We start from the raw sequence: 57,671 nt of genomic DNA, 5'->3' as shown, positions 1-57,671 counted from the left end.
CGACGTGCTCGAGCGCGCGAACGTCCCCGCCTGAGCCACGGAGACGATGTCCGCCGGCGCAGTGCATGAAGGTGAGATCGTGGAGGTCGCCGGCCGGCGGGTGCACGTCCACGACACGGGGTCCGGGCCTGCCGTGGTGCTCCTCCACGGCTCCGGCCCGGGCACCACGGCGGCCGCCGCCTGGGGCCCGCTGACGGCGGCGCTCTCGGCCCGCCATCGGGTGATCGCGCCCGACTTCGCCGGGTTCGGCTCGAGCGATCCGCTCGAGCCGGGCGCATACGGCCGCGCCGCCTGGACGGCGCAGATCCTCGGGCTGCTCGACGTCCTCGGCGTCGACCGCTGCGCGGTGGTCGGCAACTCGATGGGCGGAGCGATCGCCATGTCGGTCACCCATGCGCGCCCGGAGCTGGTCACGCGCGTCGTCGCGATCGGCACGCTGGGCGTCGAGATGCCGCTCCCGCCCGGGCTGGACGCGCTGTGGGCGTACGAGCCGAGCCGCGAGAACGCCCGCGCGCTGCTGGAGCTGCTCAACCACGACGCGTCGAAGATCACCGCGGACGCGGTCGAGGCGCGACTGCGGGCGACGCTCGAGCCGGGCCCGCGCGCCGCCTTCCCCGGCCTGTTCCCGCCGCCGCGCGAGCGCTGGGTCCGCGATCTCGCGCTGCGCGACGAGGCGCTCGCCGCGATCGCCGTCCCCGTCATGCTCGTGCACGGCGCGCAGGACCGCGTCGTGCCGCTACGCGACAGCACCCTTCCCCTGCTCGGCCGGCTGCGCGACGTCCGTGCGCACATCTTCGGCGCCTGCGGCCACGCGTCGCCCGTCGAGCGTCCCGCCGAGCTTCGCCGGCTTCTGACCACGTTCCTGGAGGACCATGACTGACTTCGCTGTCTTGCGCGCACCATCCCAAGTGCTCTTCGGCGCCGGGATGGCGGCCGCGGCAGGCCCGCTCGCCGCGGGCTACGGGCGGCGCGCCATGGTCATCACCGATCCGCGCATCGCGGAGACGGAGGGCTTCGCCACGGTGCGCACCGCGCTCGGCGCGGCGGGACTCGACGTCGTCGTGTTCACCGGCGCGGCCGTCGACGTGCCGGTCGACGCGGTCGACGCGGCCGTGGCGCTCGGGGGCGAGCGCGAGCCGGACGTCATCGTCGCGGTCGGCGGCGGCAGCGTGATCGACCTCGCGAAGGTGACGGCGCTGCTGCTCACACACCCAGGGCCGCTGAGCGCCTACTACCCCGTCCAGTCGGTGCCCGGCCCGGTGCTGCCGCTGATCGCGCTGCCCACGACGGCGGGCACCGGCTCGGAGGCGACGCCGGTATCGGTCATCACCGACGGGGCCACCGGGATGAAGGTCGGTGTCGCGAGCCCGCACCTGATCCCGCGCCACGCGGTCTGCGACCCGCTGCTGACGGTCGGCGCGCCGCCGACGGTGACCGCGCACTCGGGCATCGACGCGCTCTCGCACGCGATCGAGGCCTACATGGCCGCGCGTGAGACGCCCTCCCCGGAGCTGGTGCTCGGCCGCCCGCAGGTCGGCAAGAACCTGCTCTCGGACGCGCTGGCGCTGACCGCCACCCGCGCGATCGCCGCGAACCTCGTCCGCGCGGTCGAGGACGGCGGCGACATCGAGGCGCGTTCGGGGATGCTCTACGGCAGCCTGCTCGCCGGCATCGCGTTCGGCAACTCGGGCGTCTCCGCCGCGCATGCGCTGCAGTTCGCCGTCGGCGCCGCGACGCATACGTCGCACGGCCTCGGGACCGGGCTGCTGCTGCCCTACGTGATGGAGTACAACCGGCCCGCGCGGCCCGCCGAGCTGGAGGCGCTGGCCGAGATCCTCGGCGGCGACCCGGTCGCCGCGGTGCACGAGCTCGGCCTGCGGATCGGACTGCCGGCGTCGCTGGCGGAGATCGGCGTCGAGCGCGAGGACGTGCGCGGCCTCGCCGAGGCGTCGGTCGGCATCAGGCGGCTGATCGACAACAACCCCCGCCCGCTCGACGCCGACGCGCTCGAGAGCATCCTCGACGCCGCCTGGCGCGGCGAGCCGGCACGGCTCAGCTCCGCGCTCGCGTGACGGCGCGCCGCGCGCCGGCGACGAGCCGGCGCGTGGCGCGCCGGGCGCGCGCAGCGCCGCGGCTCAGGTCGCGACCGGCGTGAGGTCGCGGACGGCGCGCTCGAGGTGCGCCGTCATGCGCGCGATCGCGTCGTCGACGTCGCCGGACTCGATCACGTCCAGCAGCGCGCGGTGCTCGCCCGCCATCGCGGCCGGCGACGGCCATGCCGGGCGCAGCTGCGCGATGCAGAGGCGGATCTCGCCGCCGAGCGAGAGGTAGAGCTTCTCCAGGCGCGGGCTGCCGGTCGCGTTCGCGAGCGCGCGATGGAAGCCGAGGTCGGCCTCCACGACGCGGCTCCACGGCGAGCGGGCGCTGAGGCCGACGAGCTGGCCGATCGCCTCGCGCACGCCCTCCAGCGGCGCACGGCGCTCGAGCACCTCGCGGACGATCAGGCACTCGAGCGGGATCCGGACCGAGAACAGGTCCAGCACGTCGTCCTGCCCGAGCTTGGGCACGAACGCGCTGCGATTGCGCTCACGCTGCAGCAGGCCCTCGTGGCAGAGCGTCTGGATGGCCGCGCGCACGGTCGGGCGCGCGACGCCGAAGTCGGCCGCGAGCTCGAGCTCGGGCAGGCGCGCGCCCGGCTCGATCGCGCCGTCGAAGATGCGCTCGCGCAGGGAAGCGGCGACCGCCTCCGTCGCGGAGATGGGCTTCACGATCATGCCGGACATCAGGCGGCGACCGACTCGGGCATTCCGAGCGAGCGCGGCAGCTCGTCCAGCGAGCGCCATTCGCCGTCGTGGCGGCGCGAGGGAGGGCCCGCGCGGTTGAGCCGCACGGCGCGCGCACCGAGCGCGTGCGCGCGGGCGAGCGTCTCCGCGGAGGTGCTGACCACGAGCACGCCCGGGCCATGCGGCAGCCCGGCGGGCCCCACAAGCTCGTCGAAGGCGCCGCCGAAGCGCTGCAGTGCCGCCTCGGCGAGCCGGCGGTCGCCGCGCGTCATTGCGAGCAGGCGGCGGCCGGACCGCGCGACGGTCGCGAGGGCGGCGAGCGCATCGGCGTACGCGCGCGTCATGAGCGCCACCCGCGCAAACGACTCCTCGCCGCTCTCCTCCCCGCGCCAGCCGCGCTCGGCGGCCAGGCGCACGAACGCCGCGGCGAGGCCGCCCGGCGCAAGCTCCTCGACGCGGCGGCGCAGCGCGGCGCCGCGGTCCAGCGGGCTTTCGGCGTTGTGGCGCGCGAGCTCATAGGCGACGGCCTCGATCGCGTGGCTGTAGTCCACGAGCGTTCCCTGACATGAGAGAACAACCGTATCGACGCCGCGACAGTCCACGGTCGGAACCGTATCTTGTCTGACAGTCAGACACAAATCGCCTGAAACGGATAGACTCGCGCCGTGCTGACGGACACGCTCCACGAGCGGCTCTGCGCGATCGTCGGATCCCGTCACGTGCTGGACGACCCGGCGCTGCGCGACCGCTTCGAGCGCGACATCACCGGGCGCTACGGCGCCCCCGCGACGCTGGTCGTCCGGCCCGGCTCGACCGGCGAGGTGGCCGACGTCCTGCGCGTCTGCGACGAGACGCGGACGCCCGTCGTGCCGCAGGGCGGCAACACCGGCCTGGTCGGCGGCGGCGTGCCGCGCGGCGGCGAGATCCTGCTCTCGCTCAGCCGCCTCGACGAGCTTGGACCCGTGGACGAGCTGGCCGGGCAGGTGACGGCCGGCGCCGGCGTCACGCTCGAGGCGGTGCAGGCCCACGCGAGCGCCGCGGGCCTCGCGTTCGGCGTCGACCACGGCGCTCGCAGCGGCGCGACGATCGGCGGCATGGTGTCCACCGACGCCGGCGGCGCGCAGGTGCTGCGCTACGGCACCATGCGCGCGCAGGTCGTCGGGGTCGAGGCCGTGCTCCCGTCCGGCCGCGTCGTGCGCCGCCTCGCGGGCCTGCTCAAGGACACCGCCGGCTATGACGTCTCGCAGCTGCTCGTCGGCACCGAGGGCACGCTCGGCATCGTCACCGCGGCGCGCCTGCGGCTTGTCCCCCGCCTGCAGCAGGCCGTCACCGCGCTCGTCGCCGTCCCGAGCATGGAGGCCGCGGTGCGGCTGATGCGCGACCTGCGCGCCCGCGCGACGTCGCTGAACGCCGTCGAGGTCTTCTTCGCCGAAGGCATGCGGCTCGTGTGCGAGCATCGCAGGCTCGCGCCGCCCTTCACGGAGGACCATCCCGTCTACGTGCTCGCGGAGTGCAGCGACCACGACGACCCGCTCGACGACCTCGCGGGAGCGATCGAGGACACGCTGGTGCTCGACGTCGCCGTCGCCGACGACACCGCCCGCCGGCGCGCGCTGTGGGCGTACCGCGACTTCCTCAACGAGGCGGTCGCCGCCGCCGGCGTTCCGCACAAGCTCGACGTCACGCTCCCGCTCGCCGCCCTGGCCGAGTTCGAGCACCGCGTCCGCGACGTGATCGAGCAGGCCGCGCCCGCTGCGCGCACGATCCTCTGGGGCCACCTCGGCGACGGCAACATCCACGTCAACGTGCTCGGCCCCGACGCTCAGGACGAACGCTGCGACGACGCCGTGCTGCGGCTCGTCGCCGAGCTGGACGGCTCGATCAGCGCCGAGCACGGCGTCGGCGTGTCCAAGCGGCGCTGGCTCTCGCTCACGCGCAGCGAGGCGGAGATCCTGACCATGCGCGCGCTCAAGCACACGTTCGATCCGCACGGGATCCTCAACCCCGGCGCCGTGCTGCCGGACGCGGCATAGCGGCGCGCATTCCCGCCCGCGGCCGCCACCAGTTGCGCTCCCCGAGCAGCAGCGCGAGCGACGGCACGAGGAACGTGCGCACGAGGAAGGCGTCGACGAGCAACCCGAGCGTGACGGTGAAGCCGACCTCGAAGAGCGCCTCGAGGTCGAGCGCCATCAGCGCCGCGAACGTGCCCGCGAGGATCAGCCCGGCGGAGGTGATCACGCCGCCGGTCTTCTCCAGGCCGGCGATCACCGCCTCGCGCGTGGAGAGCCCGCGCGCCCGCTCCTCGCGCACGCGCGTCATGAGGAAGATGTTGTCGTCGACGCCGAGCGCGACGAGGAAGATGAACGCGAAGATCGGCAGGTTCGGATCGGAGTCCGGCTGCCCGAAGAGGTGCGTGAACGCCAGCGAGGACGCGCCCATCGCGAACGCGAACGACAGCACGACCGTCCCCATCACGTACAGCGGCGCGACGACGGAGCGCAGCAGCGCGATCAGCACGAGCAGGATCAGGGCGAGCACCAGCGGGACGATCAACTTCGAGTCGCGCGTGAGCGCCTCGACGTTGTCGTGCTGCTCGGCGGTGACGCCGCCGATCAGGACGGTCTGCCCCGGCGCGGCCCGTCGCGCGACCTCGCGCAGCCGCGGGATCAGGTCCATGCCCTGTGTCGAGAACGGATCGACCGCGAGCAGGACCTCGCCCGAGATCAGCGCCCCGTCCTTCGACTGCGAGTCGGTGTTGGCCTCGGCGACGCCCTTCACGCCGCGCAGCGCCGCGCGCACGGGGATGCCGGCCGCGGCCGAGGTCACGACGTCCATGGGCGCGGCCCTGCCGGGCGCGAAGCGCTCGCGGATCAGCTCCTGGCCGGCGACCGACTCGGGCGGGTCGCGGTACTGCTCGGTCAGGTCGAGGAAGCCGCGGCCGCCGAGGTTGCCGAGCGCCCCGGCCGCCAGCACGGCGACCGACAGCGCGGCCAGCAGCCCGGGGCGGCGCCGGACCAGGCCGGCGATGCGCCGCCAGAGCGCGCTGACGCGGTCGCGCTCGACCGCCTCCGCGCGCGGCGCCACCGGCCAGAACGCGCGCCGCCCGAGCGCTGACAGCGCGGCTGGAAGCAGCGTCAGGCCCGCCGCCATCATCACCACGATCCCGAGCGCGAGGATCGGGCCCATCTCGCGCGTCGCGTTGAAGTCGGCCAGGCAGAGCACGAGCATCGCCGCGACCACGATCCCTCCGGAGGCGACGATCGCCGGGCTCGTGCGCTCGGCCGCGCGCGCCAACGCGGCGTCGGCGGCGGCCCCGCGGCGCAGCTCGTCGCGATAGCGAGAGACGATCAGCAGCGCATAGTCGGTCCCGGCGCCGAACATCAGCACGATCAGGATCGCCGTGGACTGCCCGCTCACGGTGCTGGCGCCGGCCTCGACGAGCCCGTAGACCAAGCCCGTCGCAATCAGGTAGGCGACCGCGACGACGCCGAGCATCAGCGCGGCGATCGCCGGCGAGCGGTAGATGACCAGCATCAGCACGAGGACGAGCGTCATCGTGATCGCCAGCAGCGTCCCGTCGATGCCCTCGACGGCGGTCGCGCGGTCGGCGTCGAATGCCGCCTGCCCGGTGACGTAGCTCGCGAGCGGATCGCCGTGCGGGCCGGGCAGCGCGGCGCGAAGGGCCGCCACGTCTCGCACGATCGAGTCGGTGTCGTCCTTGCCGTTGACGACGGGGACCACCAGCATGGTCGGCGGGTCCTCTTTCGAGAACGCCGTCGGCGGCTTCTCGGGTCCGAGGTGATGGCCGACGTCGCCGCAGGCGATCCCGTCAGGCGTGCCGACGCCGACCAGGTCCGGCAGTGCCTCATCGGCGCAGATGGCGGCGTTGTCGTCGCCGATCGCGGGCGCGAAGGACTCGACCGACCGGTGGTGGCCGAGATAGGCGATCACCGCGGCCGACTGCCCGCCCTCGACGAAGCGCCGGTCGATCACGTCGTGCAGCTTCGTCGACTCGGACGAGCGCGCCCGGAACGTCTTGCTCTCGTCGGCCGCGCGGGCCTGCAGCTTGGGCTGCAGGCCCGCGAGAGCCACCGCGAGCACGATCCACGCGCCGATCACGAACCATCGCGACCGGCGCCCGATCGCCGCCTGGGTCAACCGTCCCAGCATCGGAGAATGCCCGTCCGTGACCCCGGGTTCCCGCTTACGGCGTCGTCGTGGAGAGCGTGAACGTCAGGGTCTTGTGGTAGGTGCCCGCCCGCAGCAGCTCGCTCCCGCTCACCGTCTGCTGGAGGCCCACGCTGACCGCGTCCATCGAGACCGGGTCGTGGTAGGTGAGCAACACCAGCGGGTTGTCGGTCCCGGTCACGGCGGCGAAGGCGGAGCTCGGCTGGACCGGGCTCGTGGCCTGCGCCTGCAGCGGCGCCGCGAGGGCGTACTGGTCGTTGACCAGGTGCCCCGTCGACTTCGTGCCGGCGTCCGCCACCGTGAGCTGCGCCGCGCCGCTGGTGCTCGTCACCGTGCCGGTGACCGTCGCGACGTAGTCCTTCGTCACGCCCGGGGTGATCGGCCCGAACGTCGCGGTCGGGGCGAGTGACAGCGCGATCTTGTTCGCGACGGTCGCCGTGACGTCCTTCGGGACGTCGGTATGCGTCTCGACCGGGCCGGTCACGGTGATCGTCAGCGTCGCGCTGCCGGTGCCGCCCTTGCCGTCCGAGACCGTGACCTTCGCGTCGTACACGCCCGCCGCGGCGTACGCGTGCGTCGGGCTCTGCCCGGTCGCGGTGCCGGTGTCGCCGAAGTCCCACGCGTACGTGAGCGCGTCGCCGTCGGCGTCGGTGCCGACGGCCGTGAAGGCGATCGAGGTGCCCGTCGTCACGCTGCCGGACGGCGTGCGCGACGTGGTCACCGTCGGGTTCCGGTTGACCGCCGAGACGCCGCACGCGGCGGACGGAAGCACGCCGGCGGCGATGCGGATGCCGGCGAGGATGTGCGACAGGAAGCCGGCCTCCTGGAAGGACGCCTGCGTGTGGCCCATGCCCGTGTACCACGAGCGGCCGCCGTCGTAGCGGTGGCACCACGAGATCGGGTGATCGTCGTCGACGCCGTCGCTGCCGTCGGCCTCGGCGTAGCTCGACTCGTCCACCTTCAACAGGACGTGGATCCCGGTCGTGTTGCGCGGGTCGTAGTCGTCTCCGCCGCCGTTCTCCACCGGGTTGACCGGCGATTGGTAGTTGTACCACTCGTCCGTCCGCGCCCAGGTGGCCGGCAGGCCGGCGTCCGACGGGTCGGTCGTGTCCTCGACGAGGACGTTCGCGGCGGGCGTCCCGTTCGGGTGGTTGCGGAAGTACGCGCCCACCAGCTGGCCGTACCAGGCCCACTTGTATTCGGTGTCGGCCGCGGAGTGGATGCCCACGTAGCCGCCGCCGGCGCGGACGTAGCGCTCGAACGCCGCCTGCTGGTCGTCGGTCAGCACGTCACCGGTCGTCGACAGGAAGATCACGACCTTGTAATGGGACAGGATGTCGTCCCGGAACATCGAGCCGTCCTCGGTGGCGTCGACCTGGAAGTTGCTCGTCGTGCCGAGGCTCTTGATGGCGGCGATGCCCGCCGGGATGCTGTCGTGCCGGAAGACGGCCGTCTTGGAGAAGACGAGCGCCCGGAACGATGAGCCCGGGGTGTCGGGCGCAAGCACGTTGACCGCGACGGTCTTGGTGGCCGAGCCGCCCTTGCCGTCGGAGACCGTCAGCTTGGCGCTGTAGGTGCCGGCGGCGCTGTAGGTGTGCGATGCGGTCGCCCCGGTCCCCGTCGCGCCGTCGCCGAAGTCCCACGCGTAGGTGAGCGCGTCGCTGTCGGCGTCGGTCGCCGCCGCGGTGAGGTTCACCGGCAGCGGGGCGATCCCCGACGTCTTGTCCGCCGTGGCCGACGAGATCACCGGGACGGCGTTGCTGCCGCACGGCGGGCCGTCGATGGCGACGTAGTCGAACGTCGGGGTCACGAACGTCGTCGCGCCGTTGGAGAGCGCGAAGATGCCGACCTTGGGATTGGCGGGGAACGCCGTCGAGTTGGTGCCGACGGTGGTCCAAGAGGAGCCGTCCTGCGAGTACGCGCCGGACAGGTTCGTCCCGTCCCACACGATGCGCAGGTAGAAGTCCGCCGGGAAGGCGGCCGGGATCGTCGCGGTGTGGTCGGTCGTCCCGTTGCGCGGGGTGCCGGCCAGCTCCTGGACGAACTCGAAGAACTCCGTCGCCGTGCCGCCGTTGTTGGTGGCCGTGCGGTCGAGCTTGACGTAGTTGTCGTCGTCGCCGTAGACGATGATCCCGCCCTGCTGATAGCGGGTCAGGCCGTGGTGGTTGATCTTCGCGGTGAGCGTGAAGGCGCCGCTCGGCGCGGTCCGCAGGACGAGGTTCGTCGCGGTGTTGGTCGTCTGGTAGATGTCGCCGTTGCCGGTCGGGATCGAGACGACGCCGTTGCCGACGGTCACGCCGCCGTTCGTCGCGTCAGGCCGCAGGACGGTCCACGATGGATCCAGCGCGGTGCCGGTGAAGTCGTCGCGGTAGCCGGGCGGGCACGACCCGCTGGTGACGGTGATCGGGAGCGTGGCCGAGGCCGTGCCGCCCTTGCCGTCGGAGACCGTCACCTTGGCCGTGTAGGCGCCGGCGGCGGCGTAGGTGTGGCTGATGTTCTGCGAAGCCGAGCTGCCGGTGTCGCCGAAGTCCCACGCGTAGGTGAGCGTGTCGCCGTCCGGGTCGCTGCCCGTGGCGCTGAAGTTGACCGACGCGCCCGCCGTCACGTTCCCGGTCGGGGTGCGCGAAGCGCTCACCGTCGGGTTCTGGTTGGGCGCGGCGGCGACGATCTTGACGCTCACGGTCGCGGTCGCGGTGCCGCCGTGGCCGTCGTCAGCCGTCACGACCGCCTGGTAGGTCGATGCCGCCGGCGGGTACGTGTGCGTCGCGCTCGCGCCCGCGCCGGAGTCACCATCTCCGAAGTCCCATGAGTAGGAGATCGTGTCCCCGTCGGCGTCGGCGCCGGTCGCCGAGAACGTGACCGGCGTGCCGCTGGGCACGTCGCCGGTCGGCGTGCGCCCCGCCGTCACGGTCGGGTTCGCGTTGGCGCCCGTCGCCGAGACGATCACCTCGCCCTGCATCGCCAGCGGGTGCGCGGAGCAATAGAACTTGTAGGCGCCGGCCGTGTTGAACGTGCACGTGCCGTTCCAGGCCGGGGCCTGCGCGTACTGCGGGAGCGGCGGGATCGGGAGGATGGACGTCGGGATCGTCGGCACGGGGTTGATCTGCGTGCATCCCGTCGGCTGCGGCAGCGACAGCGAGGGGTTGCTGCCGTCGCCGAACACCACGTTGTGGGGCAGCGCGCCGTCGGCGGCCAGGTAGCGGAAGTTGACCGTGCCGCCCGGGGCGATCGTCACCGTCGTCGCGGTCGGGTCGTCCTTCGCCTTCGTCACGTCCCAGAAGCCGGTGTCGAAGGCGCCCATGGTCGCCGTCATCGGCGGCGGAGCGGCGCGCTTCTCCTTGCCGAGTGCGTAGGAAGGGATCCCGATCAGCGCGAGTATCGCGCACGCCAGCCATGGCAAGTGCCGTTTCCTCAGACCCAACACGACGTTCCTCCAGAGTCAAGAGTGATGTTCCGGTTCCGGGCTCACCGGAACGCAAACCGTTCGGTACTGCACCCGGCGCCGCGGCGGCCGAGCGGCCGCCGCGGCGCGGGAGGTGACGCTTACGGTGTCGAGGTCGACAGCGTGAACGTCAGCGTCTTGCTGTACGTGCCGGCCCGCAGCGCGTCGGTGACGCTGACGTGCTGCTGGAAGTCCAGCGCGACCGGGTCCGAGGCGGTCGGGCCCGAGTAGGTCAGCAGCGAGGTCGGGTTCGCCGAGCCGCGGACGTCCTGGAACGCCGCGCCCACGCCGGTGGTGCCCGAGGTCGCCTTGGCCTGCACCGGCGAGGTGAGCGCGTAGCCCTGGTTGACCAGTCGCCCGGTCGTCGTCGCGCTCGCGTCGTTCACCGTGAGCGCCGCGTCGCCGCTGGTCGCCATGACCGTCGCCGACGCCGAGGCGCTGTAGTCCTTCGCGAGCGACGGCTGCAGCTCGCCGAACGACGGCGCGCCGGCGATCGACAGGCTCAGCTGCGTCGGCACGGTCGCCGCGACGTCGGTCGTGGCGGTCGCGAACGCGCTCGGATCGACCGCGACGGCGACCGTCTTGCTGTCGGTCGCGCCATCGGCGTAGGTGACCGTCAGCTTCGCCTGCTTGGTGCCGCTCGAGCCGTACGCGTGCGACGGGCTGGTCTCGGTCGACGTCGTTCCGTCGCCGAAGTCCCACTTGTAGGAGACGCCGCCGGACTTGCCGATCGAGAACTGGGCGCGGGCGCCGGAGACCGTCGACTGCGGATCCGCGCCGGGGGTGTCCGGGCCGCCGTTGTAGGCGAAGCGCCAGATCCCGTTGTTGTTGTTGTTGGAGGCGTAGTAGCTGCCGCCGTAGCTGGCGATGTACAGCGCGCCGTCAGGCCCGAAGTTCATGCTGATGAGCCGCTGCGCTCCGAGCAGGGACGAGGGGATGATCCCGAGCAGCGAGTCGACCGAGATCGGCTGACCGCCGCTGAACTGCGTCGCCGGATCCATCAGCAGCGCGTGCCGGACGTTGGTCGGCCCGGCGAAGTCGCCGAGGAACCAGCGGCCGTCCCAGTACGCGGGCCACGCGTTCGGGTTGTCGCCCGGCGGCTTGCGGTAGATGCCGCCGTCCATCGGCGCCTGGCCGCCGCTCACGCCGAGCCACGGGCAGCTGCGCCAGATCTGCGGCGACGGGCTGTTGTTGTTGCTCGTGTACAGGCCGACGCCGTTGGCGTTCAGCGGGTAGTTGTAACAACCGCCGTGCGGCCCGTACCAGAGGTTCACCGGCTTGGGCTTGGGCAACAGCGTGAGGCCGGTGTTGTACGGCGAGTCGTTGAGGACTTCGCCGCGGCAGTCCCAGAAGCCGCCCGTCTGGCCGTCGGTGCCGCCGCCGACGGTCCCCGGATGCCCGAAGGGCGCCGCGGTGGCCACGCCCGGGTCGTTGCCCTGGTAGACCGCCGAGGGCAGCTTCGCGCGATAGTCCCAGCGGTTGCCCGCCTGGCAGTACGGCCAGCCCCAGTTGCCCGCCGAGTTCATCATCGTCGCGTTCTCGGTCTTGGCCGTGCCCCAGATCGGGCTGTCGGTGCCCTGGTCGGGTCCGACCCATGCGGTCGTGATCGCGTCGGTCTTCTTGTCGATGTGGATCGTGTACGCGTTGCGCACGCCCATCGCGAAGATCTCCGGCTTGGCCTTGCCGTCCTTCACGGCCTGGCTGTCGACCGGGAACAGGTTCGCGCCGTTCGGCGCGCTCGCGTCCGGGATCGTGTACGTGCTCCCCGGCCCCGGCGTGTCCCCGGGATCGTCCAACGGGTGGATGCGGATGATCTTGCCGTCGTAGCTGTTGGTGTTGCCGGACGTGCCGCGGGCGTCGCCGAAGCTGGACAGGATCGTGTCGGCCGGACGCTGGTCGGCCGGCGTCTGCGCGCAGTGCGTCGTCGCGGCGGCGCCGGGGCACGGGGCGGTCTGCACCGGGTCGGGGTTGGTGTAGCCGCCGGTGTTGGAGTTGGCGTAGTTGCCGATGTTGTCGCCGTTGGAGACGTACAGGTTGCCCTTGGAGTCGAACGCCGCGGAGGCGCCCTCGTGGCAGCAGGAGTAGACCGACTGGTCCCACGACATGATCACCTTCTCCGACCCCGGCACGAACGTCTTGCCGACGGGGTCGTAGGTGAAGCGCGAGAGGCGGCGCTCGCCGCGGTAGCGGCGCCGGTCGAACCCGCCGCCGAGCTTGGGCGTCGTGTCCTTGCCCTGCTCGCCGCCGTAGTACGGGAAGTACTCCAGGTAGACGTACGGCCGGCCCTTGGTGAACTTCGGGTCCAGCGCGATCGCCAGCAGGCCCTCCTCCGCGGTCGACGACTGGCCGGCCTCGACTGCGCTGCCCTTGGCGCCGAACACCGAGAGGTTCGCGACCATGCTGACCTTCGCCGGATCGCGGTCGTAGGAGCTGCCGCCGGCGCTCGGGTCCCACACGTGCACGGTGCCGCAGCCAAGGCCCGTGTTCGGGGCGTCCCAGTTGCCGATCTGCGTCATGCCGGCGAAGCAGATCGCGCGGCCGGTGTAGAAGACCAGGCCGTTGTCGGCGATCGCCGTGTTCGTCAGCTCGCCGTTGTACTGGTTGGAGTTCGCGGGGTTGACAGGCGTGAGGCGGACGTTCGAGTAGTTCGACGTGATCGCGGCCTTGCAGTTGCCGCGGACCATGCCCGCCGCCCACTCGATGCCGCCCAGCACGTGCTTGCTCACGTTGTCCTGGCCCCACGCCGCCGTGGTGCTGCCGAGCTCGGTGTAGAACGAGCGGCCCTGCTGGATGTCACGGCACCACGCGGCCGCACGCTCGAGCTGCGGCTGGTTGGTGTTGGTGGCGCCCGTCCAGCGCTGGATCGCGTCGTTGGTGACCGACGTGCCGTCGGGGATCGTGTTGAAGCGCACGCGCGCGAGCGTCTGGACGGTGCCCGTCGGGTTGCTCGCCCACGTGTACCACTTCTCGGTCACCCCCTTCCACAGGGCCGGGTCGTTGCGTGAAGCGGGGTGCACGCGGTCGAGGAACTCGACGTCCTGGGAGCTCGACGCGGCGCTGCCGGTGACGCGCGGGTTGCCGGTCAGGCCGATCAGCGTGTTGAAGAAGGCGTTGCCGCCCTGCTCCAGCGTGGCGGTCTCGCCGATGCCGACGAAGCCGCCGCCGCCCTGCACGTAGCTCTGGAGGTCGGCCTCCTGCGCGGCGTTGAGCACGTCGCCCGCCGAGTTGACGAACACGACGGCGCGGTAGCCGCCGAGGTTGGCGGCGTTGATCTGCGTCGCGTCACCGGAGACGTCGACGGTGAAGTCGTTCGCCGCGCCGAGCGCCTGGATCGCGCTCGCGGCGTCGGAGCTGACGGGATTCGGCGTTCCCGCCGTCCCGGTGAAGACCATCACCTTCCCGGCGTTCGCGAGCGCCGGCGACGCTCCGAGGGCGCTCCCGACGATCAGCGCGCCGAGCAAGGCGAGCGCAGACCGCAGCCTGCGCGACATCGACGGACGAGCCGCCAAGGACCTTCCCATCCCTATCCCTCCTCCGAACGGGGTCAAAACATGCCGCCGGAGCGGTGGCGGCCACGCGGGCCGCCACCGCTCGGCGGGACGGGCTACGGCGTGGTGGTCGACAGCGTGAACGTCAGGGTCTTGCTGTAGGTCCCGGTCCTGAGGGCGTCGGTCGCGCCGATCGCCTGCCGGAACGTCAGCGCCACGGTGTCGTTCGACGCCGGGGCGCTGTAGGTGAGCAGCCGGGTCGGGGCGCTCGCACCGCCGACGGGCGCGAAGTCGCCGCCGGCGCCGAGCGGGCTGAGCGCCTTGGCCTGCACGCTCTGAGGCAGCGAGAACGAGCCGTTGACCAGATGGCCCGTCGCCACGCTGCTCGGGTCAGCCACGCTCAGCGCCGCGTCGCCCCCGGTGGAGATCACGTTCGCGGTCGTGCTCGCGTCGTACGGCTTGTCGATGCCGGGCAGGAACGTCCCGAAGGACGGCGTGCCGCCGAGCGAGAGCGCGAGCGTCGCGGGCACGGTGCCGCCCGCGCCGACGGTCGCCGACTTGGAGCCGAGGAGCACCAGCATCCAGTCCTTGAGCTGCTGCGCGGACGTCCGCAGCTTCAGCCGCGCCGCCGCGTCGCCCGAGGCCGGGTCGTCGGCGATCGCCTGGATCGACGCGATGTCGCCGAGCGCGCCGCTGTAGCCGGTCTGGGTCAGCGTCGCGTACTTGGCGTAGCCCGCGTCGACCGCCGCGGAGGCCGCGCCGGCCGCCGTCGAGGTCAGCCCGCCCGCGGTCTGCAGCTGCGAGATCTGCGTCTTGACGTCGGTGTAGGTGACGCAGTTGCCCTCGGTCTTGCCGGCGGCCCAGAGCAGGCCGTCGATGACCATCTTCTGGAACCAGGGCGTCGAGGTGAACAGCGTGTGGTTGTGGCCGAGGACGTTGACGAACCAGCGGCCGCCGTCGAAGTTGCGACACCAGACGATCGGGTGGTCGCCGCCCTCGAGGTTGCCGCTGGAGTTGACGCCCATCGCGGTCGCGTAGGTCGCCTCGTTCAGGAGCAGCAGCGGGTGCACGAACGGACGCGGCTTGCGGTCGAAGTGGTACAGCTCGTCCGCGACCGGGAAGCGCGCCGGCAGGCCCTGCGTCGCCGGGTGGCTGCCGTCCTCGGTGATCAGCTCGGCCCAGTAGCACGTGCTGCAGTTGGAGCCGAAGCCGCCGGCGTTGGTCGGGTGGCCCTGGAACAGGCCGCCCATCGCGTCCTTGTACCACTGCCAGTTGTGCAGCGAATCGTCCGCGGCGTGCAGCGCCATGTAGCCGCCGCCGGCCTCCATGTAGGCCTGGAACGCCGCCTGCTCGTTCACGACCGTGCCGTTCTTCATGGTGAAGGCCGTCACCAGCGTGTTGTTGCCGACCGACGAGTCGCCGATCAGGACCTTGTACTGCGTGAGGTTCGCGGCGCTCGAGAACGGCGTGTCGGGCGTGGAGATGTCCGGGCGCGCCTTGTCCCAGATGTCGACGTCGAAGCCGTACTGCTTGCCGAGCTGCTGGATCAGGACGGCGGCGTCCTCGATCGACTCGTGACGGTAGTCGCCGGGGTTGTTCGCGAAGACGAGCACCTTGAACGTCGCGTTCGCGTTGTGCGACGGCGCCGTCGGGACCTGCTGGTTGTGGCGCGGGGCGCCGGCCATCGGCTCCGAGACCGCGCCGATGCCGGTCTCGTCCGGACCCGGCAGGCCGCGCTCCTGGCGGATGACGTCCTGCGCGTCGGTGACGAGCAGGTTGCGGGCGTCGCCCGCGGGCACGAGCGCGTTGACCTGGCCGATGAACGCCTGCAGGCCGTCGATCGCCGCGACCTTGTCGCCGGCGGTGTCGGACGCCTTCGCGGCGCTCAGCGCGGCGCGCAGCGTGGTCACGTCGCCGGCGGCGAGGCCGGAGCGGCCCAGCAGCGCGTCGATGTCCGTGAAGGACGTCGTCACCATCAGCGTCCACGTGATCTTCGTGCCGAGGCCTGCGTTGTCGCCGACGTGCAGCGCCCACGTGTGCTTGCCGAGCGAGAGCTTGGACACGTCCAGCGGAAGCGGGTAGGTCCAGACGCCGTCGGTCCACGTGTCGAGCGCGGCGGTCTGCCCGGAGCCGGGGGTGGGATCCGTGCGGGTCGGGTTCAGCGTGACGCTGTGGCCGACGTGGAAATTGACGACCGAGGCCGGGAGCGTCGCGCTGGGCGCGCGCGTGTCCAGCGACACCGCGACGGTGCGGTAGGGCGGGTTGGCCGTCACGGTCGCGGCCGCGGCGTGCGCCTTGGCCAGCGGCGCCGTGAGGGTGACGTTCGGGTTCGGCGACGCGGGAGCGGGAGTGACGATCGAGGCGATGATCGCCGTCTCCTGGTTGGCGCCGGTGTCGATGGTGAGCCGGTCGCCGGCCGCGCGGCCGGACGTGCTGGCGAGCCGGATCGCGGTCGCGCCGGCGGCCGCCGGCTGGTTCAGGCCGCCGTTCACGGTGGCGGCGGCGCCGTCCTGGGACACGTTGCCGGATGTGTCGACCGCCCGGTAGCGGAAGGTCGTGGCGCCTTCGGTGACATCCTCGACCTGCGCGGTCGCGCTCGGGCCGGGCGTCGCGACGGGGACGTCCGTGTAGGAAGCGCCGTTGTTCGTCGAGTACTGGAACTTCGCGACGGCCACGTCATCGGTCGCCGAGAGCGTGATCATCACCGACGGGTGGGCGGGGGTGCCGGCCGTCGTCGTGTACCACCCGTTGTTGCCGTTGGCGACGGGACCCGTCTGGCCCGGGGCGAGCCACGACGGCGGCGCGAGCGCCGGCAGCGTCGCGGCGTTGAGCACCGGCGGGGTCGTGTCCGGCCCCTGGGCCAGCGCCGCCGGGGCGCCCGCGGCGAGCGCCGTCCCGGCGACCGCGGCCATCGCGAGCACGCGAGGTCCTTGCCTTCGCATACGTCCCTCTCCTCCTTGACTGCAGACCCGGGACTGTGGACTAGCCCCTTTTGACTACCGGCCCATCAAACAGCTTTCCCAGCTGTGCTACAAGCCCAACGAAGTCTGGTTCGGCGATGACGCCGATTTGCGGTCCGGCCCAACAATCTCTCCCGGACCCATCGCCCCTCAACGACGGCGCACCATACATTGTCAGACAGTCTGACACAACGTTTCTTTGCGAGCGTGGTCTGAGCGGACACATGGATGACGTGTTTTGAAGAGTTGTGCGCCCATGCTTGACAGTAGTTGAAGAGTTCTGCAAGCTATCGAGCCGTGGGGTGCGCAAGGTCGACAGATGGAGTCGCGGCATGACGTCGCTCGCCGGAACCGGACTGAGCGAGGTCGCCGGCGCGCTCAGCGCCGCGCTCGGCGAGGACGCGGTGCATACGGACGCCGCGCGACTGGACGGCTACACGGCCGACACCTACTGGCCGGCGATCGCCGCCGTGGCCGCCGGCGAGCCGCTCGGCCGCCCCGACGTCGTCGTCGTCCCGCGCGACGACGCGGGCGTCGTCGCCGCGCTGCGGATCGCCGCCGCCCACCAGATGCCCGTCGTCCCCTGGGGCGGCGGGTCGGGCACGCAAGGCGGCGCCGTCCCGGTCCGCGGCGGCCTGGTCATCGACCTGCGCGGCCTGGATCGCATCATCGAGATCGACGAGCGCTCGATGACCGTCACCGCCGAGGCCGGCGTCAACGGGCGCGTGCTCGAGCGCGCCCTCAACGAGCGCGGGCTGATGCTCCCCCATTACCCCGCGTCGGCCGAGTGGGCGACCGTCGGCGGCTACGTCGCCGCGCGCGGCTCGGGCGTGCTCTCGACGCGCTACGGCAAGATCGAGGACCTCGTCGTCGCGCTGCGCGTCGCGATGCCGACGGGCGAGCTGTGCGACACCGTGTGCGTCCCCCGCCACGCCGTCGGCCCCGACCTCACGCAACTGTTCGTCGGGTCGGAGGGCACGCTCGGGATCATCACCCGCGCGACGTTCTCCGTCGTCCCGATCCCCGGCGAGCGCCGCTTCTCGACGCTGCGCTTCCCCGACGTCGACTCCGGCATCGAGGCCTTCCGCACCGCGCTGGCTGCCGGGCACCGCCCCTCGGTCATCCGCATGTACGACGAGGAGGCGACGCAGCGAACGCTCAGCCCGGTCGTCGGGCGGCAGCTCGACGGTGTCTGCGCCGTCGTGGCCTGTGAAGGCGAGCCCGAGGCGGTCGCGGTCGAGACCTCGCGCGTGCTCGCCCTCGCGCGCGCGCAGGGCGCGCGGGAACTGGAGCCCGAGCTCGCGCGCATCTGGTGGGAGCGCCGCTACGACTTCTACGCGCCGCCGCATCACCCGGAGCTGCCGTCGATCTGGGGCACGATCGACGTGGTCGCCACCTACGCGCGCATCGGCGCCGTGCACGAGGCGCTGCGGCACGCGGTCGCCGAGCGCTACGCCCACACCGGGTTGCGGCTGCGGATCCACTTCTCGCACTGGTACGCCTGGGGCACGATGATCTACGCGCGCTTCCTCATCCCCGAGGGCGCGCCCGGCGAGGACGCCCTTGCGCTGCACGACCGGATCTGGGACGACGCCGTCACGGCCGTTCTGGCGGCCGGCGGCGTGATCAACGACCACCACGGCGTCGGACTCAAGCTCGGCCGCTACATGGAGGCCCAGCACGGCGCGGCGTTCGACACCCTGCGGCGCGTCAAGTCCGCGATTGACCCCCTCGGCATCATGAATCCCGGCAAGCTCGGTCTCTAGTGAGGTGAGGCCAGGCGTGAGGAGAGGACGGGAACGGATGTCGATCAGGGTGTCGATGCACAACTGGATGCGGCCAGAGCCGATCGAGCGAACCATCGCTCGGCTCGGCCGCCTCGGCTACGACGGGATCGAGATCTCGGGCGAGCCGGCGCTCTATGACGTCGCACGGGTTCGAGGCCTGCTGGAGGAGCACGGCGTCGAGTGCTGGGGCGCGGTGACGCTGATGACGGGCGGTCGCGACCTGCTGCACGAGGACCGCTACGTGCGCCAGGGCAGCGTGGCCTACGTCAAGGACTGCCTGACGCTCGTGTCCGAGCTCGGCGGCAGGATCCTCAGCGTCGTCCCGTCGACCGTCGGCAAGGTCGTGCCGATGGCGTCCGCGGCCGAGGAGTGGCGCTGGTGCGTGGAGGCGCTGCGCGAGTGCCAGGCGCACGCCGAGTCGGTCGGGGTCCGCATCGGGCTGGAGCCGCTGAACCGGTTCGAGACCTACTTCCTCAACAGCGCCGAGCAGGCGCTCGCGCTCGCCGGTGAGGTCGGCGGCGACTGCGGCGTCGCGCTCGACATGTTCCACATGAACATCGAGGAGGCCGACTGGGCCGGCGCGATCCGTGCCTGCGGCGACCGTCTGGTCGACTTCCACGTCGCCGACAACACGCGCATGCCGCCCGGCCACGGCGCCGTCGACTGGGCCGCGGTCATCCGCGAGCTCGTCGGGATCGGCTACGAGGGCCACATGACGGTCGAGTTCGTCGTCTCGGCCGACCGCACGCCGATCTCCCAGCGCACCGACATCGGCGACGTGTCAGAGAGCGGCGCGACGCCCGGGATGGCGCAGTTCCTGCGCGACCACAGCACCGGCGCCGTGCCCGAGGCGCGCTACGAGGCCTACACCGAGCAGTCGCTCGGCCACCTGCGCGCGGCGCTGGCCGCGATCGCGACGCCCGCATGAGGACCGTCGCCCTGATCGGGACGCTGGACACGAAGGCCGACGAGCTCGCGTACCTCGCCGAGCGCCTGCGCGCGCACGGCGTCGAGGCGCTGGTGATCGACTCCGGGATCCTCGGCGACCCCGGGACGGCGGCCGGCGTCGCGCGCGAGGACGTCGCGGCGGCCGGCGGCTACACGCTCGAGGAGGTGCGCGCCGCAGGCTCGCGCGGCGCGGCCGTCTCGCTCATGCGCGAGGGCGTGACCGCGGTCGTCGCGCGCCTATACGCGCAGGGCGCCATCCACGGCGTCCTGTGCCTCGGCGGCGCCGAGGGCGCGCTGCTCGGCGGCCCCGCGATGCAGGCGCTGCCGCTCGGGGTGCCGAAGCTGCTCGTCTCCCCCTGCGCGTCCGGGCGCCGCTCGTTCGGCGACTACGTCGGCGAGAGCGACATGACGGTGATGCACTCCGTCATCGACATCCTCGGCCTGAACGCGATCTCGCGCACGATCTTCGAGAACGCGGCGGCGGCGATGGCGGGGATGGTGCGGAACGCCGGAGCCGCCGTCGCGTCGCTCGGCGAGCGCTGCGTCGGCGTCACGATGCTCGGGCAGACCACGCCCGGCGTGATGCGGATGCGCGAAGCCGTGCGACGCGGCGGCTGGGAGCCCGTCATCTTCCACGCCAACGGGGTCGGCGGGCCGGCGATGGAGCACCTGTGCGAGGCCGGCGCGCTGGACGGCGTGATCGACTACACGCTCTCGGAGCTGGCGAACTCGCTGATGGACGGGATCCACGCCACCGGCCCCGACCGCTTGCGCGTGGCGGGGCGGCAAGGCCTCCCGCAGGTCGTCGTCCCCGGGTGCGTGGACTTCTTCAACCAGGGCGCGCGCGACACGCTCCCGGAGCGCTATCGCGGCCGCAAGACCTACTTCCACAACCCCGTCGCGACGCTCGTGCGGCTCGAGCGCGACGAGGAGACGGCGCTCGGGCAGCTCGTCGCGGAGCGCCTCAACGAAGCCACGGGCCCCGTGCAGGTGGTCGCGCCGCTGCGCGGCTTCTCGCTCGCCGACGCCGAGGGCGGCGACCTCTGGGATCCGGAGGCCGACCGCGCCTTCCTCGACGCTCTCGAAGGTTCGCTGCGCGCCGGCATCCGGTACGAAGCGGTCGATGCCCATGTCGACGATCCCGAGTTCGCCGACCTCGTCGCCGATCGCTACCTGTCCCTCGTCCCGGAGCCTGCTCGTGCCGTCTGATTCCCGCCCCGTGTCCCACTGCCTGCTCGATCTCGCCCCGCCGGACATCGAGTGGTTCCGGGAGCGCTCGGACATCGTGCTCGTGCCGATCGGCTCGTGCGAGCAGCACGGCGCCCACCTGCCGCTCGGCACCGACACGATCACCGCGCTGGAGGTCGCCCGGCGAGCCGCCGAGAAGGCCGACGTCCCGTACACGGCGCCGCTGTGGATCGGCTACTCGCCGCAGCACATGCGCGAGCCGGAGTCCTCCGTCGGCACGGTCACGCTGCGGGCGAGCACGCTCAACGCGGTCCTCTACGACATCGCCCGCTCGCTGATCCACCACGGCTGGAACAAGCTCATCCTCGTCAACGGGCATGGGTCCAACATCAAGGTCCTGGACCCGCTGCTGCGCCGGATCAAGTACGAGACGGGCGCGCTGATCGCGCTCTACAAGCCCTACGCCGAGCGCTACATCGGCATCCTCGAGGGTCTGCTGGAGAACCCGCCGGAGGAGACGCCGGGCTGGCACGCGTCCGAGCTGGAGACCTCGCAGGTGCTCGCGCACGACGCGCGCCTGGTGCGGATGGACCGCGCCGCGGAGGATCGCGCGCAGGTGCCGTCGTGGCTGCCCGAGACGTTCCTCAAGCGCGACGGCGCGCCGGACGTCGAGTTCGACGGCTACCAGTACTTCTCGTTCCCGATGGACCACGCCGAGTTCTCGCGCACGGGCGTGATCGGCAACCCGCTGACGGCGACCGCCGAGAAGGGCGAGGAGGCGCTGGAGCGCTTCTCGAACCACCTCGTGCGCGCGATCGACGAGTTCCGCGGGCTCGATGTGCACGTGTCGCGCCGGGCGTTCGAGGAGCGGGTTTGAGCACGATGCCCCCGGCGCTGAGAAGAGCACGCATCCTCGAGCGGATCCAGCGCGACGGCGGCGTCTCGATCGCCGATCTCGCGCGCGACCTCACGGTCTCCTCGATCACCGTGCACCGCGACCTCGAGCACCTCTCCAAGGAGGGGCTCGTCGAGCGCGTGCACGGCGGCGCCCGGGCGGTCGCGGGCGGCCAGTCCTCGACCGCGATCCCGCCCACGGGGTGGGAGCAGCGGACGTCGCAGGCCGGCTCGGGCAAGGTCGCGATCGCAGCGCACGCCGTGCGAGCGATCCGCTCCGGCTCGACGATCTTCCTCGACTCCTCCTCGACCTGCCTGGCCGTGGCGCGTGCGCTGGCGGCCTCGCCGGCGACCGAGCTGACGCTGGTCACCAACTCGCCGGCGATCGCCTACGAGCTGGTCGACGAGCGGATCCTCGTGATCGTCCCGCCTGGCGAGCTCGACCAGCACATGCGGCTGCTCGCGGGGCGCTGGACGACGGACTTCCTGTCCGGGCTGAACTTCGAGCTCGCCTTCTGCTCCTCGGCGGGGCTGACGCTCGAGTCCGGCCTCACCACGTCGCGCCGCGCGCTGGCCGACGTGATCAACGTCGCGCGCGCCAACGCGGAGCGCACGATCGGACTGATCGACTCGACCAAGTTCGGCCGCTCGTCGCTGCTGACGATCGCCCAGGCGCAGGACCTCGACGCGATCGTCACCGACGCCGGCCTTGACGAGAGCACCGTCCGTGAGTACCGGGCGGCCGGCGTAAAGCTCGAGATCGCCACCACCTAGGAGGAGAAGCGATGACACGACCCGTCACCCTGTTCACCGGCCAGTGGGCCGATCTTCCGCTGGAGGCGCTTGCGGCCAAGTGCGGCGAGTGGGAGTTCGACGGGCTCGAGCTCGCCACCTGGGGCGACCACTTCGACGTCGCGCAGGCGCTCTCGGACCCCGGCTACTGCGCCGAGCGCCGCGAGGTGCTGGAGCGCAACGGCCTCAACTGCTGGGCGATCGGCGCGCACCTCACCGGCCAGGCCGTGTGCGACCGCATCGACGCCCGCCACCAGGCCGTGCTGCCGCCCGAGGTGTGGGGCGACGGCGACCCCGAGGGCGTGCGCCGGCGCGCCGCAGAGCGCATGAAGGACACCGCGCGCGCGGCCGCGCAGCTCGGCGTGGAGGTCGTGACCGGCTTCACCGGCTCAGGCATCTGGCACCTCCTCTACTCCTTCCCGCCCAACGACTTCGAGACGGTCGAGCAGGGTTACGTGGACTTCGCCGAGCGCTGGAGCCCGATCATCGACGTCTTCGACGCCGAGGGCGTGCGCTTCGCGCTCGAGGTCCACCCCACCGAGATCGCCTACGACTTCGCGACCACGCGCAAGGCGCTGGCCGCGCTCGGTCATCGTCCCGGCTTCGGCATCAACTTCGACCCGAGCCACTTCGAGCACCAGTTCCTGGACTCGGCGGCGTTCGTGACCGAGTTCGGCGACCGCGTCTACCACGTGCACGTCAAGGACTCGATCCGGCGCCTCGACGGGCGCTCGTCGATCCTCGGGGGCCACCTGGACTTCGGGACCCCCGGCCGCGGCTGGGACTTCGTCTCCCCCGGCCACGGGGACGTCGACTTCGAGTCGCTGTTCCGGGCGCTGAACCGGATCGGCTACCAGGGCCCGCTCTCGATCGAGTGGGAGGACTCGGGGATGGACCGCGACTGGGGCGCGCCCGACGCGCTCGCGTTCGTGCGCCGGACGGACTTCTCGCCCTCCACCGTCGCGTTCGACGCCGCCTTCGCCCGGGAGGCATCGTGAGCAAGGTCGGCTTCGTCACGATGGGCGAGTCCTCCGGAGGGGAGGACATCCCGACCGTCGGGATCGGCATGCTCGGGTACGGGTTCATGGGCAAGGCCCACTCGAACGCGTACAAGACGCTCGCCTACATGACGTGGCCACCGCCGCTGATGCCGCAGCTCGTCGCGATCGCCGGCCGCAACCCCGAGGGGGTGGCCGGCGCTGCACGCCGCTACGGCTTCGCCGAGCACCTGACCGACTGGCGCAAGCTGGTCGAGGACCCGCGCGTCCAGGTGTTCGACAACTCGAGCACGAACGACTTCCACGCCGAGCCGTCGATCGCGGCGGCCGAGGCCGGCAAGCACGTCGTGTGCGAGAAGCCGCTCGGGCGCGACGCGAACGAGGCGTACGAGACGTGGCAGCGCGTGGAGGCCGCCGGCGTCAAGCACATGTGCGCCTTCAACTACCGCTTCGTGCCGGCGGTCCGGCTGGCGCGCCAGATCATCGAGTCCGGCGACCTCGGCGAGATCCACCACTTCCGCGGCTTCTACCTGCAGGAGTGGATCGTCGACGCCGACTTTCCGATGGTGTGGCGGCTGGACAAGTCGGTCGCCGGCTCGGGCTCGCTCGGCGACCTCGGCGCGCACGTGATCGACCTCGCCCGCTACCTCGTCGGCGAGATCGATGCCGTGTCGGCGACGACGCGCACGTTCGTCAAGAGCCGCGAGGGGGAGCCGGTCGACGTCGACGACGCCGTCGAGGCACTCGTCGACTTCTCCTCCGGCGCCGTGGGCATCATCGAGGCCTCGCGCTTCTGCCCCGGCCGCAAGAACGCGCTGACGTTCGAGATCAACGGCTCCAAGGGCTCGATCGCGTTCGACATGGAGCGCCTGAACGAGCTGCAGGTCCACTTCGCCGGCTCCAAGCCCGGCGACCTCGCCCAGGGCTTCCGCACCGTCCTAGTGTCCGAGGCCGACCATCCGTTCTGGCAGCACTGGTGGCCGCAGGGCCACATGATCGGGTGGGAGCACACGTTCGTCCACGAGCTGCACCACTTCCTGACGGCGATCCGGGATGACACGGACGTCGCGCCGCACGGCGCCACGTTCGAGGACGGCTACCGGGCCGCCGAGATCTGCGACGCGATGCTGCGCTCCGCCGAGGCGGGACGCAAGGAGCGCGTCAGCTACCGCTAGGCGCCGTCCGCCGCAGCCGTTCCCCGAGAAGCCTCGAGCGAAGAGGAGAGTCGACCCATGTCCGCACACCGCCGGAAGGTTGCCGTGACTTCGTCACCGCGGCCGGCGTCGCGGACCCGCGACCCGAGTGGCGGTGGTCGCCGGTGAACCTGCGCTACGCCGGCGTCGCCGGCGGTGCGGGCGACCCGCGCTTCGCCGAGGCGCTGCGGCGGCTCGCGGGCGCCGGCTACGACGGGGTCACGCTCGCGCTCGAGGACTCCGAGCTGCTGCGGCCGCCGCGCCCGCGCCGGATCGCGGCGCTGCTCGACGAGCTCGGGCTCGCGCGCGTGATCGAGGCGGGAGGCCGGCGCGGCGGCGCGCCGGGCCTGCTCGACGACGGGCGCGCGCAGCGGGTCGACCTGCTGCGCCGCGCCGTCGACCTCGCCGTGGCGATCGGCGCGCCGCTTGTCTCGATCTGGTCCGGCGCGCCGAGCGGCACCCTGCACGTCGCGACGGCGTGGGACCGGCTGCAGGACAGCTGCCAGCGCGTGCTGAGCTACGCGCAGCGGCGCGGTGTCGTCCTGGGCCTGGAGCCCGCGCCGGGGATGCTCGTCGAGTGCGCCGCGGACTTCGAGGCGCTGCGCCAGCGGCTCGGCCGGCCGCCCGCGTTCGGGATGACGCTCGGCCTCGCCGGATCGAGCGCCGAGGAGGTCGCGCACTTCGCCCCGCGCATCGCGCACGTGCGCGCGGCCGACTCCGTGCCGGACTCCGGCGCGCTGGCCGCGCTCGCCGCGTCGGACTACGAGGGCCTCGTCGCCATCGAGGTCACGCGCCACGCGGCGCCGGAGGTCGCGCCGGCGGCACTCGCCGCGCTGCGCGCGCTGGAGCCGGATGCGGCGCGATGAAGGCGCTCGCGGAGCCGGCCGATCCGGCGCGGGGGGTCGTCCAGGCCTGAGCTGACGTCGCGGCGCTGATCAGGCCGAAAGTCGAGGATGGCAACGATCCCCGTCCTGGAAGCCCCTGCTCGCGTCTGGTTCGCCCGTCCACGCAGGGTCGTCCGGATACAGAAGAGATCGGGTGTTTCAGCTTGACACCCGCGCAGGCACGCAGTATTCGTTGCATGAGAGGCGAAATCTCTACGGATAGGTAGGAGGAGAGCGCATGGGTCGGACGAAGGCGGCAATTGCCGCCTGCTTTGCCGTGCTGTTCGGGCTGGTCTTGGGAGGAGGGACGGCGTTCGCGCAGACGCCGACCGCTTCCGACTTCCAGAAGGTCACGCTCGACGACAACACGCAGAATCCGATGGAGCTGGACGTCGCCCCCGACGGGCGCGTCTTCTACATCGAGCGCGACGGGCGCCTGCAGGTCTGGAAGCCCGACACGCAGCAGACGGTCACCGCCGGAACCATCCCGGTCACCCGCAGCCAGGAGAACGGCCTGCTCGGCCTGCAGCTGGCGCCGGACTTCGCGTTCAGCAAGTGGGTCTACCTGTTCTACTCCCAGCTGCCGGACAACACGCTCACGCAGGTGGTCTCCCGCTTCAAGATGAACGGGGACACGCTGGACCTGAGCTCCGAGCAGAAGATCCTCACGTTCCAGCATCAGACGGCGGAGTGCTGCCACTCGTCCGGGTCGCTGTACTTCGGCCCCGACGGCAGCCTCTACATCTCGACGGGCGACAATACGAACCCGTTCGACTCGGACGGCTTCGCCCCGCTCGACGAGCGCCCGGGCCGCGAGTACTGGGACTCCCAGCGCACCGCGGGCAACACGAACGACCTCAACGGCAAGATCCTGCGGATCAAGCCGATGGAGATCCCGCTCGGTCCGCCTGGCGTCGGCACCACCTACACGATCCCCGCCGGAAACCTCTTCCCTGAGGATCAGGACACCGACAACAAGACCCGGCCGGAGATCTACGGCATGGGCTTCCGCAACCCGTTCCGGTTCACGGTCGACCAGACGACCGGCTGGGTCCTGAGCGCCGACTACGGCCCGGACGCCGGCACGACGAACCCGAACCGCGGCCCGCAGGGCAGCGTCGAGTACAACGTGCTCACGAAGTCCGGCAACTACGGCTGGCCCTACTGCATCCGGGCCAACACGCCGTACAACGACTACGACTTCGCGACCGGCGTCTCAGGGCCCAAGTTCAACTGCGACGCCCCGGTCAACAACTCGCCGAACAACACGGGCCGGACGAACCTGCCTCCCGCGATCCCCGCGACCGCGTGGATGGGCTACACCGAGCAGGATCCGCGCTTCACGCCGGACCTCGGCACCGGCGGCGCCCCGATGGGCGGCCCGCGCTACCACTTCGATCCCTCGCTGTCGTCGGACCGCAAGTTCCCGCAGTACTACGACAACAAGTGGTTCATCGGCGAGTGGAACAACGGCTGGATCAAGACTGCCGACCTCGACGCCTCCGGCGCGATGACGAAGGTCAGCCCGTTCGCACTCGGGACCGGCTACAAGCGGCCCATGGACATCGACTTCGGTCCTGACGGCGCGCTCTATGTGATCGAGTGGGGCTCGGGCTTCGGCGGCGACAACGCCGACTCGGGCGTCTACCGCATCGATTACGTGTCGGGCAACAAGTCGCCGGTCGCGAAGGCCACGGGCGACACGACGACCGGCCTCGCGCCGCTCACGGTCCACTTCTCGAGCGCCGGCTCGAGCGACCCCGAGGGCACCGCGCTCACGTACTCGTGGGACTTCAACGGCGACGGCACGCAGGACTCCGCCGAGGCCGCCCCGACGTACACCTACACCCAGAACGGCGCCTACACGGCCAAGCTGACCGTCAAGGACGCCGACGGCATGACCGCCGTCGCGAACGTGCCGATCACGGTCGGCAACCGCGGCCCGGTCGTGACGATCCAGACGCCCGCCGACGGCGAGTTCGCGTCGTTCACCGACACGGTCCCGTACTCGATCACGGTCACCGACCCCGAGGACGGCACCACCGGCGCCGGCATCTCGTGCGACGACGTGCACGTCACGATCGCGCTCGGCCACGACGAGCACGCCCACGACCTGTCGCAGCAGACCGGCTGCACCGGCACGTTCAAGACCGGCCTGACGAGCGGCCACGGGCCTGAGGCCAACACGTTCACCGTCCTCAGCGTCACGTACACCGACAAGGGCGGCCCCGGCGGCATCGTGCCGATCACCGGCCGTGCCCAGGCGATCCTCCAGCCCAAGACCAAGCAGGCGGAGTTCTACGCGAGCACCGGCCGCATCCCCGGCGCCGCGACGACCGGCGATCCCGGCGTGCAGAAGGAGACGACCTCCGACAGCGCCGGCGGCGGCCAGAACATCGGCTTCATCGAGGACGGCGACTACGTCTCCTACACCCCGGTGTCGCTGCAGGACATCAACGCGGTCCGCTTCCGCGTCGCGTCCGCCGGCTCCGGCGGGACGATCGAGCTGCACCTCGACTCCGGCACCGGCCCGCTCGTCGGCGCGACGGCCAACATCACGCCGACCGGAGGCTGGCAGACGTTCAAGGACGTCACGCTGCAGCTGACGAACCCGCCGACCGGGACGCACGAGCTGTTCGTCGTGTTCCGCAAGCCCGGCGACACCGGCTCGCTGATGAACCTCAACTGGATCGAGTTCATCGGCAAGGGCGCGGCCGTCACCGCCTCGCCTGACGTCCAGGTCACCCCGACGCCGGCGACCGGCGCGGCGCCGCTGAACGTCAAGTTCGAGACCACGGCGACCGATCCGGACGGCCCGGCCACCGACCTCACGTACGCGTGGGACTTCGGCGTGCCCGGCATCACGACCGACACGTCGACGCTCGAGGATCCGACGTACACGTACGTCAACCCGGGCACCTACAACGCCACCCTGACCGTCACCGACAAGCAGGGCGGCAAGACCGACAGGACGATCCCCGTCGTCGTCACGCCGGGCGCGAGCTGCGCCTCGACGTTCCGCGACGACTTCAACGGGACCGATCTGGACGCCGGCTGGAGCGTCGTGCGGCGCAGCCAGAACCTCGTCGTGTCAGGCGGCACCGCCAACATCACGACCGAGAACGGCGACGTCTACACCAACTCCAACAACGCCAAGAACATCGTCCTGCGCCAGGCCCCGACCGGGCCGTGGACGGCGACGGTCAAGGTCAACGAGGCGGGTACGCGCCAGTACCACCAGGCGGGCCTGATCGTCTACGGCGACGACGACAACTACACGAAGTTCGACCGGCTGGCCACGAGCACCGCCGACCCGCCGCAGGAGCACTTCGAGTTCATCAACGAGGTCGCGGGCGTCGCCCGCAACGCCGCGGCGGACAGCGGCCCCACGCTGACGGCCGCCTTCCCGACCGACTGGTACATGAAGATCGAGTCGGACGGGACGAACATCCGCGGCTACTACTCGCCTGACGGGACCAACTGGACCCTGACGGGCCAGCCCGCGGCACTGCCCGCGAACGCGCGGGTCGGGTTCTTCGGGCTCGACAACGCGGCCGCCACGCACGTGACGGCGAAGTTCGACTGGTTCACGCTCGCGAGCGCCGGCAGCGGCGGCTCGAGCGGCGCCGGTGACGACTTCACCGGCACGAGCCTGGACAAGACGCGCTGGAACGGGATCGTCCGCGAGGATCCGACCCTGTACAGCGTCGCCAACGGGTCGCTGAAGATGACGACCGTCAAGGCCGACGTGGATGGAGGCAACAAGAACTTCATCCTCCAGACCGCCGACCACACGGGCGCCGACTACGTGCTCGAGACGAAGCTGAGCGCGTGGACGCTGCAGGGCTCCTTCCAGCAGGGAGGAATCCTGATCTGGGCCGACGATCAGAACTACGTCAAGTTCAACGCGATCTCGGACTCCACCAACACGCGGATCAACCGCAGCGAGATCCGCGCCAAGGTGGCGGGGACGATCATCAATCCCCAGCCGAACCTGGACGTCCCGGCGGGCGTGACCGCGATCTGGATGCGGCTCACCAAGTCGGGCACCAACTACCTGGCCGAGATGTCGTTCGACGGCACGACGTGGCAGACGGTGGGCACGGTGCCCTTCGCCTCCGCCGCGCCGCGCTTCGGCCTCTACACGGCCGGCGTCGACGGCTCGGGCCAGACCGCCACGTTCGACTACTTCAAGGTCAACGGCAGCCTCGGCTGCGACGGCGGCGGCAACACCAGCCCGGTGATCACCACGGCCTCGGCGACGCCGACGGCGGGCTTCGCCCCGCTGGCGACCTCGTTCACGGCCGCGGCGACGGACGCCCAGAACGATCCGCTCACGTACTCGTGGGACTTCGACGGCGACGGCACGGCCGACGCCACCGGAGCCAACGCGAGCACGACGTTCACCACCGCCGGCGACCGCAGCGTCAAGCTGACGGTGACCGACGGCAAGGGCGGCTCGGCGACGAAGACGATCCCCGTGCAGGTGCTGGCGGCGGATGACCCGAACGCGCGCTTCCGGGCGCTCGTGTTCTCCAAGACCGCCGGGTTCCGGCACGACTCGATCCCGCAGGGCATCGCGGCGATCAAGCAGCTCGGACAGCAGAAGAACTTCCAGGTCGACGCGACCGAGGATGCTTCGCTGTTCACCGACGCCGTGCTCTCGCACTACGACACGGTGATCTGGCTGTCCACCACGGGCGACGTGCTCAACGACGCGCAGCAGGCGGCGTTCGAGCGCTTCATCCGCGCGGGCGGCGGCTACACCGGCATCCACGCCGCGGCCGACACGGAGTACTCGTGGCCGTGGTACGGCAAGCTGGTCGGGTCGTACTTCCGCAACCACCCGTCCGGGACGCCCACCGCGGATGTGCTCGTCGAGGACGCCAACGACCCGTCCGACGCCGGCCTGCCGGCGCGCTGGACGCGCACGGACGAGTGGTACAACTACAAGTCGCCGCTGTTCGCGACGGTCGGTGACGCGGATTACAGCCCGCGCAACACCACCGGCGTGCACGTCCTGCTGAAGATGGACGAGGCGACCTACGACGAGCAGGACGACAACACGACGGATGATGACCATCCGATCTCGTGGTGCCAGAAGTACGACGGCGGCCGCTCGTGGTACACGGGCATGGGCCACACGCAGCAGTCGTTCTCCGAAGCCGGGTTCCTCACGCACATCGAGGCCGGCATCGAGATCGCCGCCGGCGCGACGCCGTCCGCGGCATGCGGCGTGACGGGGGCCAACCAGCCTCCGACGGTCACCGCGTCGCGCACGCCGGCCGGTGACATCACGGTCGGCGACACGGTCGCGTTCACCGCGACCGGCACCGATGCCGACGGCGACACGCTCACGTACGCGTGGGACTTCGCCGACGGCGGCACCTCGACCCAGCAGAACCCGAGCCATCAGTTCGCGACCTCGGGGACGCGCGCGGTCAAGGTGACGGTGTCCGACGGCAAGGGCGGCACGGCCAGCGCGACGCTGAGCGTGGTCGTCAAGCAGCCGGGCGGCGGCGATCACGTCGACCAGCCGGTCACGATCGGCGGCACCGTGCCGGGCGTGCTCGCGCTGTCGCTCGGGACGACGCCGGGCTTCGGCACGTTCGTGCCGAACGTGGCCAAGGACTACACCGCCGCCCTCACGGCGACGGTGACGACCAGCGCCAGCGCGGCGACGCTGACGGTGCGCGACCCGAGCGCGACGGCCACCGGCCGTCTCGTCAACGGCGCCTCCGCCCTCGCCCAGCCGGTGCAGGTCAAGGCCGGCAGCACGGTCGGGACGGGCGGCGGGGCGTTCGCGCCGCTGAGCACGAGCGGCGCGCCGTTGACGCTGCTCTCCTACCCGGCGGCGGTCAGCGGCGACCCGGTGTCGATCGATCTCAAGCAGACGATCGGCGCCGGCGAGCCGCTGCTCACGGGCAACTACGCGAAGACGATCGTCTTCACGCTCGCGAGCACCACGCCGTAAGCAGCTGACCAGGGGCGCGCTTCGGCGCGCCCCTTCCGTCGTGCCGAAGGCCCGCCTCGCGCGGGCCTTCGCGCTACTTGACGCGGGGCGTGCCGGAGCTCGAGTAGACGTCCTTGCGCGCGATCCGGCCGTCCGCCGTGATCGGGAACACGTCGACGCCGTCCCACTCGAGCTCGCGGCCGTCGTCGGGGTGCGTCGCGTGCGCCGTCCACTCGCTCACCGCGAAGTCCGCGCCGCAGCGCAGCGCCCGGCGCTCGAAGCGCAGGGTCGGCCAGCGGGCGAAGATCGCGCCGATGTGCTCACGCACCGGCCCGGCGCCGGCGACGCGCTCGCCCGCGGTGTGGTTGTGGAAGACCACGGCGTCGTCGTGCAGCGCCGCGATGGCGTCGAGGTCCTGCGCGTTCCACGCCGCGTCGTAGCGATCGATCAGCGCCGCGATGTCCATGCCGCCGATTCTCTTCGGGTGGGCGGGTGAGATCAACGTGCGAGCGGACGAACAGCACGCCGAGCCGATGGTCACGACCGTCGCCCTGCCAACCGGTCAGCGGGCGCAGACCCGCGGGCGGCTAGGCGTTGACGAGCGTCGGGTCGGCGAGCACGCGGCGGAGCTGGGTCGCGGCCGCGCCGCGCACGGCGGCCTCGGGACCGAGGCTCGACGGGAGCACGGGCGGGACGGCGGCGGCGCCGCCGAGCACGCGCTCGGACAGCTCGCGCTCGATCGGCGGCTTCAGCCACTGCGAGATCGGCGCGAAGTAGCCGCCGAGGACGATCGCCTGCGGGCTCAGCAGGTTGACGACCGAGCCGAGCGCGACGCCGAGCCAGCGCCCGCAGTCCGCGAGCGCGGCCAGCGCGGTCTCCTCCCCCGCCTCGGCGCGCTTGACCAGCTCGGCGACGGGCTTGCCGGAGCCGGTGGTCGTGATCTGCTCGCTGTCCAGCCCCGCGGCGGCCAGCAGCGGCTCCAGGCCGCCGCGCGTCTCCAGGCAGCCGTGGCTGCCGCACGCGCACGGGAGGCCGTCGGCCTCGACCGTCGTGTGGCCGAACTCGCCGCCGAAGCCGCGGTAGCCACGGAACAGCTCGCCGCCGAGGACGATCCCGCCGCCCACGCCGACCTGGCCGGACGCGTACATGAAGTCGCTCAGACCGACGGCCGCGCCCTCCCAGAGCTCGGCCAGCGCCGCGAGGTTGGCCTCGTTGTCGGCGCCGAGCGGCAGCGGGTCGGCGCCCATGCGCTCGCGCAGCAGCTCGACGACCGGGACGTCGGTCCAGTGCAGGTTCGGCGCGGCGAGCAACTCGCCGCGTGTGACGTCGACCAGGCCGGGAAGCGCGACGGTCGCGCCGATCGGCCGTAGCCCCTGCGCGCGCACCTCGCGCAGCGCTTCGGTGGCCAGGTCCGCCAGCCGGTCGAGCACCACGTCGGAGCCGCGGCGTCGGTTGTCGGCCGCCTCGATCGCCTTGTAGCGCGAGCCGCCCGCCAGGTCGGTCGCCTGCACGCCGAGGTAGTCGACGTTGATCTCCAGCCCGAGCGCGACCGCTCCCTCGCGCGCGACGTCGACCACGAGTCCGGGCCGGCCCGCCGTGGCGCGCGCCTCGGCGCCGCGCTCGACCAGCAGCCCGAGGTCCATCAGCTCGCTCACGAGGCTCGAGACCGTCGTCTTGTTGAGCCCGGTGTCGAGGGCGATCGTCGCGCGCGAGCGAGGCCCCCGCTCGACGACCTGCCGAAGCACGACGCCGAGGTTGTGGCGGCGGACGGCGCGCTGGCTCGAGAGCTCGATCGCCGGCTTCGGGGTCCAAGTCACCGAATCAGAAGATATCGCCGGATATTGCGGCTCCCTGGCCTGCTCGACACGTCCGGCGGTGGTCATGGACGCACCCTACAGCTTCCGTCAGGCCTCGAACGAATCTCTTGCTTCTTCCGATCATTACGGCGTTGCCGCCGCAGACGATCACTCTCGCAGGTTCTCACCCGCGCCACATTGTTCGCGTGGGCGACATTTGGTTGCGGGCACGGCCGAATACCGCGTGTATCAAGGCCGCCATCGTGCAGGTCTGCATCGCATGACACGCAGCAGGAACGCGAGCGCGCGAGCGGTCCGCTACCCGAGCCGCTGGCCGGCAGTGCTCGGCTGGTCGGCGGGAGCCCTGGTCGCGGCGGGGCTCGTGATCGCGATCGGCATGCTCGCCGGCTCCGAGCCGGACTTCCCGCTCCTGAAGGCCGCCGCGGGGCCTGCCGTGGCCGCGGTGCTGATCGCCGCCGTGCTGCTGCACCTGGCGTGGTGCGTCCGCCACCTGATCCTGCACTGGCTCGCGTGGCGGCCGGGGCAGATCGAGGTGGCGACGTTCACGGCCGGCACGCCGCTCACCGCGGCGGACGTCGAGCAGCTCACGCTCGCGTTCCGGCGCCGGCTCATGACGCTGCACCTGCAGGCGCCCGCGCCGGCGGTCGGCGCCGCCCCGGAGGGAGACTTCCTCGACGTGCTGGGCCGCTCCGGGATGGACTCGGGCAAGCCGCTGGCGTGGCTGGTCGGCCTCCTGCGCGCAGCCAAGCCGACGCATGCGTATGAGGTCCGCGGCGTGCTGCTCGAGCGCGAGCAGCGGCCGCGCTACGGCGTCGCCGTCCAGGTCGTGCGGATGCCGTGCTCGGGCACCCCGCCGGTGACCGTGTGGGGCGAGACCTGGGACGTCGCGCTGCGCCAGGCCGCCGACGAGGCGACCGCCGTGATCCTTCCCCAGACGCGGCGCTGTCGCTCGCCGTGGGGCGTCTGGCGCGGCTACGCGATGCCCCAGGGACTGCTGCACGCGTACGAGGAGGGCGCGCGGCTCGAGCACGAGCGCCGCTACGACGAGGCGCTCGACGCCTACTGGCGCGCCGTCGAGCACGACCCGCTCAACATGGTCCTGCGGCTGCGCATCGGTCAGCTGCAGGAGCGCCTGGGCCTCTACCTCGACGCGCTGGCGACCTACCTCGGGATGGAGGCGACCTCCTCCCCCGCCGGTGCGCGCCGCGAGGACCGCGTGCGCGGCCGCCACGGCCGGCACGAGCGGCGCGAGGCGCTGCAGGCGGCGCGCTACCGCCGCAACGTGCTGCTCGGCGGCCGCGTGCTCGCCAAGCAATGGCTCGCTCCGCCGGAGCCCGCCGGCCCCACGCTGCGCGACCGCCAGCGGGCGCGCCTGCGCGGCTGCCTGCGGCCGCACCTCGTCGAGCGGCTGAGCTTCGGCAGCCGGCGGCTGGCGGAGTGGGCGCTCGGCGAGCCGGCCGGCGCCGACGAGCAGCGCTTCCTGATCCTGCGCGAGCTGCTGGCCGCCTACGCGCTGCGCGACTGCCGCGCGCTGCGGCGCGACCTGCGCCGGCACGTGCTCACCCGCACGCGCCCGAGCATCGCGACCGTCAAGCTGACCGAGCTCTGCATCGGGCTGCGGCTCGACTGGATCCGCAAGCAGCGCGACCGGCCGGGCACCCAGTGGCCCCCGCAGCCGGAGGCGATCGACGCGCGCATCCGGGCGATCCGCACGCTGCACCCGCTGCGCCATTGGCACGAGCACTACAACGCGGCCTGCGCGTACGCGCTGGCGCTGCTCGACCAGACCGGCGGCGGCGGCACGTGCCGGAGCACGCTGGCGGCCCGCGCCGTCGCGTGGCTCGAGCGGGCCACCGCGCACGCCGACAGCGCCTACATCGCCGGACGGCGCGACTGGCTGCTGAGCGAGGACCCCGACCTCAAGGGCCTGCGCGGCACGCACGAGTTCGAGCGCTTCGAGCTGCTCTACCTCCCGTCGGACGGCGTCACGCCGCGGCGCCCGCGCAACGTGCAGCAGCTCGAGAGCTGCCGCTACGTGCGCGACCTGCTCGTCGCGACCGCGCGCATCCGCCAGGCGACGTGGCGCGCGCGTCGCGCGCAGGCGGCCGAGCGCCCGGACATCGCCGCGGTGCGCGAGTGGTTCGCCGACGAGCGCGCCGCCTGGGAGGGCGTTCGCGACGTCGCCACGCACTACCGCCATCCGCGCACGCGCTTCACGTTCATCCGCGGGCTGCGGACGCACGCGGAGCGCTGCGGACTGCCCGGCGCCGACGTCCCGTTCCCGCGCTACGACGAGGCGCCGCTGACCGTGCCGGGCGAGGACGAGCGCGCGTGCGACGACGCCTGCGCGGCGGCGGTGGAGCGCGCGGACGACCGGCTCGGACAGGTCGCCGAGCTGCTGGGCGCGCCGTCCGGCGCGGTGCTGGGCGAGCTGCGCCGCTGGGAGGAGCGCCTGCGCGACCTCGACGCGGCGGGACGGCCCGCGCCGCCCTACGAGCTCGCGCGCGTGTGCGAGCACCACGGCGCGCTCTGGCAGCGCCTCGGAGAGTGGCTGGGCAGCGAGGACGGCACGCGGGCCGCGCTGGACGCGCTCGTCGCCGAGCAGCCGCCCAGCCTGCACGTCGTGGCGCAACCGGCCGCCGCGTGACGGCGGCCGGCCGCGATCAGCGCAGCAGCTCCGCGGGCGTCCCGAGCTGCTCGAGCTTGCGCTGCAGCCGCGTCAGCGCGCGGGCCCGCGTCGGGCCGATCGAGCCGATCGGCATGTGCAGCGCGGCACCGATCTCCTCGTAGCTGGGCGCCGGATCGGCGCTGAGCATCCGCAGCAGCGCGCGGTCGCGGTCGGCCAGCCCGGCCAGGGCCCCCAGGACGAGCGCGTCGCGATCTGAGGCGAGCAGCGCGGCGTCGACCGCAGGGCCGTCGTCGGCGACCTCGAGCTCGTCAGGCCACCGCTCCGCGCGGCCTGAGCGGCGGATGCAGCGCAGGCACTCGCGGCGCGCTGTGGTCGCCAGCCACGCGCCCAGCGCCGACGGCTGCTGGAGCGAGCCGAGGCCGCGGAACAGCTTCACCCACGTCGCCTGCGACACGTCGGCCGCGTCGGCGTCGCCGAGCCGGTGCGCGCGGGCGACGGCCCAGACGAGGCCCGCGTAGCGCTCCACGATCTCGCCCCAGGCGCGCTCGTCGCCGCCCTTGGCGTCGCTGACCAGGCGCTCGAGCGACGCGGCCCTGGGCATCCCCCTGTATGAGTGCTCCATGGGCCTGACCCTGCGCCCACGGCGCTGCAGCTCCGCTGCGAGAATGTTGCGGCGCGGCTGCGGGCGCTCAGATGCGGCCGGCGATGCGCATCGTCACCGGCGGATCGGGCGGCGGGCCGTTGTAGGCGACCCCGCTCGTGATCGCGCCCTTCATCACGACGTCGCACTCGCGCGCGGGCCTGCTCATACGGGGTCGAACACGACGTCGAGCCGGTCGGGATACGGCCCGGCGAACTTGAGCTTGGAGCCCTTGCGCAGGTTGGGCCGGACCAGCAGCGCCGTCGCGATCGCGGTCATCTGCTGCTCGCTGACCCACAGCCCGAGGCACTTGTGCACCCCGTGCCCGAACCCGAGCAGGAGCTCGCTCGCGTCCTCGTCGCGCACGCGGGACGGGTCGAAGCGGCGCGGGTGCGGGAAGACCTTGGCATCGCGCATCGCCGCGCCCGTGAGCAGCACGAGCTCCTTCTCGCGCGCGATCCGGCCGCCCGGCAGGGGCCCCTCGCGCAGGCAGCGGCGCTCGATCCCCGGCACCGGCGGCTGCAGGCGCATCGCCTCCTGCAGGACCGCCCACACCGGGCCGCGCTCGCCCGCCAGCGCCGCCTCGCGCCCGGCGCTGACGCCCTCCTCGCTGTCCAGCAGCGCGTCCAGCGCGAACGCCATCCCGCGCGAGATCGACGCCACCCAGGCCACCAGCAGGCCGGTGATCTGGGTCACCGCCTGCTCGTCGGTCAGGAACGGCTCGCGGTTCGCCCGCTGGGCGTCGAGCACGCGCCCGAGCACGTCGCGCCGCATCGCGGCGCCGCGGTCGAGCTCGGCCTGGCGGTCGCGCACGCATGCTCGCACGTGGGAGCGCAACGCCGCCGCGGCGGCGACCGCCGGCTCGCTCACGTCCGGGTTGCCCTTCGGGTTGATGAAGATGTCCCGGAACACGAGGCGGGCGGCGTCGAGCTGCCGCCGGCTGGTCGTCCCCGTGCCGAGATGAGCGCCGACGGTGGCCGAGAGGACCGGGTCGGTGAGCTGGTGCACGAGCTCCACGCGGCCGCCGGCGCCCCGGACGACCGGCTGCGCCGCGGCCATGCTGTCGCGGTAGAGGTCCGCGATCGCGCGGCCCGAGAGCGCCGGGTAGAGCGCCCGCCGCGGACCGTCGTGCGGCGGCGAGCGGTCGAAGCCGAGCAGGAACGGCGACTGCAGCCGCTCCATCCGCTCGAGGTAGATCACGCCGAAGCTGCGGTCCTGGGCGAGCACCCGCTTCGCCTCCGCGTGCTCGGCGACGACGCGCATCCCGGCGATCGTCGCCAACCGAGGGAAGCGCCGGCACCAGGCGTAGAACAGCGGGCTCCGGAGCAGCCGCGCGGCGACCGCGGCGAGCAGATCGAGCCGCCACACCAGCAGCGCGCGGCGCAGTCCCATCAGATCGTCCCGTCGATGAGCGCGTCGATCGCGCTGAGCGAGGGCACGAACAGGTACTCGCCGCCGCGGGTGCGCACCACCGGCCTAGTCTCGATCAGCACGGGGAGCGAGCCCTGCACCGTCATCCTCCCCCGCCCGCGCGTCCATCCGGTCAGCGCGTCCGTCTCGCCGGCGAGGCCGAACACGTCGCCCTCGCGCAGCCAGCCGTTGACGACCTCGAACTGCCGGGCGATGCTCGCGTTGAAGCACACGAACACGAGCCCCTGGCCGTTCGGGCCCTCGTCGTAGGGCATGCCGCGGCGGATGATCCGGTGCCGGCGGGAGCGCCGGATGCCGCCGGGCAGCGCGTCGCGCGGATTGGCGCGGCGGATGTGCGCGCCGAGCGGGCAGCGGTAGCCGTCCGCGTCGTCGCGGTAGAGGAAGTCGTTGTAGTCGCCGCGTTCGATGTCGCCGGACGGCGGGGCCGGGTGCGTCACCAGCGGAGCGCCGTTGCGCCAGCGCCCGACGAGCTTGGCCGCCGCCAGCTCGGTGTCGCCGTCGAAGTGCTCGCCGGCGAGCTCGACGAGCAGCCGGTCGAAGGCGGCGACGTCCTGCTCGAGCTTGCGGTAGACCATGAACGTGCCGTTGCGGTCGAACGGCGGCACGGGCGCGTCCGGGAGCACGCCGTCGTCGTCGCGGTAGCCGAGGACGAACTCGCCCGCCTCCAGCGGACGCCAACGGCGCGTGCGGGTGCGGGCGCCCTGGCCGGCGAGGGACTTGACCGGCACGCCGGCGACCGCCGGCTGCCCGAAGCCGTCGCGGAACCCGAAGCCCTCGCGCATGCGCGCCTGCTGCGCCGCGCGTTGCACGTGGACGATCTGCAGGCGCCCGCGCGTCCCGGCGATGTCGTCGCGCAGCTCGCGCACGCCGGCATCGCGCTCCTGGTCGTCGAACGCGTGGATGCCGACGAGCAGGTCGATGCCGCCGCGCAACCCGGGCTCCCAGTGCGCGGGGCCGTTGGGGCCGCGATCGCCGAGCTGCCGCCGGCGCGCCGCCATGCCGTCGCGGAACTCGGGCGGGAAGCTGCCGACGATGTCGGCCGGGAGGCCGAGCGCCGTCAGTCCGCGAGCGCTGATCGCGACATTGACGGCGCGAGCGGGCGTCCCGTCCCAGCGCTCGTCGCTGTAGATCCGATGCCGCAGGCGTCCCAGCAGGGCGCGCCCGGCGCGCGGGCCGAGGACCCGGACGCTCACGTACGCGGCGCGGCGCATCCCGTAGCTGCGCAGGACGTTGCCCTGGATGTCGCCCAGCTCGAGCCGGGTCACGGGGCCACCGCCGGGAACGCACGGCGGAAGCGGTCTCGCAGCTCAGGCGCGGCGGCGTACTGCGTCTCGCGCGCGAAGGCGCGCACGCGCTCGCGCAGCGCGAGCGCGTCGCGGACCTCCGCCACGGTCGCATCGGCGCCGAAGTAGAACGCCAGCGTCTCGATCTGGCGCGCGGCGAGCCAGGCGGCGAATCCCTCCGGATCGTTGGCGCTGGGCTGGCCGTAGCAGCAGGCGAGCACGCCGTCGACGACCGGGGGCGCGGCCTTGCAGACGCGCTCGGCGTAGGCGTCGCGATCCTCGGCGGTGAGGCCGTCGAACACGACCGAGAAGAGCAGGAACTGGCGGCCGAGCGCCGGCTGGCCGACCAGCTCGTCGACGATCACCAGGCGCGCGAAGTGCGTTCCCTCGACGTCCGCGAACGGGCTCCGGCGCCGCGGCAGGGCGCGCAGCGCGGCGCGCACCCGGGCGCGGCACTCGGGCCGGATCGCCGCCAGGACGGTGAGCGCGTACACGCGGCCGCCGATCGCGGCGTTGGGGTCGCTCGCGCTCACAGCCACGCCTGCGCCTTCGTCAGGAAGTCGCGCCAGCTGCGGGCGAACGCCTCCGGCTCGGCGTCCCGGGACAGCTGCTTGAACGCGTCGCGAACGCTCACCGCCTGTGCGATGTCGGTCGAGGTCGCCTCCGGATAGGCGCAGAAATAGTGCTCGCATTCGTAGTCGTGGCCGCGGATGAAGCGCTTGAACGGCGTCGCCGGCGTCGGCCCGGCGAACCCACGCACGCCGCCGAAGATGACCTTCATCTCGAAGCGGATCACATAGGCGAACGCGTCGATGTACTCCTCGAAGCCGCCGTTGAAGTTGCTCTCGAAGTACAGATACGGCGGGTCGAGCTCCGTGCCGGTGCCGCCTTCTCCGCCCGGGAGCCCGTCGATCAGCGCCCAGCGCGCGTAGTAGATGAACGACAGCTGGCGCAGCTTCTTCACACGCGAGCGCCGGAACCACCCCACGCGACGGCGCGCCCAGAACGCGAGGCGCAGGCCCCAGAGCTTCCATCCACCGGTCATCGGTCCGATCGCGGTGAGGGCGCGCGCCTTCCCCGCCACGTTGCCCGGACAGGCCTCTTCCCAGCGACGCGCATTCGGCCAGGCTCGGCTCATGGCCCCAATTTTCGGTCTAGTGGGAGAACTTTCTGCACTTTTTCGAAGCGCGAACGTACTATCTCGCCATAGCCCGCGCAAACGCAGTGGAAGGCACGTCCATCCGGCTCTGCGGCGAGTTCTCCGCCGTCGTCCGAGGCCGGGAGGTGACGGGGGCGCTCGGCGGCCGGCAGGGACGCGCCGTGTTCGCGTCGCTGGTCCTCAGCCGCCCCGGCGGGCTCGCGCGCGATCAGCTGATCGACGTGCTGTGGCCGGCCGCCCCGCCCAAGTCCCCGGAGCGCGGGCTGGACGTGATCGTCTCGCGCCTGCGCAGCGCGTTGGGCCAGGACGTCGTGAGCGGCCGCGCGCAGCTGTCGCTCGCGCTCGACCCCGACGCCGTCGTCGACGTCGAGATCGCCGGCCGGCGCCTGCACGACGCGGAGGTGGCGCTGGCGACGGGCGAGCTCGAGGCCGCGAGGACCGCCGCGTACGGCGGGCTGGACGCGATCGCCGGGCCGCTGCTGCCCGGGCTCGAGGGCCCGTGGCTGGATGACCATCGCGCGCGCCTCGCGGAGCTCACCCCGCGGCTGCTGCGGACCGCGGCGCGCGCGGGGCTCGCGCTCGGCGGGCCCGCGCTCGACCAGGCGCTCGCCGATGCGCACCGGCTCGTCGCCGACAACCCGTTCAGCGAGTCCGCGTCCGGGCTGCTGATGGAGATCCAGGCGGCGCGCGGCGACGTCGCCGAGGCGCTGCAGACCTACGAGGAGCTGCGCGTACGGCTGCTCGAGCATCTCGGCAACCCGCCGGCGAAGCAGATCGCGGACCTGCATGCGCGACTGCTGCGCCGCGGCGCTGCGCCGGCGCCGGCGGCCGAGCCGCTCGCGCTCGAGGGGTCGCCGCTCGCGCTGCTGACCGCGGGGACCGAGGGCGCGCCGTTCGTCGGCCGCGAGGAGCAGCTCGCCGGGCTGCGCGAGCGCTGGCAGCATGTCGAAGGCGGCCGCCGGCCGCTCGTGTTCCTCGAGGGCGAGGCGGGCATCGGCAAGACGACGCTCGCGGCGCGGTTCGCACAGGTGCTCGGCCCGGGGTCGGTGCTCTTCGGGCGCTGCGACGAGGACCCGATCGTTCCCTACCAGCCGTTCGTCGAGGCGTTCCGCCATCCCGACGCGCTGGCCGGGACCGGCGACGACGAGGACGTGGTCGCGCTCGCGCCGCTCATGCCCCGCCTTCGCGCCCTCGCCCACGGCGGGCAGACCGGCGTCTCGCCCGAGATGCAGCGCTACCTGATGTTCGAGGCCGTCGTCGAGCGGCTGTGCCGATGGACGGGCGTGCGCCCGCTGCTGCTCGTGCTCGACGACCTGCAGTGGGCGGACAGGCCGACGATCAAGCTGCTGCAGCACGTCGTGCGCGACCGCCGCCCGATGGGGCTGATGGTGCTCGCCACCTACCGCAGCGAGGAGACGGGGATGCGGCGGCCGTTCGCCGACCTGCTCGCCGAGCTGCGGCGCGGGCATGCGCTCGACGTCATCCGGGTCGAAGGCCTGAGCCGGCGTGAGACCGACGAGCTCGTCGTCGACCGGCTCGAGTCGACCGTGCCCGACTTCGCCGACGAGCTGTGGTCGCAGACCGACGGCAACCCGCTGTTCATCTCCGAGGCGCTGCGGTCGGTCGCGGACTCCGGCGAGCCCGTCTCGGCCGGCACGCTCGCGCGCATGGGCGTCCCGGATGGCGTCAAGTCGGTGATCGTGCGCCGCCTGGAGGCGATGCCGCCCGACGCGGCCGAGGCGCTGCGCACCGCCGCGGCCGTCGGGCACGTGTTCGATCCCAGGCTCGTCGCCGGCGTGCGGCGCGTCGACGTCGAGGGGGTGCTGGACGCGCTCGACCGCGCGCCGACGCGCGGCCTCGTGGCCGAGCTCGACCGCTACCGCTACGCGTTCTGCCACGGGATCGTGCGGATGGCGATCTACGAGGACCTCAGCGAGACGCGCCGGGCGGAGCTGCACCAGCGCGTCGGCCTGCTGCTCGAGCGCGGGCCGGAGCGTCCCGGGCAGGCCGCTGAGGTCGCGCTGCACTTCGGGCGCGCGGGCGAGCTCGCCGACCCGCTGCGGACGATCGAGCACAACCGGCGCGCGGGCGAGGAGGCGGCACGATCGTTCGCCTACGAGGACGCCGCGGCGCACTTCGAGCGCGCGGCGTCGGCGCTCGCCGCGCTCGGCCCCGAGCGCGAGCGCGACCGCTGCGCGGTCCTGCTCGCCTGGGCCGGCTGCCTCGCGCGCGCGGGCCTCTCCCAGCAGGCGAGCGCGAAGTTCCACGAGGCGGCCGGCAGCGCCGCCGCGCGCGGTGACGCCGGGCAGCTCGCCAGCGCCGCGCTCGGCCTCGGGCAGCGCTACTGGGAGGCGAGCGTCGACGCGCTGCGCGACAGCGGCTACCGCGCGCGGCTCGAGGAGGCGCTGGCCCTGCTCCCGCCCGACGACAGCCGGCCGCGCGCGCGGCTGCTGGCGCGGCTGGCCGAGCACCTCGCGTTCCTCCCGCGCGAGGCGGATCACGCGGCCGCCGTCAGCGCCGAGGCGCTCGCGATGGCGCGCCGCGTCGGCGACCAGAGCACGCTCGTGACGGCGCTGATGGCGCGCCACGCGACGCGCCTGCACGTCGCCTGGACGGAGGAGCGCCTCGCGCTCATGGACGAGGTCGTGCACCTGCGCGCCGGGCGGCCCGAGCTGTCCGCCGAGGCGCGGATGTGGCGGATCTACGACCTCTGCGAGCTCGGCGAGATGGACGGCGCGCGCGCCGAGCAGCGCCGGTTGAGCGAGCTCGCGCGCGAGCTGCGCCAGCCGCTGCTGCGCCACATCGCGCTCGGCTGGGAGAGCGTCTTCACCGAGCTGGCCGGCGACGTCGCGGCAACCGAGCGGATGGCGCTCGAGTTCTACCGCCAGGGCCGGCGCGCGCAGGCGTACGACGCGCGCAGCACGTACGCCGCGAAGCTGTTCGCGATCTACCGCTGGCAGGGGCGGCTCGGCGAGCTGCGCGAGGACATCGAGGCGCTGGCCCGCGGCGTGATCGCGGTCCCGGCGTGGCGCGCGGCGCTCGCGCTGCACCAGGTCATCCGCGGCGACGTGGAGGAGGGGCTGACGGGCGCCCGCGCGCTCGTCGCGCGGCTGCCGAAGATCCCGCGCGACTTCTTCTGGCTGAGCGCCGTGACCGTCGTCTCCGAGGCCGTCGCCCTGTGTCGCGACGCGGAGTCGGCGGCGCCGCTCTATGCCGCCCTCGCCCCGTTCGCCGACCGCCATGCGACGCACTCCTTCGGCGCGTCCTGGGGCTCGGTCGAGCGGCCGCTCGGGCTGCTCGCCGCGGTGCTGGAGCGCGATGACGACGCCGACGCCCACCTGCGCGCCGCCCTGGCCGCCAACCGCGCGATCGACGCGCCGATGCTGGTCGCCATCACGCAGTGCGACCACGGCGAGCTGCTGCTGGCGCGCGGGCGGCGCGACGAGGCGCGCGACCTCGGCGCCGCGGCCGAGCGCGTCGCGCGCCGGCTCGAGCTGCCGGTGCTCGCGGATCGCGCGGCCCGGCTCACTGCCTGAGCCGGTCACGGGGCCGGCATCCTGAACGCCGCGCGGGCGGCGGCGAGCACCGCGGCCGGCACGGGGTCGGCGCGCCGCAGCACGGCGCGCAGCTCGGTCATCAGGGGCTCGTCGTCACAGTCGACGGATTGCCCGTCGCGGTCCTGCTCGTGGTCGGGCGGCACTAGCGCGCCTGTCCGTCATGTCCGGCGGTGCGATCCACACTGCCCTCCCCCGTCGATCCTTGCTTGGTGGTGGGGAGAGCCGCGCGGTCACGGCGGTGATACCGCCCAGAGGATTGCGTCCGCCGCGTCGCCGACCCGCGATCCCGGTCCCGCCGCGTGCGGGCAGGGGTGCGCCACGTTCCTCAAGTATGAGTTGAGGTTCGTGGCACACCCCCCAAAAATGGGCGCTCGGGCAAGGGGTGCGCCCGAACGGCCGGCGGAAGCCGAGAGACTCCCTCCCCCTCCCTTACTGTCGGCACGAACGCGCGTCCGCGAACTCCAGACGAGGCGATCGACGCGGTGTGACCACGTCGCGAGCACGACGACGGCGGCAGCCGATGATCCGGCGGTCGCGCAGGTATCCGGCTCCACGGACCCACCCGGCACGGCGCTGTTCCTCCGCGAGGCGAAGATCCGCGCCCTGCACGGCGCGGAGATCGAAGCAGGCGGCCGCGGAGATCGCGGCGCCCTGCTCGGCGCGGAGATCGCGCGAGGCAGGCGGCCGCGGAGCGCCGACCCTACGAGCCGAAGTCCGCCGAGTACGTCGCGCCGCCGTCCCCGTCAGGCGTCCCGACCGCGATCCCGATCCCGATCAAGCGGAAGTGCGGGTCGAGGATGTTCGCGCGGTGGCCGGCGCTGTGCATCCAGGCCCACACGATCGCGCGCGGCGTCGCGTCAGGCCCCGCTCCATAGGCGATGTTCTCGCCGAGCGTGTACGAGCGGCGGTCGCGCGTCCACCCGGCCGCGCGGATCCGCTGCCCGAACCCCGATCCGTCGCGCGACTCGTGCTGGAAGTAGCGGTTGGCGACCATGTCATCGGAGTGCCCTTGCGCCGCCCGGATGAGCTGCGCGTCGGCGCGCAGGGCGCCGAGTCCATGGGCCGCGCGCGTGCGGTTGAGCAGGCAGAGCGTGAGGGTCCTCGCGGCGGTCGTGCCGATCTGCTCGACGCCGCGACCGGCGCCGGGGCAGCGCGGTCCGGCGGCGGATGCGGTCGCCGGGACGAGACCGGCGACGGCGGAACAGAGCAGCACAGCGATCGGACAGCGCACAGCGGACCCCCTCTGAGGTACGGGCGGCACGTCCCGTGACCACTTCGGCAGTCCAGCCGGCTCCCACCCAGAAGCCCCGTGACTTTGCGGACCCGCCTTGCGGCGGGGGTGCCATTGTCGAAGGAGGTGCCTGTTGACTTTGACCTAGGACATCCGTCGGCAGATCTGCGCGAGAGCTTTAGCCCATTGACTACCCTCGTCCATGGTGCCGACCGTCCACGGCCTCGAGTTCGCCTACTCGCTCTATCCGCTCCCGCCCGGCCGGCTGCCCTTCGGACGCTGGCGCTGGGAGCTGTGGCACGGCCCCAACCTGGTGGCCGCCGGCTGGCGGCTCGCGCGGCCTGACGCGGGGCGCGCCCTGCGCCAGCGCGCCGCCGAGTTCGGCTACCGGCTGTTCGGGTTGCCAGTGCCTGACGACCGCATCCCGCCGTCCGACCTGCAACCGGGGACCACGGAGCGGCTCGCGATCGGGCCGATCACATGCCTGCTCGTCCCGCGTGCGCTCGAGCGCCCTGCCGTGCTCGCGGGCTCTCCTTAGCCTGGATCCACCGATGATCCGGGCCTAGAGCCGGCGCCGGCGGCGCAGCTCGCGCCGTTCCGCGCGCGAGCGCCTGCGGCCGCGCTTGACGTCGCTGCCGCCCATGATCGAGATCAGCTTCAAGCGCAGGACAGGGCCGCCGGGGTCCGGACGCCCGGCGCCGATGTCGACGTCGTTGCCGCCCATGAAGGCGAAGTTCGAGACCTCGACGTTGAGCCCGTCGGGCACGCGGATCTCGGCCCCGCCCATGAGCGAGAAGACGGTCACGGTGACCACGTCGTCGGCGAACTCGGCGTCGTTGAAGTCCAGGTCCGAGCCGCCCATCACGTTGATCACGTTCAAGCTCGAGCCCACGCGCCAGCTGCCCTTGCGGTCGTGGCCGCTCATGACCGAGACCAGCCAGCGCGTCCCCGCGTCGCCCGAGCGGCGCACCCGGACGCGGGAATCGTTCGCCGCCTCGCCCGGCGTCACGACGTCGGCCACCAGCGTCTCGAGCTCGCGCTGCGTGCGCGTCTCGTAGACGGTGTTGAGCCGCTCTTCGAGCTCCTCGACCGTCAGCCGCCCCTCGCCCGCCGCGTGGCGCAGGAGCTCGGCGGTGCGCTCGCGGTCGGCGTCTGAGGCGCGCAGTGCGGGGAGCGGATCGTCGGCCACCCCTGCAGGGTACGGTGCTCGGGCATGGGTCGCATCACGCTGCATCGGGGGGACATCACGACCGAAGCGGAGGCCGACGCGATCGTCAACGCCGCGAACTCAAGCCTGCTCGGCGGCGGCGGCGTCGACGGCGCGATCCACCGCGCCGCCGGACCGGCGCTGCTGCAGGAGTGCCGCCGGCTCGGCGGCTGCGCTACGGGCGACGCGAAGATCACCGGCGCCGGCAACCTCCCGGTCAAGCACGTGATCCACGCCGTCGGCCCGGTCTGGCACGGCGGCGGCGCCGGCGAGCCCGAGGCGCTCGCCTCCTGCTACGCGCGGGCGATCGAGCTCGCCGCCGAGCACGGCGACGCCCGCGTCGCGCTGCCGGCGATCTCCACCGGCGTCTACGGCTACCCGCTGGACCTCGCGGCGAGCGTCGCGATCGACGCCACGCGGAAGGCGCTCGACGCGCATCCCGAGGTCGAGGAGGCGCGCTTCTGGCTGTTCGGCGAGCCGGCCTACGCCGCGTTCGAGGCGGCGCTGTCGTGAACGGCGCCGAGGCGGTCCTGCGCACGCTCGCGGCGAGCGGCGTGCACGCCTGCTTCGCGAACCCCGGCACGTCGGAGATGGCGCTCGTCGCGGCGATGGACGAGGTGCCCGATGTGCGCGGCGTGCTGACGCTGTTCGAAGGCGTCGCGTCCGGCGCCGCCGACGGCTGGGGCCGGATGACCGGCGGGCCGGCGGCGACGCTGCTGCACCTCGGCCCCGGGCTGGGGAACGCGTTCGCGAACCTGCACAACGCCTACAAGGCGCGCACGCCGCTCGTGAACGTGGTCGGCGACCACGCGGTCCTGCACCGCCCGCTCGGCGCACCGCTGACGAGCGACGTCGAGGGCGTCGCGCGGCCGGTCTCGCATTGGGTCCGCACGACGCGCGACGCCCGCACCGCGCCGGCCGACGCGGCGCTCGCCGTCGCCGCCGCGCGCTCCGGGCAGATCGCGACGCTGATCGTCCCCGCCGACGCCGGCTGGAGCCCGAGCCCGGGCGCCTCTCCCCCGGTCGCGCCCGCGCCGGCGCCACGCGCGCCCGAGCAAGCCGTGCATGACGCCGTCGTGGCGCTGCGATCCGGCGAGCCGTGCGCGCTGCTGCTCGGCACGCCGGCGACGCATGGGCGCGCGCTCGAGCTCGCCGGCCGGATCGCCGCGGCGACCGGCGCGCGCCTGATCCGCGACACGTTCGTCGCGCGCCTGGAGCGCGGCGGGGACCGCCCGCGGCCCGAGCCGCTGCCGTATCTCACCGAGGCGGCGGTCCAGGCGCTCGCCGGGCTCGCCCACCTGGTCCTGGTCGGGACCCAGCGGCCCGTCGGCTTCTTCGCCTACCCGGGGCAGCCGAGCCTGCTGGCCGACGCGGGGACCGAGATCCACGGGCTCTGCGTGCCGGACGAGGACGCGGTGGCCGCGCTGGAGGCGCTCGCCGAGGCGCTGAACGCGCCGCCCGCGCCCGCGCCGGAGCCGGTCGCGGCGCCCGAGGTCCCCGACGGGCCGATCGACGCCATGTCGTTCGCCGCGGCCGTCGGCGCGACGCTGCCCGACGGCGCCATCGTCGTCGACGAGGCGGTCACCGCGGCGTTCATGCTCCCCGAGGCCACGCTCGGCGCTCCCGAGCACGACTGGATGTTCATCACCGGCGGCGCCATCGGTCAGGGCCTGCCCGTCGCCACCGGCGCCGCGATCGCCGCGCCGGACCGGCCGGTCATCTGCCTCGAGGGCGACGGCTCGGCGATGTACACGATCCAGTCGCTGTGGACGCAGGCGCGCGAGGGCCTGGACGTGACGACCGTGATCCTCGCCAACCGCAGCTACGCGATCCTCGCGCTCGAGCTGGCGCGGGTCGGTGCCGAGGGCGGCGAGGCGGCGCGCGACCTGCTCGAGATCGGCCGCCCCGCGCTGGACTTCGTGAAGCTGGGCGAGTCGATGGGCGTCCCGGGCCGGCGGGTGGACGACGCCCGCGGGCTGGCCGCGGCGCTGCGCGAGGCGATCGCCGAGCCCGGCCCGCACCTGATCGAGGCCGTCCTCTGATCGGCATCTGCGATACACCTGTTGTCAGGGATGAGCACGCTGCGATTCACAAACGAGCAAGATCTGCTGGGCCGCGCCAAGCGCGGCGACGAGAGCGCGTACCGGAGCCTGATCGAGCCGCACCGCTCCGAGCTGCACGCGCACTGCTACCGGATGCTCGGGTCGGTGCACGACGCCGAGGACGCGCTGCAGGACGCGCTGCTGCGCGTGTGGCGCTTCCTGCCGCGCTTCGAGGGCCGCAGCTCGCTGCGCTCGTGGCTGTACAAGATCGCCACCAACGCGTGCCTGGACGCGATCCAGAAGCGCCCGAAGCGCGTGCTCCCCGTGGACTACGCTTCAGCTTCTGACGGCAGCACACCTCCTGGTGAGCCCGTAGTCGAATCCGTCTGGATCGAGCCGTATCCCGACGAGCAGCTCGGCCTCGCCGACGGGTACGCCTCGCCCGACGCACGCTACGAGCGCCGAGAGGGGGTCGAGCTCGCGTTCATCGCCGCGCTGCAGCATTTGCCGGCGACGCAGCGCGCGGTCCTGATCCTGCGCGAGGTGCTCGGCTTCTCCGCCGCCGAGGTGTCGGAGTCGCTGGACACCACCGTCGCCTCCGTCAACAGCGCCCTGCAGCGTGCGCGCAAGGCCGTGGACGAGCGACTGCCCGAGCAGTCGCAGCAGCAGACGCTGCGCTCGCTCGGCGACGAGAAGCTGCGCGAGCTGGTGACGAGGTACGTCGACGCGTGGGAGCGCAACGACGTCGAGGCCGTCGTCTCGATGCTCGCCGAAGACGCGGCGATCACGATGCCGCCGCTGGCGACCTGGTACGCCGGCCACGACGGCATCGGCACGTGGCTGCGGCTGTCGCCGCTCTCGGGCGAGTTCCGCTGGAAGCACCTGATCACGCACGCGAACGGGCAGCCCGCGCTCGCCGCCTACCACTGGGACGAGGACGAGCAGGCCTACCTGCCGTTCTCGCTCGGCGTGATGAGCCTGCGCGGCGAGGAGGTGCTCGAGGTCGACTACTTCATCGTGCGTACGATGGATCTGGACCCCAAGGACTTCGAGCACTGGCCGGAGCACGCGGCCGACGCGGCCCGGCTGAAGGCGTTCTTCGGGCGCTTCCGGCTCCCGGACCGCATCACAGAGTGAAGCGCGGCGCTCTAGGCTGCGCGCGTGAACGCAATCAAGGCCCTTGTCACCGGCGGCGCGTCGGGCATCGGGCGCGCCGCGGCTGAGCTGCTGCTGGAGCGCGGTGCGAGCGTCGCCGTCCTCGATCGCGACGTGTCCGGCGCGCCCGCGGGCGCACTGGCGCTGCAGGCGGACGTCACCGACGACGCCGCGGTGCGCTCGGCCGTCGCCCGCGCGGCCGAGGAGCTCGGCGGGCTGGACGTGCTCGTCAACAACGCCGGCGTCGGCGCCCAGGGCGACGTCGCGGCCAACGACGACGCCGAGTGGCAGCGCGTCTTCGACGTCAACGTCTTCGGGCTCGTGCGCGTCGCCCGCGCCGCGCTCCCCCACCTGCGCGAGTCCTCGAGCGCCGCGATCGTCAACACCTGCTCGATCGCCGCGACCGCCGGCCTCCCGAACCGCGCGCTGTACAGCGCGACCAAGGGCGCGGTCTACTCGCTCACCCTGGCGATGGCCGCCGACCACGTCGCCGAGGGCATCCGCGTCAACTGCGTGACACCGGGGACCGCGGACACGCCGTGGGTCCAGCGGCTGCTCGACGCGGCCGGCGATCCCGAGGCGGAGCGGGCGGCGCTGGAGGCGCGCCAGCCGATGGGCCGCCTGGTGAGCGCTCGCGAGGTCGCGGAGGCGATCGTCTATCTCGCGTCGCCCGGGGCATCGTCGACCACGGGGACCGCGCTCGCCGTCGACGGCGGGATGCAGGGACTGCGCCTGCGGCGCTAGACCAGGCCGCGCTCCTTGAGGTCGCGCAGCACCGAGCGGCGCCGGAACAGGCCCGCCCGAGCGAGTTGATCCAGCGCCGTCCGCCGGTCGCGGGCGTCGATGCGCAGCGAGGCCAGCTCGGCGCGCAGCTCCGCGGCGTCGCCGCGGGTCGCGTCCAGCGCGGCGCGGAGCTCGATCGCGTCCGCGCGGGCCGAGTCCAGGGCGCCGCGGAGCTGGCCGGCGGCGGCCCGCGAGGCCTCGCCTTCGGCGCGCGCCTCGTCGAGCGCCGCGCGCAGCTCGTGGATCTCGATCGTCGCGTGCTCGTTCTGTTCGGAGACGAGCACGGGGTTGCGGCGCGACTCGCCGCGCGGCGCCAGGGCGGCGCGCAGCTCGTCCGTGGACACGTGCGGTTCGTTCTCGCTCATGGGGCTCGTTTCGAGCCTCGGCGCACCCTTCCTCCAGCTGCCCAGCGTGAACTTGACGAGATCGGCCGCGTCAGCGTGTCAATGGGAGCACGAGCAGCGCCACGGCGGCCATCAGCCCGAACCCGACGGCCGGCGTGTCCACCGCCGCCTGCACCGCCAACGCAACCACGATCCCGCCCGCGTTGCCCGCCATCCACACGAGCGACGTGGCGCTCGCCGCGGCCGCCCCGGCCCGCCGCTCAGTCAGCTCGAGGATCACCGGCAGGCTCGCGAGCAGCATCACGCCCATCGGCGCGATCGCGACCCAGCGGGCGCCGGGAAGCACCGCCAGCAGCGCGCACCCGGCGGCGGCGACGATCGCCGCCGCCCGCAGGAAGCGCAGCTCGGCGCCGCGCCGCGCCACCGCCTCGGGCAGCGCCGCCGAGCCCGCGACGCCGGCCACGACCATCGCCGCGAGCAGCCACCCGGCCTCGGCGTCCGACACGCCCGCGGGCTCCAGCAGCGCCTGCAGCCACGTCGTCAGGGCGACGAAGATGCCGAAGCCGAGGAACGCCACCCCGGTCACCCGGCGGACCAGCCGGTCCTCCCAGACCTCGCGCAGCTCGTGCCGGACGACCGCGACCGCAGCGCCCGGCTCGCTCGCGACGCGCCGCAGCGCCAGCGACAGCGCGGCCGCCGCCACCACCGCGACCACGACGTCGACCACGAGCAGCGGCGTGAAGTCGTCGGCGCTCGCCAGCGCCGGTCCGAGCACGAGCGCGATCGCGGTGCCCGCGAAGATCCCCGCGGAGGCGAGCGAGATGCCGAGCGCGTGCGACGGCGACGGCAGTGACGCGGCGACGAGCTTGGTGATCGCGTTCAGGACCAGCGGCTGCGCGATCGCGACGAGCAGCTGCCCGGCCATCGCGACCGCGAACGTGTCCCCGGCGAGCCGCACGGCGCCGCCGAGCGCCGTCAGCCACGCGCCGAGCAGGAGCGAGCCCCGGAAGCGGCGGTCCAGCGCCAGACCCGCCGGGATCGCGAGCACCACGTAGAGCAGCGGGAACACCTGCGAGAGCCAGCCGACGGTCGCCTCGCTGACGCCGTAGTGGCGCGCGGCGTCGGTCGTGACCGGGGCGTAGGTCAGCCACAGGAGCTGGTTGGCGGCCGCGGCGGATCCATACGCGGCGACGGCGCCCCAGCGCGCGACACGGGTCTGCACGCGCAGATTGTGACGTCCCGGGCGTAAGCCGCCCGGGACGCCCTAGCCGCGCGCCATCGGGTCGACGTAGACGTCGTCGAGCTCGAAGCTCGACTCCGGCTGCGCCGTGAAGCGGAGCGCGACGGGCAGGGCGCCGCCGGCGACGTCCGCGAAGTCGATCGAGATGTCCAGCGAGCCGGTCGGCCGCCAGTCGCTCTCGCCCGTGGCGTAGTCGCCCGTGCCCGCCTGGCGCAGCTTGCCCCCGGCGCCGGCGTAGAGCACGTCGACCTTGAGCTTGCCCTTGCGACCCGACGTGTTGCGGGCGAAGAAGCGGAACCACGGGTAGCTGTCGTCGATGCAGATCGGCGCCGAGATCACCGAGTCGCCCGGGCCGAGCGCGAGCGCGAGGTGATCGGAGCCGCCGCCGACGCGGAACGGCTCGTTGCCCTCTACCACGTTTGCGGAGCCGGTCGCGGTCCAGCCGCCGAGGCCGGACTCCATGTCGCCGCCGTCGACGAGCGTGTAAAGGCCGGAGTCGTCCCACGCCGCGAACGGGTGGGCGGACGCCGCCTTCGGCGTGCAGCTCGCCGGCGCGCCGTCGGCATGCGCGGCCGGAGCCGCGGCCAGCAGCCCGGCGCCTGTGAGCGCGGCGGCCACCGCAGCGCGAAGCGTTCTGGTCGGCACGTCGTTGACCTCCATGATCGATTCCGGCCCACGCTCCCTGCGTGGGGTCCATCCATGGCTGTTGATCGGCCGCGGCCGCGCCGCTCGCGACGCGGGTGGACGGATGGCCGACGGAGCGCGCTCAAGACGGCCTTCGCACGCCCGACCACCAAGGGATGGATGAGCCGTCCGGCGAAGCGTGACCACTCCCCGACTCTGGTCGGGCGCTCGAGCGAGCAGCCCGAGGCGATCGACCTCGCCCGGAGCCGGCGCGTCGCTCGCCGCGAGCTGATCGCCGAGGCCGCCGCCGCGGCCTCCTTCGCGGTCGCCGCCGGCGCGTTCTGGGCGCTCGCCGGCTTCCCCGCGCCCGGAGTCCCGGCGCTGTCGCTCGCCGTGATCTGCGCGCTGCTGGTCCGGATCGAGCTCGCCGCCGGCGACGGCCACACGCGCCCGGTCGTGCTCGCGCTCGTGCCGATGCTGCTCCTGCTGGCGCCCGCGACCGTCCCGCTCGTCTTCGCCGCGGCGCATGTGGCCGCGCGCCTGCCCGACGTGCTCGCCCGCCGCGCCCCGGCCCACCGGCTCGCGATGATGCTCGGCGATTCGTGGTTCGCGGTCGCGCCCGCCCTCGCGATCGCCGCGACGGGGGCGCATCCGGCGCTGCTCGTGCTGGCAATCGCGCTCGCCGCCCAGATGACCGCGGACTTCGCGATCTCCAGCCTGCGGTTCCGGGCCGCCGTCGGCGCTCGCCCGCCGCTGCGCGGCTACGTCTGGGTCTACGTCCTCGATCTCCTGCTCGCGCCCGTCGGCCTGCTCGCCGCGGCGGCCGCGCACGACGAGCCGCTCGCCGTCTTCGCGGTGCTGCCGCTCGCCGCATTGTTCGCCGTCTTCGCGCACGAGCGCAAGGGCCGGATCGCGAATGCCCTCGCGCTGCAGCAGCTGACCGCGCGCAGCCGCGATCGCCTGCAGGCGATCGTCCAGCATTCCTCCGACCTGATCGTCGTGCTCGAGCGCGACGGGTCGCTGCGGACGCTCAACGGTGCCGTCGCGCCGGTCTTCGGCGGCGACGAGCACCACGGCTCCCTGCTGGACCGCGTGCATCCCGACGACGCCGCGCGGGTGAGCGGCTTCCTCGCCGCCGTCGCCGAGCGCCCCAGCGGCGAGTCGGCCGAGGAGGAGTGGCGCATGCGCTGCGAGGACGGGACCTTCCGCCACATCGAGGCCGTCGTGACCAACCTGCTCGGCGACGGCGTCGTCGACGGCCTCGTCCTGACGGCGCGCGACGTCGAGGCCCGCAAGCGGTTCGAGGACCAGCTGCGCCACCGCGCCTTCCACGACGAGCTGACGGGGCTGGCGAACCGCGCGCTGTTCTTCGATCGCGTCGAGCACGCGCTCCTTCGCGGCACGCGCGAGGACGCGCAGGTCGCCGTCGTGTTCGTCGACCTCGACGACTTCAAGGCGATCAACGACCGGCTCGGCCACGCCGCAGGAGACCGGGTGCTGCAGGAGGTCGCCGAGCGCTTCAGCGCCTGCGCGCGGACGGCCGACACCGTCGCGCGGCTCGGCGGCGACGAGTTCGGCGTCCTGCTGGAAGGCGTCCCCGGACCGCGCGCGGTGCAGGCCGCCGAGCGGCTGCTTGAGGCGCTGCGCGCTCCGCTCGAGCTCGCCGGCGAGGAGATCCGAATCTCGGCGAGCGCGGGCATCGCGATCGGCGCCGCCGACGCGCGCGACGTCGAGGACCTCCTGCGCAAGGGCGACCTCGCGATGTACGAGGCCAAGCGCAACGGCAAACGCCGGCTCGAGGTCTTCGAGCCCGAGATGGCGCGCGCCGACGCGCCCGGCCGCCGGCCGCTGACGTGGTTCATGCGCAGCGACGAGCAGCACGACGAGATCCGCTCGCTGCTCGACGACCCCGACGCGCTGACGATGGCCTTCCAGCCGATCATGGACCTGCGCACCGGGCTGATCGCCGGCTACGAGGCGCTCGCGCGCTTCAACCGCACGCCCTACCGCTCACCCGACCAGTGGTTCGCCCAGGCGCACCGCTGCGGGCTCGGCTTTGCCGTGGAGGCGAAGGCGCTGGCGGCCGCGCTGGCGCCGGCGGGCCGGCCGGCGGGTACGTACCTGTCGGTCAACCTGAGCCCGTCCTCGCTGACGGCGCTGGAGATCCAGGCGGCGCTGCCGGAGCGGCTGGACGAACTGGTGATCGAGGTGACCGAGAACGAGCTGGCGTCGGGCGATCCCGCCGTCGCCGCGGCGATCGCCGCGCTGCGCTCGCGCGGCGCACGGCTCGCCGTCGACGACGTCGGGGCCGGCTACGCGGGGCTCACGTACGTGATGCGGCTCGCGCCGGACGTGATCAAGCTCGACCGCGCGCTCATCACCGGCATCGAGGGCGACGCGGTCAAGGCCGCCCTGGTCAGCTCGTTCGTCCGCTACGCGCGCGAGATCGACGCGACGGTCTGCGGCGAGGGCATCGAGACGCTCGCCGAGCTGACGACGCTCGCCGGTCTCGACGTCGCCTACGGCCAGGGCTACCTGATCGCCCGGCCCGGTCCGCCGTGGACGCCGCTGCAACCGGCCGCCGCCGAGGCGTGCGCCGTCGCGTTCCAGGCGGCGTTCGCCGAGGCGAACGTCGCCGAGGAGCTGACCGCGCCGATCGCGCGCGCGACCACGCTGGACGAGCTCGACGGCGGGCTGCCCGCGCTCGCCCGCGCGCTCGGCGGCGACGAGGTGCGGATCTTCGCCGACGGCGCCGCCCCGCCGGGCCAGCTGCTCGCCGGCGATCCCGGCGCCGACGCCGGGCAGGTGGCGGCGCTGCTCGCCGCGGGGCACCGCTCGCAGCTCACGCTCCCGATCGGCGCCACGGGACGCCTGCTCGTCTACAGCCGCGCCGACCGGCCGTGGGCGCGCTTTCAGATCGCCCGTGCGCGGATGGTCGCGAGCCAGCTCGAGCGGCTGGTCCAAGTCTAAGCGAAGGCGACCGGGCGGACGGGCGAGCCGGTGCCGCCGCGCAGCTTCAGCGGCAGGCAGACGAACGCGAACTCGCGCACGCCCTCGGCGGCGAGCTCCTCGAGGAAGAGCGACTCGATGATGTGGACGCCCTCCTGCACGATCAGGATCACGTGGCCCGGGAGCGAGCCCAGCTCTGGGTCGTAGCCGTCAGGCAGGTCCCACGCCACGTTGTCGGCGCCGACCGCCAGCGGCTGCCTCGCGGCCAGCCAGCGCGAGGCGTCGCCGCCGATCCCGCCGGCCGCCATGTAGGCCTGGCGGTCGCCCCACAGCGCCCCCGAGCCGAGCCGGACCAGCACGACGTCGCCGGGCTCGACCGCAAGCCCGCGCGCGGCAAGCTCGAGCTCGGCCGCCGTCACCTCGTGCCCCGGCTCCAGCCGCTCGACGCCGAGCGCGCTCGCGACGTCGAGCAGCACGCCGCGCGCCACGAGCGGCGCCACCGTGTCGATGCCGAGCTCGGTGAAGCCGGTCGAGGTCTGCACGCGCGGGTCGATCGCGACACCGCCGTGCATGCGCCCGCCGTAGGCCTGATGGCAGAGCGCGTCGATGTGCGTGCCCGAATGCTCGGTCATCACCAGCAGCGCGGACGCGCTCGTGCGCTGCTCGCCGCTGCCGTGCTCGTGGCGGCGGTGCAGGTTGATCAGCACGCCCGGCTCGTGCGCGGGGAACACCGGCGCGCCCGCGTAGCGCGGCTGCTCGAGGTCGTACGCCCGCGCTCCGCGCAGCGCACGCGCGAGGTCACTCACCTGGCCGCCCGGAGCTCCGGCGCACCGATGCCACGTCCGGGGTTGTAACAGAACCCTTCGCCGATCGCTCGCGAGCGTCCGGTCAAGACCTGCGCGCCCACGCCGATCACCGCTCCCATGGACCTGCGCGTCGCCCGGGTCGCCGTCGCCGGCGTCGCCCTCCTGCTCTTCGTCGGCCACCAGGTGGCGTCAAGCCGCGGCGCGGCGGGCCGCTCGGACACCGAGCACGAGCTCACGCCCGAGGTGCGGGCCCGCACGGTGACGTTCGCGTCCGGGGTCTCGGCCGCCGACCGGGCGTGGGTGCTCGACGCGATCGCGAGCGCCCGGCCGGAGGCGCAGCAGCTGATCGCCGCGGTCGACGGGCTGGTGACGATCGGCGTGGTCGCCGAGCCCAGCGCTCCGTTCGTGGGCGTCGCCAAAGCCGGCAGCGACGACATCCTCTTGAACATCGCCTACCTCGACGGCGAGCGCAAGCAGGACCGTCCCCAGACGGTCCTGCACGAGCTGGGCCACATCATCGACTTCGAGCTCGTCCCCGACGACGAGATGGAGCGCCTCGCGGCCGCGATCCCGTCCAGCGGCGGCTGCTTCAGCGCCGAGACCGGCGACTGCACGGCGCCCGAGGAGCGGTTCGCCGACACGTTCGCCAAGTGGGCGCTGCGCGGCGCCGTCTCGACCGTCGGCGCCGGCTACGGCGTCTCCGCGCCGGCGTCGCTCGAGCAGTGGGGCGCGCCGCTCGGCGCGCTCGCCGCGCAGCAGTCGATCCAGAAGTAGCTCAGCGCTTGATCGTGAGCTTCTTCGTGACCGTGGTGGTCTTGCCGCCCTGCTTGAGCTGCACCGTCGCGGTGTAGGACCCGGCCTTGACGCTGCCGACCGCGCTGAGCAGGACGTCGACGCTCTTGCCGGGCAGGATGCGGATCGACGCGAGCGCCCGCTGACGCGTGCCGAGCGCGCTCTTGAGGCGCACGCTGCCGGTCACGGGTTGGATCGTGTTGCCCGCATTGCGGAGCGGCATGACGATCGCGCGCTTGCTCCCCTTGCCGCTGACCTTCGGCGTGCCGGCCTTCAGGCTCAGCACGGGGCTCGCGGGGTTCAGCCGCAGGCTCGTGACGAGCCGGTAGCCGAGCACGGCGCCCGTCTGCTTGGAAGCGCCGTCGGGCAGCCCCGTGATCTCGATCCCGCCGTACGTCGCAGCGCCCGAGAGCGCGGTCACGCTGACGGCCTTCTTCTGCCCGGCCGCGAGCGCGAAGCTCGGCTCGGAGACCCGGATGCCGGA

At 73.0% G+C, this 57,671-nt stretch carries 42 protein-coding genes and 1 riboswitch (2 of these 43 running past the window's edge); of the genes, 22 read left to right on the top strand and 20 right to left on the bottom strand.

Annotated features, from left to right (window positions below; genetic code table 11):
* The 3 genes in view from H958_RS0129270 to H958_RS0129260 are tightly spaced (at most 27 nt apart) and all read left to right on the top strand, a layout consistent with a single transcriptional unit that may run on beyond the window.
* Positions 1 to 34 carry the 3' end of a DJ-1/PfpI family protein gene (locus H958_RS0129270; RefSeq protein WP_028061270.1) on the top strand. 530 nt of this gene lie to the left of the window's left edge, so 34 of the gene's 564 nt are visible here — the last part of the coding sequence; its start codon lies beyond the left edge, outside the window; it ends in the stop codon at positions 32 to 34.
* 27 nt (positions 35 to 61) lie between these two features.
* Positions 62 to 880 carry an alpha/beta fold hydrolase gene (locus H958_RS0129265; RefSeq protein ID WP_028061269.1) on the top strand — a complete coding sequence of 273 codons (819 nt, stop codon included), beginning with the start codon at positions 62 to 64 and terminating at the stop codon, positions 878 to 880.
* On the top strand, positions 873 to 2,072 hold the full coding sequence (locus H958_RS0129260; RefSeq protein WP_028061268.1) for an iron-containing alcohol dehydrogenase: 1,200 nt from the start codon (positions 873 to 875) through the stop codon (positions 2,070 to 2,072). The genes H958_RS0129265 and H958_RS0129260 overlap by 8 nt, the downstream gene beginning before the upstream one ends.
* 63 nt (positions 2,073 to 2,135) lie before the next feature.
* On the opposite strand, the gene H958_RS41135 is transcribed toward H958_RS0129260, so the two are convergent.
* Positions 2,136 to 2,774 (bottom strand): GntR family transcriptional regulator, encoded by a 639-nt coding sequence (locus H958_RS41135; RefSeq protein WP_196807615.1) that lies wholly within the window; start codon positions 2,772 to 2,774, stop codon positions 2,136 to 2,138.
* Positions 2,775 to 2,782: 8 nt separating this feature from the next.
* Positions 2,783 to 3,334 carry a hypothetical protein gene (locus tag H958_RS0129250; protein ID WP_028061267.1) on the bottom strand — a complete coding sequence of 184 codons (552 nt, stop codon included), beginning with the start codon at positions 3,332 to 3,334 and terminating at the stop codon, positions 2,783 to 2,785.
* Positions 3,335 to 3,448: 114 nt separating this feature from the next.
* Between H958_RS0129250 and H958_RS41130 the strand changes: the two genes are divergently transcribed.
* A complete protein-coding gene (locus H958_RS41130) occupies positions 3,449 to 4,816 on the top strand; it encodes an FAD-binding oxidoreductase (RefSeq protein ID WP_196807614.1) in 1,368 nt (455 codons plus the stop codon).
* On the opposite strand, the gene H958_RS41125 is transcribed toward H958_RS41130, so the two are convergent.
* The 4 genes from H958_RS41125 to H958_RS0129225 all read right to left on the bottom strand — a co-directional run bounded on the left by H958_RS41125 (position 4,782) and on the right by H958_RS0129225 (position 16,843).
* Positions 4,782 to 6,953, bottom strand: coding sequence for an MMPL family transporter (locus tag H958_RS41125; RefSeq protein ID WP_081686374.1), 2,172 nt, complete (start codon positions 6,951 to 6,953; stop codon positions 4,782 to 4,784). The genes H958_RS41130 and H958_RS41125 overlap by 35 nt on opposite strands.
* Before the next feature lie 34 nt (positions 6,954 to 6,987).
* Positions 6,988 to 10,371 (bottom strand): PKD domain-containing protein, encoded by a 3,384-nt coding sequence (locus H958_RS45575; RefSeq protein WP_081686373.1) that lies wholly within the window; start codon positions 10,369 to 10,371, stop codon positions 6,988 to 6,990.
* 143 nt (positions 10,372 to 10,514) lie between these two features.
* The gene (locus H958_RS0129230; RefSeq protein ID WP_081686372.1) at positions 10,515 to 13,934 is read right to left on the bottom strand and encodes a ThuA domain-containing protein; all 3,420 of its coding nucleotides are present in this window, start codon (positions 13,932 to 13,934) and stop codon (positions 10,515 to 10,517) included.
* An 83-nt stretch (positions 13,935 to 14,017) separates the two neighbouring features.
* Complete coding sequence (locus H958_RS0129225; protein ID WP_196807613.1) at positions 14,018 to 16,843, bottom strand: ThuA domain-containing protein; 2,826 nt, start codon at positions 16,841 to 16,843, stop codon at positions 14,018 to 14,020.
* 350 nt (positions 16,844 to 17,193) lie between these two features.
* Between H958_RS0129225 and H958_RS0129220 the strand changes: the two genes are divergently transcribed.
* The 9 genes from H958_RS0129220 (at position 17,194) to H958_RS41115 (ending at position 31,519) form a co-directional block, all read left to right on the top strand.
* Entirely contained in the window at positions 17,194 to 18,627 is a 1,434-nt protein-coding gene (locus H958_RS0129220) for an FAD-binding oxidoreductase (protein ID WP_051324938.1), read from the top strand.
* A 43-nt stretch (positions 18,628 to 18,670) separates the two neighbouring features.
* A complete protein-coding gene (locus H958_RS0129215; protein ID WP_028061263.1) occupies positions 18,671 to 19,576 on the top strand; it encodes a sugar phosphate isomerase/epimerase family protein in 906 nt (301 codons plus the stop codon).
* Positions 19,573 to 20,805 (top strand): Tm-1-like ATP-binding domain-containing protein, encoded by a 1,233-nt coding sequence (locus H958_RS0129210; protein ID WP_028061262.1) that lies wholly within the window; start codon positions 19,573 to 19,575, stop codon positions 20,803 to 20,805. The genes H958_RS0129215 and H958_RS0129210 overlap by 4 nt, the downstream gene beginning before the upstream one ends.
* 10 nt (positions 20,806 to 20,815) lie before the next feature.
* Complete coding sequence (locus H958_RS0129205; protein ID WP_037411559.1) at positions 20,816 to 21,661, top strand: creatininase family protein; 846 nt, start codon at positions 20,816 to 20,818, stop codon at positions 21,659 to 21,661.
* A gap of 5 nt (positions 21,662 to 21,666) precedes the next feature.
* Positions 21,667 to 22,452, top strand: coding sequence for a DeoR/GlpR family DNA-binding transcription regulator (locus tag H958_RS0129200; protein ID WP_028061260.1), 786 nt, complete (start codon positions 21,667 to 21,669; stop codon positions 22,450 to 22,452).
* Between the two features lie 11 nt (positions 22,453 to 22,463).
* Positions 22,464 to 23,468: a sugar phosphate isomerase/epimerase family protein gene (locus H958_RS0129195; protein ID WP_028061259.1), complete on the top strand. Its 1,005-nt coding sequence runs from the start codon at positions 22,464 to 22,466 to the stop codon at positions 23,466 to 23,468.
* Positions 23,465 to 24,643, top strand: a complete 1,179-nt coding sequence (locus H958_RS0129190) for a Gfo/Idh/MocA family protein (RefSeq protein WP_196807611.1) — start codon at positions 23,465 to 23,467, stop codon at positions 24,641 to 24,643. The genes H958_RS0129195 and H958_RS0129190 overlap by 4 nt, the downstream gene beginning before the upstream one ends.
* Positions 24,644 to 24,786: 143 nt before the next feature.
* On the top strand, positions 24,787 to 25,527 hold the full coding sequence (locus H958_RS0129185; RefSeq protein WP_051324937.1) for a sugar phosphate isomerase/epimerase family protein: 741 nt from the start codon (positions 24,787 to 24,789) through the stop codon (positions 25,525 to 25,527).
* Between the two features lie 256 nt (positions 25,528 to 25,783).
* Positions 25,784 to 31,519, top strand: coding sequence for a ThuA domain-containing protein (locus tag H958_RS41115; protein WP_081686370.1), 5,736 nt, complete (start codon positions 25,784 to 25,786; stop codon positions 31,517 to 31,519).
* Positions 31,520 to 31,592: 73 nt separating this feature from the next.
* On the opposite strand, the gene H958_RS0129175 is transcribed toward H958_RS41115, so the two are convergent.
* Positions 31,593 to 31,964: a nuclear transport factor 2 family protein gene (locus H958_RS0129175; RefSeq protein ID WP_028061256.1), complete on the bottom strand. Its 372-nt coding sequence runs from the start codon at positions 31,962 to 31,964 to the stop codon at positions 31,593 to 31,595.
* A 121-nt stretch (positions 31,965 to 32,085) separates the two neighbouring features.
* Positions 32,086 to 33,315, bottom strand: a complete 1,230-nt coding sequence (locus H958_RS0129170; protein WP_037411557.1) for an ROK family transcriptional regulator — start codon at positions 33,313 to 33,315, stop codon at positions 32,086 to 32,088.
* 259 nt (positions 33,316 to 33,574) lie between these two features.
* On the opposite strand from H958_RS0129170, the gene H958_RS0129165 reads away from it, so the two are divergent.
* Positions 33,575 to 35,962: a hypothetical protein gene (locus H958_RS0129165; protein WP_156028382.1), complete on the top strand. Its 2,388-nt coding sequence runs from the start codon at positions 33,575 to 33,577 to the stop codon at positions 35,960 to 35,962.
* Positions 35,963 to 35,978: 16 nt separating this feature from the next.
* Here H958_RS0129165 and H958_RS0129160 read toward each other — a convergent pair whose 3' ends face one another.
* From H958_RS0129160 to H958_RS0129135, 5 genes are all read right to left on the bottom strand, one after another.
* Positions 35,979 to 36,545, bottom strand: a complete 567-nt coding sequence (locus H958_RS0129160) for an RNA polymerase sigma factor (RefSeq protein WP_028061253.1) — start codon at positions 36,543 to 36,545, stop codon at positions 35,979 to 35,981.
* 204 nt (positions 36,546 to 36,749) lie between these two features.
* On the bottom strand, positions 36,750 to 37,976 hold the full coding sequence (locus tag H958_RS0129150) for a cytochrome P450 (RefSeq protein ID WP_028061252.1): 1,227 nt from the start codon (positions 37,974 to 37,976) through the stop codon (positions 36,750 to 36,752).
* Positions 37,976 to 39,280 carry a Dyp-type peroxidase gene (locus H958_RS0129145; RefSeq protein ID WP_028061251.1) on the bottom strand — a complete coding sequence of 435 codons (1,305 nt, stop codon included), beginning with the start codon at positions 39,278 to 39,280 and terminating at the stop codon, positions 37,976 to 37,978. The genes H958_RS0129150 and H958_RS0129145 overlap by 1 nt, the downstream gene beginning before the upstream one ends.
* Positions 39,277 to 39,837, bottom strand: coding sequence for a hypothetical protein (locus H958_RS0129140; protein WP_156028381.1), 561 nt, complete (start codon positions 39,835 to 39,837; stop codon positions 39,277 to 39,279). The genes H958_RS0129145 and H958_RS0129140 overlap by 4 nt, the downstream gene beginning before the upstream one ends.
* Entirely contained in the window at positions 39,828 to 40,436 is a 609-nt protein-coding gene (locus tag H958_RS0129135; RefSeq protein ID WP_156028380.1) for a hypothetical protein, read from the bottom strand. The genes H958_RS0129140 and H958_RS0129135 overlap by 10 nt, the downstream gene beginning before the upstream one ends.
* A 146-nt stretch (positions 40,437 to 40,582) precedes the next feature.
* On the opposite strand from H958_RS0129135, the gene H958_RS0129130 reads away from it, so the two are divergent.
* Positions 40,583 to 43,993: an ATP-binding protein gene (locus H958_RS0129130; RefSeq protein ID WP_231379397.1), complete on the top strand. Its 3,411-nt coding sequence runs from the start codon at positions 40,583 to 40,585 to the stop codon at positions 43,991 to 43,993.
* A gap of 721 nt (positions 43,994 to 44,714) precedes the next feature.
* On the opposite strand, the gene H958_RS0129120 is transcribed toward H958_RS0129130, so the two are convergent.
* On the bottom strand, positions 44,715 to 45,227 hold the full coding sequence (locus H958_RS0129120) for a CAP domain-containing protein (RefSeq protein WP_051324935.1): 513 nt from the start codon (positions 45,225 to 45,227) through the stop codon (positions 44,715 to 44,717).
* Positions 45,228 to 45,288: 61 nt separating this feature from the next.
* A riboswitch (cyclic di-GMP riboswitch) is annotated at positions 45,289 to 45,368 on the bottom strand.
* An 82-nt stretch (positions 45,369 to 45,450) separates the two neighbouring features.
* Here H958_RS0129120 and H958_RS0129115 point away from each other — a divergent pair.
* Entirely contained in the window at positions 45,451 to 45,783 is a 333-nt protein-coding gene (locus tag H958_RS0129115) for a hypothetical protein (protein WP_156028379.1), read from the top strand.
* A 24-nt stretch (positions 45,784 to 45,807) separates the two neighbouring features.
* Here the strand turns inward: H958_RS0129115 and H958_RS0129110 are convergent, their stop codons facing one another.
* Positions 45,808 to 46,434, bottom strand: coding sequence for a DUF1707 SHOCT-like domain-containing protein (locus H958_RS0129110; protein WP_028061245.1), 627 nt, complete (start codon positions 46,432 to 46,434; stop codon positions 45,808 to 45,810).
* Positions 46,435 to 46,458: 24 nt separating this feature from the next.
* Between H958_RS0129110 and H958_RS0129105 the strand changes: the two genes are divergently transcribed.
* From H958_RS0129105 to H958_RS0129090, 4 genes are read left to right on the top strand one after another with little or no spacing between them, the layout of a single operon-like run.
* Positions 46,459 to 46,965, top strand: a complete 507-nt coding sequence (locus H958_RS0129105) for an O-acetyl-ADP-ribose deacetylase (protein ID WP_028061244.1) — start codon at positions 46,459 to 46,461, stop codon at positions 46,963 to 46,965.
* Entirely contained in the window at positions 46,962 to 48,494 is a 1,533-nt protein-coding gene (locus H958_RS0129100; RefSeq protein ID WP_028061243.1) for an acetolactate synthase large subunit, read from the top strand. The genes H958_RS0129105 and H958_RS0129100 overlap by 4 nt, the downstream gene beginning before the upstream one ends.
* 30 nt (positions 48,495 to 48,524) lie before the next feature.
* Positions 48,525 to 49,631, top strand: coding sequence for a sigma-70 family RNA polymerase sigma factor (locus tag H958_RS0129095; RefSeq protein WP_051324934.1), 1,107 nt, complete (start codon positions 48,525 to 48,527; stop codon positions 49,629 to 49,631).
* Between the two features lie 24 nt (positions 49,632 to 49,655).
* The gene (locus tag H958_RS0129090) at positions 49,656 to 50,393 is read left to right on the top strand and encodes an SDR family NAD(P)-dependent oxidoreductase (RefSeq protein ID WP_028061241.1); all 738 of its coding nucleotides are present in this window, start codon (positions 49,656 to 49,658) and stop codon (positions 50,391 to 50,393) included.
* Here the strand turns inward: H958_RS0129090 and H958_RS0129085 are convergent.
* The 3 genes from H958_RS0129085 to H958_RS47030 form a co-directional block, all read right to left on the bottom strand.
* Complete coding sequence (locus H958_RS0129085; RefSeq protein ID WP_028061240.1) at positions 50,390 to 50,797, bottom strand: hypothetical protein; 408 nt, start codon at positions 50,795 to 50,797, stop codon at positions 50,390 to 50,392. The genes H958_RS0129090 and H958_RS0129085 overlap by 4 nt on opposite strands.
* Before the next feature lie 70 nt (positions 50,798 to 50,867).
* Complete coding sequence (locus tag H958_RS41110) at positions 50,868 to 51,998, bottom strand: MFS transporter (RefSeq protein WP_051324933.1); 1,131 nt, start codon at positions 51,996 to 51,998, stop codon at positions 50,868 to 50,870.
* Between the two features lie 42 nt (positions 51,999 to 52,040).
* A complete protein-coding gene (locus tag H958_RS47030) occupies positions 52,041 to 52,661 on the bottom strand; it encodes a hypothetical protein (protein ID WP_231379396.1) in 621 nt (206 codons plus the stop codon).
* Positions 52,662 to 52,820: 159 nt separating this feature from the next.
* Between H958_RS47030 and H958_RS44285 the strand changes: the two genes are divergently transcribed.
* Positions 52,821 to 55,610, top strand: coding sequence for a putative bifunctional diguanylate cyclase/phosphodiesterase (locus H958_RS44285; protein WP_028061238.1), 2,790 nt, complete (start codon positions 52,821 to 52,823; stop codon positions 55,608 to 55,610).
* On the opposite strand, the gene H958_RS0129065 is transcribed toward H958_RS44285, so the two are convergent.
* Positions 55,607 to 56,395: a cyclase family protein gene (locus H958_RS0129065; RefSeq protein WP_028061237.1), complete on the bottom strand. Its 789-nt coding sequence runs from the start codon at positions 56,393 to 56,395 to the stop codon at positions 55,607 to 55,609. The two genes, H958_RS44285 and H958_RS0129065, sit on opposite strands and share 4 nt — an antisense overlap.
* A 117-nt stretch (positions 56,396 to 56,512) precedes the next feature.
* On the opposite strand from H958_RS0129065, the gene H958_RS0129060 reads away from it, so the two are divergent.
* Entirely contained in the window at positions 56,513 to 57,169 is a 657-nt protein-coding gene (locus tag H958_RS0129060; protein WP_028061236.1) for a hypothetical protein, read from the top strand.
* Between the two features lies 1 nt (position 57,170).
* On the opposite strand, the gene H958_RS0129055 is transcribed toward H958_RS0129060, so the two are convergent.
* Positions 57,171 to 57,671, bottom strand: partial view of a hypothetical protein gene (locus H958_RS0129055; RefSeq protein WP_028061235.1) — the 3' portion only. It continues 288 nt past the right edge of the window; 501 of the gene's 789 nt are visible here — the last part of the coding sequence; its start codon lies off the right edge, out of view; its stop codon occupies positions 57,171 to 57,173.

Source organism: Candidatus Solirubrobacter pratensis, from assembly GCF_000425945.1.
GTDB classification, from domain to species: domain Bacteria; phylum Actinomycetota; class Thermoleophilia; order Solirubrobacterales; family Solirubrobacteraceae; genus Solirubrobacter; species Solirubrobacter pratensis.
The sequence above is the reverse complement of the archived record's forward strand: the minus strand, read 5'-3'. Positions and strand labels throughout refer to the sequence as shown.

Coding starts and splice junctions, on each gene's coding strand:
- H958_RS0129260 (WP_028061268.1), top strand. CDS start 873: ATGACTGACTTCGCTGTCTTGCGCGCACCATCCCAAGTGCTCTTCGGC.
- H958_RS41135 (WP_196807615.1), bottom strand. CDS start 2,774: ATGATCGTGAAGCCCATCTCCGCGACGGAGGCGGTCGCCGCTTCCCTG.
- H958_RS41125 (WP_081686374.1), bottom strand. CDS start 6,953: ATGCTGGGACGGTTGACCCAGGCGGCGATCGGGCGCCGGTCGCGATGG.
- H958_RS0129230 (WP_081686372.1), bottom strand. CDS start 13,934: ATGGGAAGGTCCTTGGCGGCTCGTCCGTCGATGTCGCGCAGGCTGCGG.
- H958_RS0129225 (WP_196807613.1), bottom strand. CDS start 16,843: ATGCGAAGGCAAGGACCTCGCGTGCTCGCGATGGCCGCGGTCGCCGGG.
- H958_RS0129220 (WP_051324938.1), top strand. CDS start 17,194: ATGACGTCGCTCGCCGGAACCGGACTGAGCGAGGTCGCCGGCGCGCTC.
- H958_RS0129210 (WP_028061262.1), top strand. CDS start 19,573: ATGAGGACCGTCGCCCTGATCGGGACGCTGGACACGAAGGCCGACGAG.
- H958_RS0129200 (WP_028061260.1), top strand. CDS start 21,667: ATGCCCCCGGCGCTGAGAAGAGCACGCATCCTCGAGCGGATCCAGCGC.
- H958_RS0129195 (WP_028061259.1), top strand. CDS start 22,464: ATGACACGACCCGTCACCCTGTTCACCGGCCAGTGGGCCGATCTTCCG.
- H958_RS41115 (WP_081686370.1), top strand. CDS start 25,784: ATGGGTCGGACGAAGGCGGCAATTGCCGCCTGCTTTGCCGTGCTGTTC.
- H958_RS0129175 (WP_028061256.1), bottom strand. CDS start 31,964: ATGGACATCGCGGCGCTGATCGATCGCTACGACGCGGCGTGGAACGCG.
- H958_RS0129165 (WP_156028382.1), top strand. CDS start 33,575: ATGACACGCAGCAGGAACGCGAGCGCGCGAGCGGTCCGCTACCCGAGC.
- H958_RS0129160 (WP_028061253.1), bottom strand. CDS start 36,545: ATGCCCAGGGCCGCGTCGCTCGAGCGCCTGGTCAGCGACGCCAAGGGC.
- H958_RS0129150 (WP_028061252.1), bottom strand. CDS start 37,976: ATGGGACTGCGCCGCGCGCTGCTGGTGTGGCGGCTCGATCTGCTCGCC.
- H958_RS0129135 (WP_156028380.1), bottom strand. CDS start 40,436: ATGAGCCGAGCCTGGCCGAATGCGCGTCGCTGGGAAGAGGCCTGTCCG.
- H958_RS0129105 (WP_028061244.1), top strand. CDS start 46,459: ATGGGTCGCATCACGCTGCATCGGGGGGACATCACGACCGAAGCGGAG.
- H958_RS0129095 (WP_051324934.1), top strand. CDS start 48,525: ATGAGCACGCTGCGATTCACAAACGAGCAAGATCTGCTGGGCCGCGCC.
- H958_RS0129085 (WP_028061240.1), bottom strand. CDS start 50,797: ATGAGCGAGAACGAACCGCACGTGTCCACGGACGAGCTGCGCGCCGCC.
- H958_RS44285 (WP_028061238.1), top strand. CDS start 52,821: ATGAGCCGTCCGGCGAAGCGTGACCACTCCCCGACTCTGGTCGGGCGC.
- H958_RS0129060 (WP_028061236.1), top strand. CDS start 56,513: ATGGACCTGCGCGTCGCCCGGGTCGCCGTCGCCGGCGTCGCCCTCCTG.